This window comes from Nocardia sp. NPDC101769, from assembly GCF_044766925.1.
Lineage (GTDB): Bacteria > Actinomycetota > Actinomycetes > Mycobacteriales > Mycobacteriaceae > Nocardia.
On record NZ_JBIWMX010000011.1, the window covers coordinates 168837 to 223594 of the forward strand.

Consider the following 54758-nt stretch of genomic DNA (forward strand, 5'->3'; position numbering starts at 1 on the left):
GACTTACGGTGGGAGCGCGCGAAATCGACTGCCTTGGCGAGGTCCATACCGAGTGGAACCCGGGCGGTTACGGGCGTGTTCCCGAGGCCGGAAAATCCGCGTATCAGGGGTGCGACGTGCGGGAATGTTGATCAAACCTGTCGGTGGGGCGGGATAGAGTGCCTGGTGTGAGCGAATCGGGCATGGAGATCACCGCGGCGAGCGGGGACGAGCGCGTCGAGTGGCAGCGGCTGGCGGAGGAGGTTCGCGGCCATCAGTTCCGCTACTACGTGCGGGACGCGCCGATCATTACCGACGGTGAGTTCGACGAGCTGTTCAACCGGCTGGTGGCGCTCGAGGAGGCGCATCCGGATCTACGCACCCCTGATTCGCCCACCCAGCTGGTCGGCGGCGGCTTCACCACCGAGTTCCAGCCCGTGGATCACCTGGAGCGGATGTACTCGCTGGACAATGTCTTCAACGAGGACGAGATGCGGCAGTGGATCGCCAAGGTCGAGGCCGATGCCGGCGCCGATCTGCACTACGTGTGCGAGGTGAAGATCGACGGCGTCGCCCTCAATCTCGTCTACGAGGACGGCAAGCTGGTGCGCGGCGCCACCCGCGGCGACGGCCGCACCGGTGAGGACGTCACCCTCAATGCCCGCACCATCGAGGACATTCCACACGAGCTGATCCACAGCGACGGGTTCCCGGTGCCCAAGCTCCTGGAGGTACGCGGCGAAGCGTTCATGACGCTGGCCGACTTCGAGGCGCTCAACGCCGCAATCGTCGCGGAAGGCAAAGCGCCGTACGCGAATCCGCGCAATACCGCCGCCGGGTCACTGCGGCAGAAGGATCCCGCGGTGACGGCGCGGCGGCGGCTGCGCATGATCTGCCACGGCTTCGGCCGGCTGGAGGGCTTCGCGCCGGAATCGCAGTTCGAGGCCTACCGCGCGCTGGCCTCCTGGGGTCTGCCGGTGTCGGCGCACACGATCCGGGTGCAGGGCGCGGACGCGGTGGTCGGCCGCATCAACTACTGGGGCGAGCACCGCCACGACATCGAGCACGAGATCGACGGCCAGGTCATCAAGGTCGACGAGTTCAGCCTGCAGCGCCGCCTGGGCGCCACCTCGCGCGCGCCGCGCTGGGCCATCGCCTACAAGTACCCGCCGGAGGAGGCCACCACCAAGCTGCTCGACATTCAGGTGAATGTCGGTCGCACCGGCCGGGTTACGCCGTTCGCGGTCATGCAGCCGGTCACCGTGGCGGGCTCCACCGTGGCCATGGCCACCCTGCACAATGCCTCCGAGGTGCAGCGCAAGGGCGTGCTCATCGGCGACACCGTCACCATCCGCAAGGCCGGGGACGTGATTCCCGAGGTGCTGGGCCCAGTGGCGGACGCCCGCGACGGCAGCGAGCGGGAATTCGTGATGCCCACGCACTGCCCCGAGTGCGGCACCGAGCTGGCCCCGGCCAAGGAGGGCGACGCCGATATCCGCTGCCCCAACCAGCAGTACTGTCCGGCCCAGCTGCGGGAGCGGGTATTCCACGTGGCCGGGCGCGGCGCGTTCGATATCGAGGCGCTGGGCTACGAGGCCGCCATCGACCTCCTGAAGTCGGGCGCCATCACCGACGAGGGCGACCTGTTCTCCCTCGACGCGGACAGGCTGCTCACCACCACACTGTTCACCAACAAGAACGGCACCCTGTCCGCCAATGGCAAACGCCTGCTGGAGAACCTGGAGTCGGCCAAGGACCGCCCGCTGTGGCGCGTGCTGGTCGCCCTCTCCATCCGCCATGCCGGTCCCACCGCGGCCCGCGCCCTGGCCACCGCCTTCGGCAGCATGGACCGCATCCGGGAGGCCTCGGCCGAGGAACTGGCCGCCACCGACGGCGTCGGCCCCACCATTGCCGCCGCGGTCACCGAATGGTTCACCATGCCCTGGCATCTCGAGATCGTCGACAAGTGGACGGCCGCCGGCGTCCGGATGGAGGACGAGCGCGACGAGTCCATCGAGCGCAACCTGGAGGGCCTGTCCATCGTGGTGACCGGCTCGCTGGAGGGCTTCACCCGCGACGGTGCGAAGGAGGCCATCCTCGTCCGTGGCGGCAAGGCAGCCGGATCCGTCTCCAAGAAGACGGCTTTCGTCGTGATCGGCGACGCGCCGGGTTCGAAGGCCGCCAAGGCCGAGGAACTCGGTGTCCCCATCCTCGACGAGGCAGGCTTCGTGAAACTGCTCGAGGGCGGTCCGGAGGCGGTGTCGGAAAACCCCGAACCGGTGTCCGAGAGCCCGGAGGCGGTGTCCTAGAAATCGATCCGCACCGGCCCGGCGTGTCGCGCGACCGCGCCCGGTGCGGTGCGATCGGCGAGGCAATCGCGTGATGCGGGGTGGGGTTGAGGATGGAGTTGTGGTGATGAAGGTGCGGACCGAGCGGTCACGGGACGGCGGCGTGGAGATTCGGGTGGCCGAGCCCGGGGACTACCCGGCCATCGGTGAGCTGACCGTCGAGGTGTATGTCGGCGAGGGGCATGTGAATCCGCGTAGTCCCTATGTCGAGGACCTCGCCGATACGGCCACCCGGGCGGCGGCGGCCGAGATCCTGGTGGCGGTCCGCGACGGCGAGCTGCTGGGCTCGCTGACCATGGCCCGGCCCGGCACGCCGTTCGCGGATATCGCCCGGCCGGGAGAGTTGGAGTTCCGGATGCTCGCGGTGTCCAAGGGGGCCCGCGGGCTGGGAGTGGGGACTGCCCTCATGAGGCGGGTGATCGATACCGCCCGCGCCGAAGGGTTCGACGCCGTGGTGCTCACCACCATGCCGACCATGCAGGATGCGCGGCGCATGTACGACACGCTGGGCTTTGCGCATGTGCCGGAAAGAGATTGGCGCACCGACACGGGCCTGCCGCTCACGGTGATGCGCCTGGAGATCGCTGCGGCACGCTGACCTGACCTGACCTGGCCGGGCCGGACGCCCGGCATTGTCGAATGGGCGAAGGGCGGAGGCGGACTCATCGACCGGCCGCGGCGGACCGGCTCGACCGACACGCGGTCGAACCGGCCAACCTCGCGGGCCCGCGACGGTTTCGCGGGCGATGTCCCGGGGACGGCGGCGACGGAAGTCCGGTCTGTCATCCCGGCATGTCCGGGCCGCGATCTCGGGTGGTGGATTTCGTCCGAGAACGCGCCGGGACTGCCGGGCGAACCCGATCAGGTCAGGACGCCGTCGATGCAGAGCGATGCGGTGCGCCAGGTCGGCGCGGGACGTGGGCCGTCGAAATCCCACTGTGAGATCGGGTGTGCGGCCTCCCAGAGCATGATGTCGCCGGGGAGGCGGACCACCTGGTACACGTCGTCGGTGCCGGGGATGAGCTGATTGCCGACGCAGTAGTCGGTGTAGCTGGTGCCGGGTTGTCTTGCACCTGCGCTGAATTGGCCGACGGGGCTGGCGGTCGCGCCCGGGGTCGGTACCGTGCTCGGCCGATCGGTGGCGGCCCCGGCGAACCAGTACGGCGCGCCCGACTGGGTTCCGCAGCGGAAGGTGGTGCCGCCGGCGACCACGGTGCTGTCCTGTGGGTGAGTCGTTCCCGCCCAGAGGCATCCGGCGCCCGCGTGTGACTTGCGCTCGCTCGGTTCGGCTTCGGCGGCCGCAGCGAGCGGAAGGCCGGCGACCGCCAGCGCGGCGGCGGCGAGGGGTGCGGCGGCCGCGCGCCCGAGGTGGCGGGTGCTGCCGGGCGTGGCAGGCCTGCTCGCGCGGGTGGGAACGGTGCTCGAGCGGGTGGATGTGGTGCTCGCGCGGGTGGGTGTGGACTTCGCAGTGGTCGGTGCCGCATTCGCGGTGGTGGGCATGGTGCTCGTGGGTGTCGGGATGGGTGTTGCGGGGTTGCGCATGGGGGCTCCCGTAGCTCGGTGCCGGGTCAGCAGAAGCTGGCCAGCGGGCGGCAGACGGTGTAGCCGGAGCCGTCGGCGTTCCAGGACGGCGTCCAGACGGATGGATTGCCCGCCCGGTTGTCGAGCGGCTGCGGCGAAGGGGCGGGGACCTCGCCGGGGGAACGCGGATGCTGGTTCTGCAGAACGGGATTCATGTCCGAGTGCAGGTAGCCGAAGGGGTCGCTCGCGTGCAGGCCGGTGGGGTCGTCACCGTGGGTGATGATGCCTGAACTGCCGCCGGATCGGGGCCCGGCCGAATCGGAGGCGCCGGGCGAAATGGTGCCGCGGGACAGGGATTCGGCGGTGGCGGGCCCGGCTGCGAGCATGGCTGCGGCCAGTCCGGCCATGGGGGTCAGGGCGAGGGTCGATTGTCGGAGGATCGGGCGTGATCGATGGGCTTGCGGCATGGCGTCCTGCCTCTCTGCATGGCGTCACTGCTGATCTGCTTGCCGGTTCTGGTCACGTCGGTGACTTATCTACTAAATAAGACCGTAGATCGGCTACGTAGATGAATGGTAGGTAAATCCTGTGAATCTACTAAGTTCATACGTAGATGTGGGACGGCGAACAGCGGCCGGGCAGACGAGAACGCCCCCACCGGATTCGGCGGGGGCGTGAAACGCTGTGCGAGAAAGGTGGTGCGGCTCAGCCGAGCACGGTGGCGACGATGCCGGCCAGATAGCCGAGCCGTGCGATCTCCGACGGCCGGAAATCCGGACCACCCGGGCGGCCCAGCAGCAGCACCTTGCCGGTATTACCGAGCGGCGCCGCGGCCAGCTTGGTGTCCATGTCCTTCCACAGCTGCGGCAGCCAGTCGGCCTCACCGTCGAGGACCGTCGGCTTCTCCAGTGGCATCCACGGTGTCGACGCCGCCTGGGTCGACGGGGCGCTCTGCGAGCCCACCACGCGGTACGCGCCCTGCGGGCCCATGTCGAGCACGGTCGACCAGCCCACCCGCAGCACCCGCGGCACGCCGTCGACCAGCACTTGCAAACGATCGTCGCGCGCATTGGCGACCTGATCGATGAGCTCGAGTTCGCGGTGGGTGTCCAGCATCCCGGAGTACGGGCGCAGCGAATCGACCTGTACATCGTGCAGGGATTCGGCCGCGGTGATGAGGGTGTCGGGCAGCGCGCCCGAGGGCACCTCCACCACGATGTCGTCGATCGCGAAGCCGTCGCCGCGTTCGACGACATCCAGCGAGAGGATGTCCGCGCCGACGGAACCCAGCGCCAAGGCCAGCGATCCGAGACTCCCTGGGCGATCCGGAAGTTGCACGCGAAGCAGATAAGACACGTGCCTTCCTTTCTTTACTGTGCGACCGAAACTTTCGGACGGGTACCCGAGTCCCGCAATACTTACACCCTCGAGAGCTGGTTATCGAATCGAACCATTCCCTGTGACGCGGGCCACCTACCCATCGGTTACACATTGATGGTGCCAGGTCTGGCGCACACCTGCGACCGCTGGCCCGAGGCGACCCACTAGGCTGTCGGATGGCCAATCACCAAGCTCGAACCATGCCGAAAGGGGTCCCGCGGTGCCCGCCATCTCCAGGGACGAGGTCGCTCACCTCGCCCGGCTGTCCCGGCTCGCTTTGACGGACGACGAACTCGATCTGTACGCCGGTCAGCTGGATTCCATCCTGACCCACGTCGCACAGATCTCGCAGGTCGCCGCCGCGGACGTGCCCACCACCGCATCCCCGAATCCGGAGACCAATGTGACGCGCCCGGATGCGGAGCAGCCCTGCCTGACTCCGGAGCAGGCGCTCGCCATGGCGCCGGCCGTCGACGAGCAGCGGTTCATGGTTCCGCAGATTCTGGGAGAGGGCCAATGACAGACCTGACCAAACTGTCCGCGGCCGAACTCGCGGACAAGATCCACGCGCGCGAGGTCTCCTCGGTCGAGGTCACCGAGGCCCACATCCAGCGCATCGCCGAGGTCGACGGGGAGATCAACGCCTTCCTGCACGTGGCCGGCGAGCAGGCGCTGCTGACCGCCGCCGAGGTGGACCGTCAGGTCGCCGGCGGCAAGGTGGTCTCGGCGCTGGCCGGTGTTCCCTTGGCGCTCAAGGACGTTTTCACCACCACGGACATGCCGACCACCTGCGGGTCGAAGATCCTCGAGGGCTGGGTGTCGCCGTACGACGCGACGCTCACCACCAAGCTGCGCGAGGCGGGCATCCCGATCCTCGGCAAGACGAACATGGACGAGTTCGCCATGGGTTCGTCCACCGAGAACTCGGCGTACGGCCCGACCCGCAATCCCTGGGATACAGACCGGATTCCGGGTGGCTCGGGTGGTGGCTCCGCCGCGGCGCTCGCCTCGTATCAGGCGCCGCTGGCCATCGGCACCGACACCGGCGGTTCCATCCGCCAGCCCGCCGCGGTCACCGCGACCGTCGGCACCAAGCCGACCTACGGCACCGTGTCCCGTTTCGGCCTGGTCGCCTGCGCGTCCTCGCTGGACCAGGGTGGCCCGTGTGGACGCACCGTGCTGGACACCGCGCTGCTGCACGAGGTGATCGCGGGCTACGATCCGAAGGACTCCACCTCCCGCAATGTGCCGGTGCCGCCGGTGGTCGCCGCCGCCCGCGCGGGTGCCAAGGGCGACCTGAAGGGCGTGAAAGTCGGTGTGGTGAAGGAACTTCACTCCGACAGCTACCAGCCGGGCGTCATCGCCTCCTTCGACGCCGCGGTCGCGCAGCTGAAGGAGCTCGGCGCCGAGGTGGTCGAGGTGTCCTGCCCGCACTTCGAATACGCGTTGCCCGCCTACTACCTGATCCTGCCGTCGGAGGTGTCGTCGAACCTGGCGCGCTTCGACGCCATGCGGTACGGCCTGCGCGTCGGCGACGACGGCTCGCACTCGGCCGAGCAGGTCATGTCCATGACCCGTGAGGCCGGGCTGGGCCCGGAGGTCAAGCGCCGCATCATGATCGGCACCTACGCGCTGTCGGCCGGGTACTACGACGCCTACTACGGTCAGGCCAACAAGGTCCGCAACCTGATCGCGCAGGACTTCGACAAGGCCTACGCGACCGTCGACGTGCTGGTCTCGCCGACCAGCCCGTTCACCCCGTGGAAGCTGGGCGAGAAGGTCAACGACCCGCTGGCCATGTACCTCTCGGACCTGTGCACGCTACCCACCAACCTGGCCGGGCACTGCGCCATGTCGGTGCCGTCCGGGCTCAGCGCGGACGACGGCATGCCGGTCGGTCTGCAGATCATGGCCCCGGCGCTGGCGGACGACCGGCTCTACCGGGTCGGCGCGGCCTACGAGGCGGCCCGCGGGCCCATCGCCTGATCGAGGCAATCGTGACGGCCTGATCGAGGCAATCGTGACGGCCTGATCGAGGCAATCGTGACGGCCTGATCGAGGCAATCGTGACGGCCTGATCGAGGCGGTCCCGCAATCGAATTCGGCCCTCGCCGGTGTCCACCGGCGGGGGCCGTCCGCATCCACCGGCCGGGGGCCGCGCGCTGTCCGCCCGGGTTGCCCGAATCCCGCTGCCAGACTTATCCGTATCCGTAATCCGTCCGATCGGCGTCCAGCCGATCGGGCAATGCCTGCGGCGTGTCGGTCCAGACCGGTAGGCTGGCAGCGGTTCGGCGTGTGTGAAGGGTTTTCTTGGGGATGTTGCGACGCGGCGAAGTCTTCGCGGGCTACGTGATCGAGCGCGAAGTGGGCCGTGGCGGAATGGGTTCGGTCTATGCTGCCCGCCACCCGCGGCTCCCGCGGCTCATCGCGCTCAAACTGCTGCACCGGGAGATGTTCGGCGAGAACGAGACTCGCCTCCGGTTCGAACGCGAGGCCGATGTCATCGCCCAGCTCGACCATCCCAACATCATCACCGTCTACGACCGTGGCGACGAGGACGAGCAGCTGTGGATCGCCATGCAGTACGTGGACGGGGTCGACTGCGCCTCCATCGACCCCTATGACCTCAGCCCCGACCGGGCGGTCGAGATCATCGTGCAGACCGCGGCCGCACTGGATTACGCGCACGGGCGCGGCGTACTGCACCGGGATGTGAAGCCCGCCAATATCCTGCTGTCCCGCTCCGGCGGCATCGGCGCCGGATTCGCCGAGCGGGCGCTGCTCAGCGACTTCGGCATCGCCCGGGTGCTCGACGACACGGCGCACCTGACCCGCACCGGCATGCTCAATGCCACCCTGGCCTACGCCTCCCCGGAACAGCTCACCTCGGCGCCCATGGGGCCGCGATCGGACCAATATTCCCTGGCGTGCACGCTGTTTCGGCTGCTCACCGGGCACGGGCCGTTCGACGCGCCGAATATCGCGACCGTCATGCTCGGGCATCTGCAATCGCCGCCGCCCGAGGTGAGCCTGCTGCGGCCCGAGCTGCCCGCGGAACTGGACGCGGTGCTGAGGAAGGCGCTGTCCAAGGATCCGCGGGACCGCTACGACACCTGCTTCGAATTCGCGCAGACCGCCTGGGAGACGGTGGCCGAACCGGTGTCGCTGGTGCGGCGGCCGCGCGGGCCGGTCGCGGACCGGCTGCCGCGTCCGGACACCGTGCTCGGCTGCCTGTTCGGCGGCGCCGTCGGGGACGCGCTGGGCGCGCCGATCGAGACCATGCTGCTGCCGAACATCCAGCAGCGCTATGGGATCCAGGGCGTCACCGGGGAGGGCAGCGGCTACCGGGGCCGCATCTCCGACGAGACGCAGCTGGCGCTGTTCACCATGGAGGCGCTCATCCGCAGCGCGCGGGCGCGTGAGCGCGGGACCGCAGCCGCGGTGGGCATGATCCAGGAGAACCTGCTGGTGTGGCTGCGCGGGCAGGGGCAGGCGGCGGTGCCGGAACAGCCGGTGCCGTTGCAGAGCGGGCTGACCGGATACCCGGAGCTGATGACCTACCGGGGGCCGACACAGACGACCATCTCGGCCATGCTGCGGGTGGCGGCGCGGCAGCAGCCCGGAATTCCGCTGGGCACCCGCGATCATCCGATCAACGACTCCAAGGGCTGTGCGGCCACCGTGCGATCCGCACCGTGCGGGTTCATGCCCTCGCTGGAGTACGCGTTCGAATTGGCCTGTGACGCGGCGGCGCTCACCCACGGCAATCCGAGCGGCTGGCTGCCGGCGGGCGCGTTCGCGGCCATCGTGTACGGGCTGTGCCAGGGACTGGACGTGCGGGCGGCGGTGGAACAGGCTCGGGCCCAGCTGGTTCGCAACCGCGATCACGAGGAGACCACCCAGGCACTGGACGCGGCCGTGCGGCTGGCCGACACCGTGGCCTTCCGGGGACGGCCGATGCCGCCGCCCGGACTGCTGGAGCCGCTGGGCACCGGCGTCATCGGGTCCGAGGCGCTGGCCCTGGGGGTGTGCGCGGCAGTATGCGCCGAAAACGTGGGCGGCACACCGGAACAGATCTTCCGCAACGGCGTGCTGCTGTCGGTGAATCATTCCGGGGACAGCGACTCGACCGGCGCCGTCTGCGGTGCGCTGCTCGGGGCCCGGCTCGGGGTGCACGCCATCCCCGCGCCCTGGCGGGCCGGACTCGACGCGGCGGCGGCCATCGAACGGCTGGCCGCCGACTTCACCCGCGAATTCCGCGGCGCCGCTCAGCAGCCCGGCATGACCGTGCCCTGGTCGGCGCCGTAGCGGTGACCGTGACCGGGCGGGGCGTCGAGCGCGCCCAGCAGGTCGGCGGTGGTCTGCAGGAAGCTGATCACCGGAAGCCAGTGCGGGACCGGCGCGTCCGGGCGGGCGCCGGTGAGATCCGGTGCGCGCCACAGCAGAGCCGGCGACCAGTGCACCACCGGATCGGAGGCATTGGCCAGCACCGTCGCCCGGCCGTGCTGCACCTGCCCGGCGGGCGGGCCTGCCCAGAGCGCGCCGCAGACGCGTCGGTCCTGGTCGGCGGCATCGGTGAAGACGGCGCTGCCGCCCAGCGCGCCCAGGCTCTGACCGTAGATGTAGAGCTTCGGCGGATTCGGTAGCGCCGCAATCCTTTGCTCCACGGCCCGGAACAGGGCGCGGGCGGATTGCGCGGCGGCGCTGCGCCCGAAGACGAAGGTGACCCAGCTCGGGGCGTCGGAGTACTGCAGACCGACCAGGGCGACATCGCCGCCGAAGCGGGCGTCGAGACCCTTGGCCGCATCGCTGTCGATCCAGCCCGAACCGGTCGGCACCGTCACCACCAGATTGCGGCGTTGCAATCCGCCGGTGCGCTCCAGCTCCCGAATCGCCAGCGCCACCCGGGAATCCAGATCGGGCGCGGAGTTCAGCCCGACATAGACCCGCACGGTCCGCGCCGGCGCCCCCGCCACGAACCGGCGGCCCTGCGCCCCCAGCGACGGCCAGCTCGCCATCGACACCGGACTGCCCGACCGCGTCGGCGAATCCGGTTGCACCAACTCCGGATCCACATACGAATTGGCCGCCGCATAGGCCGCCCGCCGCCACTCCGCCACCGTCGGCACGATCACCAGCTGCCCCGCCATCAGCAGCGCCACCCCCGCCGCGATACTGCGCACCCGTCCCAATCTCCGCACCACCCAGCCCACCCCGTGCGCGATCGCCACCACCAGGACAACCAGTGGAACCGTCCACGCGAGCCACTGCGCCCAGTACCACGGTCCTATCCCGCCGACCCCCATGGCGGCCCGTAACTTGTTCTGCCACTGCTCGGCACTACTCGTCGCCATCCCGACCAGCGCCACCGCCACGATCAATGCCGGAACACGCGCGCGCGGCAGGTGCGCGACCCCGAATCGACTCCACCGCAACACCATCCGGATGACCGCCGCGAGCCCCAACCCGATCAGCACCACGAGTGCGGTCAGCATCGCCTGCGCCGACGGCGTCCGCGGCAGCAGCCCCGGCGCCAACGAGATCATGGTCCCGCCCGCCGCCGCCACACTCGTCTCCACCCGCGGCACTCGAAACCACGCCCACCCGAACCGCATTCGAGACGAGCCAGCGATGTCGGCTGCCACGGTCGTGGCTTCGGCCCGATCGAGCGGTGCGCTCGTGATCTCGGGCGGGCGGGTCACAGCGCCACCGCCACGCCGTCGAGTGCGCGGGGGCCGCGCTCTGGCGCGAGGCTGACCCGGCGGGAGCGCCTGCGGCGCACGAGAATGGTTGTCACGGTGGCCAGTCCGGCGGCGACTCCGATGCCGGCGAGGGTGAGTCTCGCGGGGGAGGGGGCGTCGCCGGAGGGCTCGAAGAAGGGCTCGTAGATGGGGTTGCCGTAGTCCTGGCGGATGGAGTTCAGGTCCACGGCCGTGGTGGCGACGCCGGCCATGACCTGACATTGGGCGCGCGAGACCGGGTTTTCGCGGGTGTCGCAGGCCGCGTGCATGCGTCGTTCCAGCGCGGCGTCCACGGTTTGCCGGGCCCACGGGCCGAGCGGCTGGCCGTGCGCGGCGGCGTAGCGTAGCAGGTCGTAGCCGAGATCGTGGGATTTGCAGGCCAGATCGAATTCGGCGGGCAGGGGGACGGGGGAGGAGCAGTCACCGTTCGGGTTGATCAGCATGCCCGCCTCGATGACCGGGCGGTACCCGGCTTCGGTCACGAAGTCCCCGGGGATGACCGCCGGGTCCGGTTGCGCGGCAACCGCTTGCAGGATTCCGGTGCGGGCGGCCGCGTTCTCCGGCGAGACCGGAATGCCGACCGCAGCGCCCCCGGCCGGGGCGAAGGCCACGCCGGCCGAGCACACGATGGTCGCGGCCGCGGCGAGCACGCCGACCCGGCGCAACCGGTCCGCCGCCGAGCCGCTGGCTGGGTGGCCGACGGCTGCCGCGGACCGGGAGGCTGTGGAACGGGGCGAAGTGCTGCGGGAATTCGGGAACGCTCTCATGGGTCTCGACGCTAGGAATCGGGCTCCGACCAGGGCCTCAGCCTGCGGGGCGGTTCCGGAGTGGGCGGGTCGGGGGAGGCCCGAGCGGGTGTCGTACCCGGGTAGGGGGTGGGAGATCACTCAGGGGTATGAGGTGAGGGCGGCGCGGAGTCTCTACGGTCGAGGGCATGGTCGGAAATATGTCTGGGCAGGCCCGTGTCGCACGGGCGCGGCAGGTGTTCGACGGGTTCACGGTCCTGCTCGCGATCGTCTTCATCTCGGTGGCCTGGCCGACGCTCCATCTGACGCACAAGGTTCCGGCCGCGGCCGCGCCGTTCATCGCGGGCTTCGCCGCGTTCCCGATTCTTCTGCTGCGAGTGAATCCGCCACTGGGATGGGCGGTTTCGGCCGGTTCGGCGCTGATGATCGCGCTCGCGGTGCCGCATCAGCCGGGCAATACGATCCCGTTCCAGGTGGTGCACATCCTGGTGCTGTTCGCCCTGGTGTTCGCGGTGGCCGTGCGCGCCCCCATCCGGATCGTGGCCGTGGTGTGGGTGGCCACCTCGCTGCTGTTCGCCACCGCCATGGCCCAGACCGGGGACAGCTTCGCCGAATCCGGGGTCGGCTGGCCGCTGGCCATCACCGGCCTGGTGGTGTTCGGCCTGCTCATCCGGTGGGTGGTGCTGTCGCGGCAGGCGCTACTCAAATCGGAGGAGGAGACCGAGCTGGAGCGGGCCCGCCGCGCCATCCTCGAGGAGAAGGCGCGCATCGCCCGCGACCTGCACGATGTAGTGGCGCACCACATGTCGATGGTGGTGGTGCAGGCGCAGACCGCGCCGTATCGGATCAGCGGGCTGTCGGCCGATGCCCGCGCCGAATTCGAGTCCATCGGCGCCGGTGCGCGGGCGGCGCTCAACGAGATCCGCGGCATGCTCGGCGTTCTGCGCAGTGACGGGCAGCTGCCCGAGCATGCGCCGCAGCCCTCGGCCGCCGACATCCCGGGTCTGCTCGAGGGCGCGCAGCGCGCCGGGGTGCCGCTCACCTGGACCGTCGACGGCAGCCTCGACACCGTGCCCGAGACCACGGGCCTGGCGCTCTACCGGATCGTTCAGGAGTCGCTGGCCAATGCGTCCCGGCACGCGCCCGGGGCGGCGGTGCGCGTGGACCTCGGCTGTGCGGGCGAGCTGACCCTGACCGTCGCCAATGATCGGCCGATCGCGGTGCGGCCGGGTGATCACTCGGGCACGTCCGGCAGCGGTATCGCGGGTATGCAGACCCGTGCGGCCGCGGTCGGCGGCGTGCTCACCGCCGGGCCCCGACCGGACGGCGGGTTCGAGGTGCAGGCCCGGCTGCCGCTGGCGCCCGTGCTGAGTGCCGCGGGCGGGGCGGAGGTGCTCGGCTCCGGCCGCTGAGTTCGGGGTTTTCGTCACCGAGCCGGGTCCGGCCGGGCGCGGCGAGCGCGTGCGATGGAGGGTGCGAAGTAGTCGTCGCGCGGGCCGTTCCGGTCGGGGCATGGCAAACTCGGTGTCGTGCGTGAGGTGGGACTGTGGCGATAACCGTGTTGATCGCCGACGATCAGGCGATGGTGCGGCAGGGGTTCGGGGCGTTGCTCGCGGCGCAGCCCGATATCAGCGTGGTCGGCGACGCGGCGGACGGGAAAATCGCTGTGGCCGAGGCGAAACGGCTGCGCCCCGACGTGGTGCTGATGGATGTGCGCATGCCCGAGATGAACGGGCTCGACGCCGCCCGCTCGATTCTCTCCGCCGGCTTCGAACCACCGGTGCGGGTGCTCATGCTCACCACCTTCGATATCGACGACTACGTGTACGAGGCCCTGGGCATCGGGGCCAGCGGGTTCCTGCTCAAGGACGCGCCCGCCGAGGAACTGGTGCGCGCGGTCCGGGTGGTGGCCGCCGGTGACGCGCTGCTCGCGCCGACCGTGACGCGCCGGCTCATCGCCGATGTCACGCGTCGTCGCGCCCGGCGCGCGCCCGCGCCGCAGCTGTCGGTGCTCACCCCGCGGGAACGCGAGGTGCTGGAGCTGGTGGCGCGCGGCATGTCCAATGCCGAGATCGCTGAAAGCCTTTTTGTCGCAGAACAAACGGTGAAGACGCACGTGTCGAAGGTCTTCACCAAATTGAACCTGCGTGATCGGGCGCAGGCGGTGGTGCTGGCCTACGAATCCGGACTGGTGACCCCGGGCTGACCTGCCCGGACAGGGTTTCGGCGGGTAGGCTCACGGACTTGTACGTCACCGGAAGGGGGTCGTAGCCAGTGCTGAATAGCGGTGACGTGTTCGCCGGGTTCACCATCGAACGACTGCTCGGACAGGGCGGGATGGGCTCGGTCTATCTCGCCCGGCATCCCCGCCTGGGCAAGTTGACGGCACTGAAGCTGCTGAACCGGGAACTGTACGCGGACAGGGAGATACGCGCCCGGTTCGAACGCGAGGCGGATCTGGTCGCGCGGCTGGACCACCCCAATATCGTCGAGGTGTACGACCGCGGCACCGAGGACGAGATGCTGTGGATCTCCATGCAGTACGTGGACGGGGTGGACGCCGCCGGCATCAATGTCGCGACGCTGCCGCCCGAACGGGCGGTGCAGGTGATCGAAGGGGTGGCCAGCGCACTCGACTACGCGCACGGCATGGGGGTGCTGCACCGGGATGTGAAGCCCGCCAACATCATTCTGGCCCGCGCCGTCGCCGGCCACGGCGAGCGCGTCTTCCTCACCGACTTCGGCATCGCCCGCCTGCGCGAGGACTCCACCCACCTCACCCAGGCCGGCATGTTCACCGCCACCCTCGCCTACGCCTCGCCCGAGCAGATGACCGGCGCCCACCTGGACCCCAGCACCGACCAGTACTCCCTGGCCTGTGCCCTCTACTGGCTCCTGATCGGCGCCGGCCCGTACGACTCACCTCACCCCGCCGAACTGATCCGCGGCCACCTCCAGCTCCTCCCGCCCCCCGTTTCCCTGCGCCGCCCCGGCCTCTCGCCCGCCATGGACGCCGTCCTCACCAAGGCCATGGCCAAACGCCCCGTCGACCGTTTCCCCACCTGCACCGACTTCGCCAAGGCCGCCCGCCGAGCCCTCTCCGGCCCCCCGGTCCAGCACCCCGCCCACCAGCAGCCCATCCCCACCTACCCCAATCCTCCCGCGCCCCAACCGAACTACGCCCCCCAGCCCTACCCCGGCCAGACCTACCCGGCCCCGCCCCAGCCGTATCCAGCCACGGCGCTGCCACCCCAACCCTCGGCCTATATCGCACCCCCGCAGCAACCGCCCGCGCCCAATTACCCCGCGCCGCAACCGCAGTCCGCACCCCCCGGCTCCCAACAGCCCGTCGGTGCCCCCGGCTACCCGCCGCCCGCACAGTCGGCGGGGCCGCAGCCACAAGTCCCCGCGCCCGCTGCCGCCCCGGCCTACCCGCCGCCCCCATATCAGTCCGCCTACCCCGCGCCGGCACCGCAGGTGGTACCGGATGCCGAGCCAACGGATGCCGGGTGGGCGAATCGGTTGGCGGATGCGCACGATGCGTCGCAGCGGCCGACGGATGTCGTTCCGCAGCCGGTGGTTTCGGCGGGGCAGCCGGAGGAGTCATCGGCCGGGGGTGCGGCCGGGCTCGACGCGTCGGGGACCGACCGGCCGGAGCGGGCGGGATCCGCGGCAGCGGACGAGGATTCGTCGAGTTCGGTGGGCGGTGGTGTATCGGGGCCGTCGGTTGCCGACGGAACGAGCGAATCGGATTCGGGGGAGCGGGGTCTCGGCGGGACCGCCGGGTCGCCCGGCTCCGAGGGGATCATCGCCGAGCCGGTGACGGTGCTGGCACAGCCGGTTGTCGCGGCGCCGGTGTCCGAGGCGTCGTCGGCCGCGGCTGAGTCGACAGCGGGTGCGGTGGCCGGGGAGTCGGACGAGGCGGGTGCGGCTGCCGGGGCTGCGGAGATGCGGGCGACCGAGCCGGTCTGCGATGGGGAGACCGCGGAGTCCGGCGGGCCGCGGTCGGATGGCGCTGTTGGTGCAGCGGATTCCGGTGGCGCTGAGGACGAAACGGGTGGTGTGGCGCGGCATCCGGATTCGGGGGCATACGTGCCCGATGCGACGGACGGTAGCGGCTGGTCGAACGGTGTGGGCGGGGCGCGGAGCGTACGCGGGGTGGCGGCTGAGGGGGCGACGTCGGGTTACGCTGTGTCCGAGCCGGTTTCGGACGCAATGGCCGGAACGACGGGTTCTGGTCCGGCCGCTGGAATGCCGGGATATGGGGGCTATGTCGGTGGGGTGCCGGGTGGCCCCGGGTACGGTGGGCCGCCGTTCGGGGGAAATCCGGTGCAGCCCGGGCTGATTCCGACGTCGCAGCGGGCGGAGGCGTCGCAGCTCACCGCCGTGGTGGTGCTGGGGCTGGCGGTGGTGGCACTGGTGCTGCTGGTGGTTGTCGCGGTGCTGGTTGTGTCGGGCTAGGCCCGGGGGCGCGGGTCGGCTCGGGGGCCCAGGACCATTTGGCCCTTGTCGACCAGGATTTGGCGGGCGCGGCGGCGGACCAGGCAGTTGTCCACGGTGCAGAACTTGTGGATCTGCATGGCTTGATGGGCCTGGGTCAGGGCCAGGTCGCCGGGGTCCATCGTGCAGTCGAACAGATACATCATGGTATCCACCGGGGGTCAGTGCAGGGGGCTGAACAATTCGCGGTCCGGCACTGGTGCTCGGCATGCGGCGCATCCGCGCCGGGCCTCGTCAAGCCTATCGAGATTCCTGAGGCCCCACACCGCATTCGGATCCCTTGTCACGCCTGGTCATACCGAGCGACCGCGGAGCGGCCTGGGAGGGATTGGGTGCGCCCGGCTCGGGGACGAGTGGGTCCAGAGATATCAGGGCTCCGGCTTCTCACCGGGCGCGACTCCAGTCCAGCACCGTTTCGGCGAACCGGCAATCGAAGCCCGGACGCGGTGGGAAACTTTCCGAAAGCTCCAGGTCAGCATTCATATCGCGTGGGAGCATCATTCGCAGTGACCGAAAACCGCCTTCGTGGGGGAGGATTCGATGTCGGAGCATGGTTCGACGCTGCCGCGTCGTCAGCTGGGGCGATACCTGCGGGAAGGTCGGATGCAGTGCAATATGACGATCGCCGAGGCGGCGGGGCTGATGGAGTGGAGCGAATCGAAGCTGCAGCGGCTGGAAACCGGTAATGCCGAGAAGATCCGGGTCCTCGACGTCCGGGAATTGTGCCGAATCTACGACTTCGACGATGAGTTCAGCTCCGCCCTCACCGGCCTCGCGCAACAGGCCGGCGTCAAGTCCTGGTGGCACGAGTACGACGATCTGATTCCCGAGGGTTTCAATATGTATGTGGGCCTGGAGGCTTCGGCCCGCGCCCTCATCTCCTATCAGCCGGAGATCATCCCGGGACTGTTCCAGACCGCCGAGTACGCAAGGGTCCTGATCAATGATTACTGGCCGGATGCTGCACATGACGAACTGGACCGCCGCGTGCAGTTGAAGACGCGTCGTCAAAGCCTTCTGACGCGCAAGCGAAGTCCGGCCACCTTCGACGTCGTGGTGCACGAAACCGCATTACGTCGCGTTGTCGGCGGCCCGCGAGTGATGGCCGCGCAGCTGCGGCGCGTCGCGGACATGTCGACACTGCCGACGATCGCTGTTCGTGTACTACCCTTCTCGGCGGGCATCCCGATCGGCCACACCGTCGGCCCGTTCGTGATCCTGGATTTTGGCCGGGATTCGGGCAACCGGCCTGTCGAACCCACGGTCGTCTACCTGGAGAACTTCCTCGGCGACCTCTACCTGGAGAAGCAGGCCGCGGTCGACCGATACCGCGAGGCGTACCGAGCGATCCAGCGCGCCGCGCTGGACGAGACGACCAGCAGAGACCTCCTGCGGAGGGCGGCGAAGGAGTATGCGACGTGACCGTCGAACCCGGCGTCCGGTGGTTCAAGAGCGCCCGCAGCACCGGCGCGAAGGAATGCGTGGAAGTCGCCTTCCTCTCCGGTGGCGTCGGAGTCCGGGACAGTAAGAACCCCAGCGGTCCGGCGTTGATCTTCCCGCCGGCGGACTGGGATCGTTTCACCGCCGCCCTGGCCGCCGGGCGGTTCGACGACTGAACCTCGGCCCGGCGGAATCCGGTGGCGGCGCTGCGAATCAGGCCGTGCGGGCGGCTGCGGCACGGGCGGAGTTGAGGGTGACCGCGGCGGCGTTCCAGATGGCGTAGGCGCTCACCGAGTAGGGCACCCAGGTCGGGTGGTGGATGACTAGCAGCACGATGGTGGCGACGGCCAGTGCCACCGCGCGGGTGACGATGCCGTTGTGGAGCAGGCTGCGCAGCACCTGCGCGTCGACGAGGCTGATGGTCTTGACGGCGTTCATGATTTTCCGACCTCGAGAATTCGCACGGGGTCCCCGAGGGGACCGATCGCGTCAGAATGGGACAGATTACGCGGCGGGCCAGTCGTTTTCGGTCTCGCCGACCTTGTTGACGTAGTTGGTCAGGGTCTGCAGGGCGACCAGGGCGACGATCTCGAGCACCTGCTCCTGCGTCCACCCCGCGGCCAGTGCGGCGGCCGGGTCGGCCTTGCCACGGCTCTCGGTCAGTTCACGGGCGAAGGCAACGGCCGCAGCCTCTTTCGGGTCCGCGGAGGTGCCGGCCTTGGCCGCCTCCACCTCCGCGTCGCTCAGCCTGGCGACCCGCTTGCCGGTGAAGGTGTGCGCCGCGACGCAGTATTCGCAGTCATTGGCCGCGCCGACGGTGAGCGCGATGCGCTCGGAGGTCGGGGTCGGCAGCGTGCCCTTCTTCAGTGCGCCGGACAGCCCGAGGTAACCCTCCAGTACCACGGGCGCGTTGGCCATCACCTTGGTCATGTTCGGCACCCGGCCCATCCGCTTCTTGACCTCGTCCAGCAGCGGTGCGTTGTCGATCGGGGTGATCATGATGTCCTCATCTTTCTAACGGAAGATCGTGCCTCTGTACGTTAGAACATAATGGAACGAAAGCGCAATACCCGTTAGAATGTGGACATGGTCGATCCCTTGGCACTCCGTTTGGCGAACACCATCCGCGCCACCAGCCGTGGCCTCACGGACGCCTTCGGCACCCCCGAATCCACCCGGGAGTGGCTGGTCGCCAATGCCCCGAATATCGGTGTGTACCTGGACCTCGAGGCGTACCTGCCCACCGAGGACGAGCGCGCCGCCCTGGCGGACCTGCGGCAGGACGTGCGCGCGCTGTTCGCGGAATACGTTGCGCCCCAGCCGCCCAGCTCCGCCGACGCCGCAGTGCTGCCGGCCTTCCCGGACGCGCTGGCCGCCATCAACCGCGCGGCCGCCCCCGCGCTGCGGCTGCTGGCATGGGACGACGCGGGTCCGCATACCGAGCACCGGTTGCTGACCTCGGACGACCTGGCCACCGTCATGGCCGGACTGGCAGACGCCACCATCGAGTTCTTCTCCGGCCCCGAGGCCGCCCAGATTCGTGTCTGCCCGGCCCCGCGCTGTGTGCGCTACTTCCTGAAATCGCACCCGCGCCAGGAGTGGTGCTCGGTGGCATGCGGCAACCGCGCCCGCGCCGCCCGCCACTACGCCCAGCACCGCGACTGAGTCCAGCGCCGCCACCGAGCCCGGCATCGTGAGCGAGCCCGGCGGCCGTTACCGAGTCGAGTGCTGCGACCGAGTCCTGGGCCGCGGTCGATCTGTCTTCCGCAACGCGACACGGCCCTCGCGCCGATAGGTGCGAGGGCCGTGTGCGGCAGTGTATTTCGACTCGGGGCGACCCGGCTCAGCCGAAGAAGGCGGCCGCCTCCCGGTACCGATCCTGCGGCACCAGCTTGAGCTGCTTGGTGGCCTCCGACAGCGGCACCAGTTCGATCTCGGTGCCGCGCAGCGCCACCATCTGCCCGAATTGCCCGGCGTGCACGGCTTCCGCGGCGTGCACGCCGAAACGCGTTGCCAGCACACGGTCGTATGCGGTCGGGGTGCCGCCGCGCTGCACGTGCCCGAGCACCGTCACCCGGACTTCCTTGCCGATGCGCCGCTCGATTTCCGGCGCCAGCTGCTGGGCCACGCCGGTGAACCGCACATGCCCGAATTCGTCGATGCCGCCGTCGCGCAGGGTCATGGACGCGGGGTCGGGGTGCGCGCCCTCGGCCACCACGCAGATGAAGTGCGAATCCCCGCGCTGGAAGCGGCGTTTCACCATGGCGCAGACCTCGTCCACATCGAACGGCACCTCGGGCACCAGCGTCAGGTGGGCGCCGGAGGCGATGCCGGAGTTGATGGCGATCCAGCCGGCATGCCGTCCCATCACCTCGACCAGCATGACGCGCTGGTGGGATTCGGCGGTGGTGTGAATCCGGTCGATGGCCTCGGTGGCGATGGAGACGGCGGTGTCGTGGCCGAAGGTGGTGTCGGTGCAGTCGATGTCGTTGTCGATGGTCTTGGGAACGCCCACCACGGGCACGCCCTCGTCGGCCAGCCAGGAGGCGGCGGTCAGCGTGCCCTCGCCGCCGATGGGGATGAGCGCGTCGATGCCGTTGTCGTCGAGGGTCTGCTTGATGCGGGAGAGTCCGGCGCGCAGCACGTCTGGATTGGTGCGCGCGGTGCCGAGAATGGTGCCGCCCTTGGTGAGCAGCCGATCGGTGCGGTCATTGTTGAGGATCTGGATCTTGCGATCCTCGAGTAGGCCGCGCCAGCCGTCCTGGAAGCCGACGATCGCATCCCCCCAGCGGCCGTTCGCGGTACGAACGACAGCACGGATCACGGCATTGAGGCCTGGGCAGTCTCCGCCTCCGGTCAAGACTCCGATGCGCATGGTCCCCATCTTGCCCTGAGTTCGGCGGCCTGTGATCCTCGCCCCCGTGAACCGCGGGTTACGGTTTCCGCTAGCCGGCGGTGCAGATACCACCCTTGAGTTCGCCGAGGTGCTTGCCGATCAGGGCGGCGATCTTGGTGAGGATGGCGGTGCCGTCGTCGAAGGAACCGGAATTGGGCTGGGTGGCAACCGCGATGGCGATCTGGCCGCCGTCCACGGGGATCAGTCCGAATTGCCGGACCAGGTAGTTGCCGCTGGGATCGGGTCCCCAGCCGCCCTTGAAGATCGCGCCGTCCAGATTGCCCAGCCCCCAGCGCTGGGTGGAGCTGATCTTGCCCATCAGTGAGGTGACGTCGTCGGATTGCGCCAGGCAGGGGAGTTTGGCGGCGAATTTCAGCTGATTCGCCAGCGACCATTCGGCCTGTCCGAAGGCGGAGTAGTCGGCCCGGGCGCGGGTCGCGGGCACCGTGGTCTCGGTGTCGCCACCCTCGCGTAGCACGTCCTGGACGGTCTGGGCCGCGACCTCGGGGGTCCCCAGCGCCTGCCAGAGGGTATCGGCGGCGGTGTTGTCGGAGTATTCGATGGCATTGACCGCCGCCACCTGATTGCCCGAACTCTTGCGCAGCGCCGCCAGGGTCAGCGGGACCTTCATGGTCGACCAGCCGGGCCCGGAGCTCCAATCGCCCAGAGCCAGCACACGATCGGTACCCACCGGCATCACGGCCAGCCCGACCTTACCGGCCAGCGACGGCTTCAGGTCGTTGGTGAAATCCCAGGCCAACGAGCCGGGCAGCGCCATGACGGTGGTGGGGCTGGCGGCGCTGGGCGCGGCCGCGGCCACGGTGGTCTTGTCCGGGACCAGTACCGGCTTGCTGCTGCACGCGGTCAGCGCCCCGACCAGCACGACCAGCGCTCCGCATCCCCGCGCGAGCCGCCGTCCGCGCCAACGGGATCCGTACCCCGCATCGCGTGCGCTGTCCAGTGCGTCGCGCTGGTCAGCGTTCCGCGAATACGGTGCGTGCACCCCGTAACCTCCATCTGCCCCGGTGTCCGGTGCGTTTCCCTGTTCCTAGCGGACGCACCTGGACCCGTCAATCGCAAGGATTGTTGTGGGTCAGGACACTGGCGGTCAAACCCGGTGGGTATGGACGTTTTTCACCGGCTCACGCCCGATTCGGGGTGCACGCTGGGCATTTTGAAACGGATACGCACAGAATGTGTTAGTGCGAGCAGAGTCCGCCGTGCAGGTCGGGCAGATGGTCGCCGACCAGCAGTGCGAGCTTGTCCATCATGTCCGTGGCGTCATCGAAGCTGCCCGAAGTGGGCTCGGCCGCCATCGCCACCGCCACCGGTCCGTTCAGTGTCGGGACCAGCCCGAACTGGCGGACGGTGTACTTACCGGTGTCGTCGTCGGGACCCCAGCCGCCCTTGAACTCCGCGCCGATGAGCCGGCCCAGGCCCCAGCTCTGGCTGGGGGTGATCTCACTCATGAGCGAGACCACGGAATTGGCGTGCGGCAGGCAGGGCAGCCGGGAGGCGAAGTGCACCTGATCGGCCAGCGACCAGTCGGTGGCGCCGAAGGCGAGCAGATCGTCGGACTCCAGCGCGGCCAGCTTGGTGTGGCGCGCGGCGACGTCGGTGGTGGCGTCGCCGGCCTCGCGCAGCACCGCCTCGACCGCGTCGGCCGCCTCGCTGCCGGTGCCCAGAGAGTTCCAGAGCGTCTGTGCCGCATCATTGTCGGAGAAGGTGATGGCGGCCTCGGCGGTGGAGCGCATGCCCACCGGATCGTGACGCAGCGCGGCGAGCGCCAGCGGCACCTTGATGGTGGACCAGGCGATGCCGGTGCTCCACTCACCCAGCTGGGTCATGTCGCCGCCGCCGACGGGCATGACCGCCACGCCGACCCGGCCGTCCAGGGTGGCCTTCAGATCGTTGAAATCCGCTGCGAACGCGACGGATTTCGGCAGCCCGAACAGCTCCGGCAGATCCGGTCCGATCATGCTCGGGACCGGTAGTGCGGAGCTGTCGCCGACCGGTTTGATATCGTCCGATTGCGCCGAATGATGCTGTGCGGCATTGAGATTCACGCTACAAGCGGAGACGGCCAGGACGGCCGCCACTGCCAGCCCGCGCACAAACCCCTTGCGACAGGCCGGAATTGGATCAATAGACATACACCACCGCGTTCTCACCGCCGACGCAGGTCACCAATTTGCCTGCGGCCGTGCAGTTCATCGTGTAAGACCGGCCGGTCACCGGGCTCACTGCCACCACACTAACTGCCGAAGCCGGCCGGCCAGAAGCCGCGTCGGCATAGGCTCGGCGAACCTCTTCCGCGAAAGGGCAGGTCGTGACCGTGTTTCCGATCGCGGAACTGGCGTAACCGCCGAGCGCCGCATATACCGGCGGACACGACGTCGCTCCCGCCGGCAATTGCACAGTGGTGGGAGCCGGCGTCGTCGCCACCGGGCCCGTCTGCTGCGAGTGCGGGGCCGTGGTGCCCGGAACACCCTGTGCTGCCGTCGTTATGGGTGCTTCGTTCCCGGAGCGGTCCAGGACTTGCCAGCCCACCGCACCGGCGATGGCGGCCACCGCGACCACGAGCACGCCGATGGACAGCGGCGCCGCCATCGACTTGCCCTTACGCCGCTTTCCCGGCTCCCGGGGCGGCGGCTGGACGATGGGGTGATCCGCGGTCGGGTACAGCGAGGGATCGGGCGCCGGCGCGTACGGGAAGTCCCGTTGCTGCGCCTGGGCATGGCCCCAGACCGCCTGCTGCTGCGCGTCGGCCGGCAGCGGCGTGTAGTGGAAATCGCTGACCCGCACCCGGGTCGGATCCGACGGCAGGATGACCGGCAGATCGCCGGTGGGCGAGGGTTCCTCGACGGCCGGGAAGGATCCGGTGATGTAGGCCGGGATCGCCCCGGTGTTCAGCCCGAGTCCGGAACCGGGTTGCCGCACAGTGGGATCGGATGGCCGCACAGTGGGATCGGCATTCCGGGCGGCCGGCCGGCCCGCGGCCGGCGTCCCGCCCGGCATGACCGTGGTCGGCGGCCCGGCGGGCGCGCCGGTCGGCAGCATGGTCGTCGGCGGCGGGCCGACCGGTGGACCCGGCGGCACGGTCCGGCCCGGCCGGGGCTGCCCGGCGGGCGCGGGCAGCGGCTGACCACCGGCCAGCGCCGCCCGCGCGGCCCGGGCGAATTCGCCCGCAGTGAAGAACCGGTCGTTCGGATCCTTGGCCAGCGCCTTGGCCACCACGGCATCCAGCGCGGGCGGAATCCCGGCGCGCAGCATGCTCGTCAGCGGTGGCGGCTCCGACAGATGCGCGCGGATCAGCACGCTCATGTTGTGCGCCGGGAAGGGCTTGTCACCGGTGAGGCACTCGTGCAGCACACAGCCCAGCGAGTAGATGTCGGCACGCCCGGAGACCGGCCCGGCGTCGAAGCGCTCGGGGGCCATATAGGCGTAGGAGCCCACGGCCGTGCCGGTCATGGTGATGGTGGAATCGCCCTCGGCGCGTGCGATGCCGAAATCCGCGAGATATGCGAAATCTGCATCAGTCACAAGGATGTTCGCGGGTTTGACGTCCCGGTGCACCAGCCCCGAATAATGCGCGGCGTCCAGCGCCGCCGCGATCTGCTCGATGATCCCGATGACCCGCAGCGGCGGCAGCGCGCCGTACTGGTCCAGCAGCGATCGCAGATCCCGCCCGCGCACCAGCCGCATATCGATGTAGAGCACACCGTCGATCTCGCCCCAGTCGTGGATGGGGATGATGTGCGGCTCCGCCAGCCGTGCCGCCGCCTGCGACTCCCGGCGGAAACGCTCCTGGTACGAGGGGTCCTTCGCGAGTTCTTCCGGTAGCAGCTTGAGGGCGACGACCCGATCCTTGGAGGTGTCGTAGGCCTCGTAGACCTCTCCCATGCCGCCCCTGCCCAGCAGCGAGCGCAACTCGTACGGCCCGAACCTGCTTCCGGCCCGCGATGGCGGTGCATCCACCCCGTCCAACCTCCAACTCTCGGGAGGGAAGCAGACGAGGACCCGCGACCCACCCCTCTAGGAGGTGGATTCTCCCGGTGCCACCACGCCGTGGTCAAACGCAAAGACGATGGCCGCGGCCCGGTCGCGTAACCCGAGCTTCCCGAAGATATGTCCCACGTGGCTCTTCACCGTTACCTCCGAGATACCGAGTGTGCGCGCGATCTCAGCATTGAGGCGGCCGCGGCCGATCAGCTCTAGCACCTCGAGCTCGCGAACGGTCAGCTCGGACAGCCGATCGCCGCCGGGTGCGGGCGTGGGACGGGCCGAACGATAGGTGGTCAGCACCCGCGGCGTGACCGTCGGGTCCAGCCAGGAGCCGCCGGTGGCGACGGTCCGCACCGCGCGGATCAGATCCTCGGCGGGGGAGTCCTTGAGGATGAACCCGGCCGCGCCCGCCCGCAGCGCGCCCGACAGCAACTGGTCGTCGTCGAAGGTGGTGAGCACCAGCACCGGCGGCGCGTCCACGACCGTCCGCAGCGTCCGGGTTGCCTCGATGCCGCCGATCCGCTTCATACGCAGATCCATCAGCACCACATCCGGGCGGTGTGCGGTGACGGCCGCGGGCACCTCGTCCCCGTCCGCGCACTCGCTCACCGTGAAACCGTCGCGGCGGCGCAGGATTCGACGCAGCCCGCCGCGCACCAGCTCCTGATCGTCGACGACGAGCACGCCGATCGGCTCGTCGTCCGGACGGTCGGTCACATACCCTCCTGCGGGGTCTTCTGGGTCATGGACAGCAGTACGGAGCGCAGGTTCTGCTCCGCGGCGGCGATGCAGGGCATCTGCCCGGTCGTCGGGATCCGGGCGGACACCTGCCAGCCGTCGTCGTGGGGTCCCGCGGTCAGGGCGCCGCCGAGGACGGCCAGGCGCTGGCGCATGCCCGAGATGCCCATGCCGCGACCCGGCCGCAGCAATGCCCCGGCGGGCAGGGTGTTGGTGATGGTGACATCGATATGTCTGGCGCACAACATGATTCGAACCTGAGCCTGTGCGCCGGGGGCGTGCTTGGCGATATTGGCGAGGGATTCCTGGCAGATCCGGTACAGCGCCAGCCCCAGGGCGGCCGAGACCTGCCCGCGATCGCCTTCCGAGCGGAAGTCGATCGCCATGCCCGCGCGGAGGAAGTCCGACACCAGATCCTCGATGTCGTCGAGTCCGGGTTCCGGTGTCTGGGGTGCATGGTGCCCGTCCAGCAGGCCGACCGTCCGGCGGATGTCGGCCATGGCCTGCCTACCCAGCCGCTCGGCGTCGGCGAGCGCGTCGATCGCCTCGTCCACATCGCGGTCGGTCTGCAGCGCGTGCCGCGCGGCGGTCACGTGTAGCAGGGTGACGCTCAGCGAGTGCGCGATGACATCGTGCACCTCACGGGCGATGCGCCGGCGTTCCTCGCCGGCGGCCTGCAGGGCGCGGACCTCCTGATAGTCGCGTTCCTGATACAGGTAGCGGCGCTGGTAGTTCAGCAGCTGCCCGGTGAACCAGCCGAAGAGGATGCCGAGTGTGAACCAGGTCAGTCCGTCGATGTGCCCCACGTATCCGAAGAACATGATCTCCGCGACCATGCCCAGGCCGATGATCGTGCTCACCGACGTGCGGGTGATGGCCGCGACCTCCCCGGTCACGACGATCAGGATGAGCGGTGCGACATCCAGCGGCACCGGCTGCATCAGGAACAGGGCCACCCCGGCCATGGTCATCGAGGCGAGCAGGACCGGGCGCGGCGGGAGGTTGAGCACCACGCACGGCGGCCCGGTCAGATAGACGATGAGCAGCGCGGCCAGGGCGAGGGAGCCGGGGAAATAGCCCGCGGCCACCCGCTGGGCGAAGGCGATCGTGCTGAACGTGTAGAGCATCACGTCCACCAGCACGACCATCGAGACCGGGTAGTCGAAACCGGTCTCCTCCACCCAGCGCCGGTATTCGCGGACCGGGTTGCGTACGAACCGCCGGGACCGGACACCGGCTTCGTGCAGCCACTCCCGTAACTCCTGCAACGCCTGCCCGACTGCCTCCGGGGTGGCGCTGGTCACGTTCATTCTGCAAGGCTATCCGCCGGAACAGACCGCGTACATCGTCCGGCGGCAGGGGCTGGTCTCCTACCGGAGTAGGAGGTCGAGTCGCGTCCGCGGCACGAAGACAGGGGTATCGGAGCGATCGTAGTTTTGGGGCAACGGCACACGCGCCCGCTCACAAAGCCCGGGTGCGCACCACGCTGTAACCCAATTCAACGAAAGGTTGAGGGCCATGTCCTGGGCAGACTTTCACGCTCGCACCGACATCCTGCACATCGTTCTCGATCGGGCGGCGCGCAGTGACTTCGAACTGAATCCCGCTGATCCCAAGCTGTTCGACGATCTCCCGGAGCTGGAGCGGTTGTTCGGCGACCCCGACGGGGTGCTGCTCGCGCTGCGTAACCGCTGGGAGAACCATTTGACCGTGAAGATGGAAAACGCAATGGAGAAGGGCGTTTTGGCGATCGAGGTGTACGCGGAGCTCTGCGCCGAACAGCCGGCCCTGCGCGCGATCCTCGACACCTACGACACCGATCGGCTGTATTTCGGCCGTCCGCGTGCACGAGCGCTGGCCAGCTGATAGACACCGCCTGGTATTGATCTGCAGAGGGGAACGACCAATGTTGGAATTGACCGACGTCACCAAGGAATACCGGGTGGGCGAGCAGACCGTGCGCGCCCTGAACGGGATCAGCCTGCGGATCGATGCGGGGGAGTTCACCGCCATCGTCGGTCCTTCCGGTTCGGGCAAGAGCACCCTGCTGCACCTGCTCGGCGCGCTGGACTCCCCGGACACCGGGTCGATTCGCTTCCAGGACAAGGAGATCGGCGACCTGGACGACGACCGGCAGTCCGAATTCCGGCGACACCGCGTCGGTTTCGTCTTCCAGTTCTTCAACCTGCTGCCCACGCTGACCGCCTGGGAGAACGTCGCGATTCCGAAACTGCTGGACGGCACCGGATTACGCGAGGCCAAGCCGCGCGCGCTGGAGCTGCTCGACCTGGTCGGGCTCAGCGAGCGCGCCGAGCACCGGCCGGCCGAACTGTCCGGCGGCCAGATGCAGCGGGTAGCGGTGGCGCGGGCGCTGATCATGGATCCGCCGCTGATCCTGGCCGACGAACCGACCGGCAACCTGGACTCCAAGACCGGCGCCTCGATCCTGCATCTGCTCGCCGACATCACCGAGGAGGGCAACTCCGTGGTCATGGTGACCCACGACATGGGTGCGGTGCGCTACTGCGACCGGGTGATCAACCTGCGTGACGGGCAGATCGGGTCCATCGACCGGGTCGAGCGCGGCGATGACGGCGAGGTGCGCACCGTTCCCGAGCCGGGCCGCAACGGTTCGGCTCCCGCCGCCGACGGTGATGTCGCCGTCGATGACGCCGGGGCGGTGCACGCATGATCCGCGCCGCGCTGGATCGGCTACGCCTGTTCAATATCGGTGAGCTCTTCGCCCACCGCGGCCGCACCACCATGGCCATGGTGGTGATGGGAGTGTCCGCGGGACTGCTGGTTTCGGTGTTCAGCATCTCCGGCTCCATCACCGGCTCGGTGGACAAGCTCACCCACAGCCTGGGCGGCAAGGCGGTGCTGGAGGTCAGCGGCATCACCGACGCGGGCTTCGATCAGCAACTGCTGCAACAGATCCGGTCCGTGCCCGGGGTCGGCACGGCGGTGCCGATGGTGCGGCAGTCCATCGGGGCCGACGACAAACGGGCCCTGCTGGTCGGCGCGGACCCCTCCGCCGCCCAGCTGGGCAGTGACCTCGGCGGCACGGTGACCGATCAGGCGAGCAAACTGCTCACGGTCAGCAACGGTGTCCTGGTCGGCTCCGCCATGGGCTATCGGGAGGGCGACAAGTTCCAGTTCGGCACCGTGACGGCCACCGTCGCGGGCGTCATCGACGACTCCACCGCCGCCAAGATCAATGGCGGCCACATCGCGATCGCACTGCTGCCGGTGGCGCAGAAGATCACCGGCCGGGAAGGCCGGCTGGACTCGGTCCAGATCATCGCCGCGCCGAATACCGATGTGGGCCGGCTGCGTTCGGACCTCACCAAGGCGATCGCCGGCCGGGCCGTGGTCGCCGATCCGGATCTGCGGACCGCGCAGGCCGGCGGCGCGGTGATGCTGGTGCGCTACTCGACGCTGGCCTCCTCGGCCTCGGCGCTCATCGTGTCCTCTTTCCTGATCTACAACGCCATGAGCATGGCCGTGGCGCAACGCCGCCCGACGCTGTCGCTGCTACGAGCCATCGGCGGCAGGCGCGGCGCCATGGTGCGCGATCTGCTCGCCGAGGCCGCGATCCTCGGCCTGTTCGGCGCCGTCAGCGGATCCATCATCGGAATCTTCATGGGCCGCACCGCGATCCGGCAGCTGCCCGCCGCCATCGTGAACTCCGTCGAATCGCGCACCGAGTACCAGGTGCCCGGTTACGCGGTGCCGGTGGCGATTCTGGCCTGCGTGCTGGCCAGCGTCGCCGCGGCGGCGATCGCCGCGCGGCAGGTGTACAAGGTCGCGCCGATCGAGGCGCTGGCCCCCGTCGGCGTCGGCGCGGCCGACACCGTGAAACCGGTGATCCGCTGGGCCGCAGCGATTCTCGGTCTGATCATGGTGTCCGGCGCGGTGGTCGTGGCCGAGGCGGACCTGGGCCGGCTTTCGATCGGAGCGATCTCGCTGTCCATCGCCGGCGCGGTCGTGCTGTGCTTCGCCGCCACCGAGCCCATCGTGCGCGCGGTCGCCGCTGTGGCCCGGCTCTTCGGCGCGCCCGGCGCGCTCGGCGCGACCACCATCGAACGCGCACCGCGCCGGGTCTGGGCCACCGTCATGACCGTCATGATCGGCGTGACCGCCATCGTCGCCATCGGCAATGCGGGCCGCAATATGGTCAGCGCCGCGACCGACAGTTTCGAGGGCCTGGCCCGCACCGACGTGTTCGTCAGCCCGACCGCCATGGAACAGTTCCCCACCGGGCCGCTGCTGCCGTCGGACCTGAAACAGAAACTGAGCGCCATCCCCGGCGTCGGCGGAGTCGGTTCCGCCCAAATGGCTTTCGCGACCCTGGGCCGCGGCCGCGTCATGCTGCAGGCCTTCGAGAGCGGCGGCGTGGCCCGGACCTCGGTGCTGGACAATGTGAGCCAGGCCGACCAGGCGCGCATGGCCGCCGGCGCGGGCGTCGTCATCTCCCGGGACGTGGCCCGCTCATTGGGCGTGCACGAGGGGTCCGACCTGACCCTGCCCACCCCGACCGGTGAGCACCGGGTGCAGGTACTGAAGGTGGTGCCCTACTTCTCCGCCATCGCGGGCGTGGTGGCGCTCGACCTGAACATCATGCGCGAGTGGTATCAGCGGCCGGGCGAGACCATCATCGGCATCGACTTCGCGCCCGGCGCCGACCATGCCGCGGTGATGGCGGCCGTGCGCGCCGCGGTCCCGGCCGATATCCACGTCAGCACCGGACGCGATGCGGTGACCGCGATTTCGTCCAGTGTCCGGCAGGGCACCTCGATCAGCTCGGCCATCCTCTGGATCGTGGTCGTGGTCTCGGCGGTCGCGCTGCTCAATACGCTGATGCTGTCGGTGCTCGACCGCCGCCGCGAACTGGGGGTGCTGCGGGCCATGGGCACCAGCCGCCGCTTCATGCTGCGCACCGTGCTCACGGAGGCCGCCGGCATCGGAGTGACCGGCGCGGCACTCGGATTGGCGGTGGGCTCGGCCGTGCACTACCTCGCCACCATCGCGCTCGGGCACGCCATCGCCATGGACATCCGCTATCAGCCCAGCCCACTGCTGGTGGCCTACGCCGTCATCGCCCTCGGACTGTCCCTGCTGGGGGCCATCCCGCCCGCCCTGCGCGCGGCCAGGTTGCCCATCGTGGAGGCCATCGCCGTGGACTGATCGGCGAGTAAATAGGATGGAGCGCATGAGCGCAGCGACCGTGGACTTGATGGACTACTCCGATGTCATCGACCGGTACGAACCGGTGCTCGGCATGGAGGTACACGTCGAGCTGGGCACCGCGACCAAGATGTTCTGCGGCTGCCCGACCGAATTCGGCGCCGAGCCGAACACCCAGGTGTGCCCCGTGTGCCTGGGCCTGCCGGGCTCGCTGCCGGTGGTGAACGAGAAGGCCGTCGAGTCCGCGATTCGCATCGGGCTGGCGCTGAACTGCTCCATCACCCCGTGGGGCCGGTTCGCGCGGAAGAACTACTTCTACCCGGACCAGCCCAAGAACTACCAGATCAGCCAGTACGACGAGCCGATCGCCACCAACGGTCACCTGGATGTGGTGCTCGATGACGGGTCGACCTTCCGGGTTGAGATCGAGCGGGCTCACATGGAGGAGGACACCGGCAAGTCGCTGCACGTCGGTGGCGCGACGGGCCGCATCCATGGCGCCTCGCACTCGCTGCTGGATTACAACCGCGCCGGCGTGCCGCTGATCGAGATCGTCACCAAGCCCATCGAGGGCGCGGGCGAACGCGCCCCCGAGGTGGCCCGCGCGTACGTGACCGCGCTGCGCGAGGTGCTCAAGTCGCTCGATGTCTCCGACGTGAAGATGGAGCAGGGCTCGCTGCGCTGCGACGCCAACGTGTCCCTGATGCCCAAGGGCGCCAAGGAATTCGGCACCCGCACCGAGACCAAGAACGTGAACTCGCTCAAGAGCGTCGAGGTCGCGGTGCGCTTCGAGATGCGCCGCCAGGGCGCCGTGCTGGCCTCCGGCGCCTCGGTGCTGATGGAGACCCGCCATTTCCACGAGACCGATGGCACCACCTCGCCCGGCCGCATCAAGGAGACCGCCGAGGACTACCGCTACTTCCCGGAGCCGGACCTCGAGCCCATCGCGCCCGACGCCGCCTGGGTCGAGGAACTGCGCGGCACCATCCCGGAGTACCCGTGGCTGCGCCGCGCCCGCATCCAGTCCGACTGGGGCCTGTCCGGCGAGGTGTTCCGCGACCTGGTCAATGCCGGTGCGCTGGACCTGATCATCGCGACCGTCGACGCCGGCGCCTCGGTCGACGCCGCCCGCTCCTGGTGGGTCGCCTACCTCACCGAGAAGGCCAAGGAGCGTGAGGTCGCACTCGAGGACCTGCCCATCACCCCGAAGCAGGTCGCCGAGGTGGCCGGGCTGGTCGAGGCCAAGACCATCAACAACAAGGTCGCCAAGCAGGTCGTCGACTTCGTTCTCGCCGGTGAGGGGGAGCCGGGCCAGATCGTCGAGGCCAAGGGCCTGGGGATGGTCTCCGACGACTCCGCGTTGCAGGCCGAGGTCGAGAAGGCCCTCGCCGCCAGCCCGGACATCGCCGAGAAGATCCGCTCCGGCAAGGTGCAGGCGGCGGGCAAGGTCGTCGGCGACGTCATGAAGGCCACCCGCGGCCAGGCCGACGCCGCCCGCGTCCGCGAACTGGTCCTCGCGGCCTGCGGAGTCGAGGGCTAGCCACCACCTATCGATGTGACTCGGGGCGCACGGCACTTGCCGTGCGCCCCGATCCCTTTGAGCGATCATGGGCTTGACCCTCACACCGTGTGAGGTCCTAAACCTGGAGGGGTCATGTTCAGTATCGGAGACTTCGCCAGGTTCGGATCGGTGTCGGTGCGAATGCTGCGCCACTACGACGAGATCGGACTGCTGCCGCCGTCCGAGGTGGATCCGTGCAGCGGCTATCGGTTCTATGTGGCCGAACAGCTCGCACGGCTCAACCGGATCGTCGCATTGAAGGAACTCGGCTTCACCCTGAACCAGGTGGCCGAACTCCTCGACGGGCAGCTGTCCGCGGAGCGGTTGCACGGCATGCTGCAACTGCGTCGCGCGCAGCTGGCCAATCAGGTGGCCGCGGACACCGCACGGCTCGCGAGCGTCGAGGCGAGGCTCCTGCGTATAGAAAAGGAGGGCGTCATGCCCGAGCAGGAAATCATCGTGAAACCGCTGTCCGCCACGCTCGTCGCCGAAATGAGCGATGTCGCGGCCGAATCCGGGGAGGCCGCGGTCGGGCCCATCATCGAGCGGCTCTACGCCCGGCTCGGGAAACTGATCCCGGAGGCCGGGCTCACCATCACCGGCGCGCCGGTCGTGTACTACGAAGAGCTCGAAGAGGGTCTGCGCGTGCACGTCGCGCACCAGGTCACGGGGACCGCCGCGCCGGGCAGCAGCCTCGACCTGCACCTGCTGCCGGAGATTCCGCAGGCCGCGACCCTGGTGCATCGCGGGAAGCTGGCCGAACTGTGCGTGTCCTTCGAGGCCATGGGTCGCTGGGCCGACGAGAACCGTTATGCCCCCAACGCTCCCATCCGCGAGGTCTACCTCAGCGCGCCCGAGGACCCGACCTCGGACGGGTGGGTCGTGGAACTGCAAATGCCGGTCGCCTCCGCCGTGTGAACGACTCGGGCCCGAAAACGGCCCGCACTGGCCCGGTGGTGGCAGCGATGGTGGCACCCGGCGGAATTGCCAGTCCCCGAAAAGCCCTGCGGCGCACAGCAGTTGGCTGTGCGCCGCAGGGAAAGCCGGTGGCTAGTCCGGTCCATTGCCCTGGCCCGCGGACGGCGGCGGGATCCGCACCACGCGGTCGTCGTACTGATTGGGATTGCCGTCGGGCTTGTTCACGGTACCGACCCAGATATTGCCGTCGCCGCCCAGCGTCGCGCCGTCGAGGCGGCCGTACTTGTCCTGGGCCAGCAGCGAGGGCGCCGCGGTGACGGCGTGCGTGTTCTTGTCGGCGGTGGCGAGAGCCAGGGCTCGCTGGTTGGTCATGGAGATCGCGACACCGTCCGAGGCGGCGGCACAGCCCGCCACGCCCGGGTGATCGGGCCAGGTCCAGGCCTTCACCGCGACACCGTCGGGGCCGACCCGCTGCAACCGGTCCTCGGTGGCGGTGCGGTCGGTGATCCAGATGGAATCCTTGCCGTCCGAGCACACCCCGCCCGCCACGCCGATACCGGTCACCACCACATCGGCGGAGGCGCCGGGCGCGGGGGAGTCGATGCTGAGCAGCTTGCCGGCCATCGAGTTGGTGTCGGCCGCCAGCGACGGGTTGCCGGCGTCACCGGTGAGCACCAGCATGCGGTTCTGCGAGGCGAAATCGATGGACCCGCGATTGCCGTTGACCCCCTTCGGAATTCCGGTCAGGATCGGCTTGGGCGCGCCGCCGCCGTCGGTGGAGATGCGCACCACCCGGTTGTCGCCCCCGGTGGTCACGTACGCGTAGATCAGCCCATCCTCGGTGAAGGTGGGCGACAGCGCCAGGCCGGTGAGACCGCCGTCCCCGGCCGGATCCACATCCAGCCGGGCGATCTCGACGGGCGCGGGCGGTTCACCCTCGTCGGTGGCGACCACCTTCAGGATGCGCCCCGTGGTGCGTTCAGCCACCAGCGCGCTCCCGCCGTCCGGGAGCGCGACCAGGCCGGCGGTGGTGTCCAGGCACGAGACCACCACCGCCAGATCGGGATCCACGCACGGCAGATCGGGGCGCTTGGCATTGGTCGGCGGCACCTTCGGCGTGGTCGTGCTGGGCTCGGCGTCCTGCCAGGTCGGCTCCGTGGTGAACGGGCTCGAGGCACGATCGTCGAAGCGGGCGCAACCGGACAGCAGCACGGCGCCCAGCGTCACGCCCAGCACAACTCTCCGTGCACCCACCCCGACACGGCCAGCGGCAACCAAACTCATGGTTGAGACGTTACGGAAAACCTGCCGTCCACGCTCGGATGGGGTGTCCCTTCCTTCGCCGTGGCGCGAATCGGACGGTGGACACGCCCGCGTTCTGCTGTGTGCCGAGTGGCTCCGGCTAATAGTCTGGCCCGCGTGACAGACAAGCCGAACGAGCCGTCCGCCGTGGCGGGCGACCTGCCGCCCGCTGCTCCGCGACCGGCCGGTGAACCGGTCCGCAGCCCCTTCGATTCGCCGACCGAACAGTTCGCCACCCCGTCCGGCGTCCAGACCACCGAGAAACTGCCCCGCACCGACGAGGAACTCGGTCTCGACCCCGAGGTACCGCTCTACTCCCAGGTCATGAATGTCATCCCGGGCGCGGCCGACAGCACCACCACCGAGCCGTCCTCGACCTACACGTTCGCCAGCATCCCGCCGGCGCCGCCCAGCCCCGCCGACAGCAACGGCCGCGTCCGCCGCCGCGACGACCGCCGCGGCACGCTGGATCTCGGACTCCTGTTGCTGCGCTTGATCATCGGCGGCACCTTCGTCTACCACGGCCTGCAGAAGGCCACGGGCTGGTTCCACGGCCCCGGCTACGACGGCATCAGGACCGCCATGGAGAACGGCGGCTGGAAGCACGTGGACCTCGCCGCCCCCCTCCTCATCGCCGGTGAACTCGGCGGTGGCATCATGGTCGCCCTCGGCGTGGCGACCCCTCTGGCCGCCGGCGCCCTGCTCGCCGTCATCCTCGACGCCTGGATGTGGAAGCAGTCCATGGTCCCCGGCTTCCAATACTCCGCCAAGGGCAACTCGGTAGAACTCGAATCCGTCCTCGTAGGCCTCACCACGGTTCTCATCCTCACCGGCCCCGGCCGCCTCTCCTTCGACCGCAACCGAGGCTGGGCCACCAGACCCCTCTGGGGCTCCTTCGCCGCCTGCGCCGCCGCCATCGCCGCCGCCATCCTCGCGTACACCTACCTCCACGGCGGCAACCCCCTCACCGGCATCACCTTCGACTGACCCCGGCACCCCTGAACTACCAAGCGGCCGTATCGATCCCAACCGATCGATACGGCCGCTTCTTCGTACAGGTCATGTGAGACCCCCGCGGACGGTGTGGCCGGGCAGGAACTCCTCACATGCAGCATCGGCCGGGGGAAATCCCGCGCGCTTCTGCAGCGCGGAGACCCTGCATCCTCCGGCCGGCGGGAGACTCGGCGAGATGCTCCGGCTGTGCGGGAGGCTCCGCGAGATGCTCCGGCTGTGCGGGAGGCTCCGCGAGACGTTCAGATGTGTGGGAGATCCCGCGAGACCTCTCGGGGTGCGGGGGCTTGCCCCCCACAAATCTCCTCCCGGGGGTGTGGGGGCTTACTCGCGCAAGTCTTCCCCGAGGGTGTGGGGGCTGGCACCCACAAATCCTCTCCGGGGGGTGTGGGGGGCTTGCCCCCCACCACCTTTCACCACTGACGCGTCGTCCAGGATTCCCATTCCTGGAAGGTCTCCTGGTGGAGCTGGAGGACCCGGCCGGACTTGATGTCGATCTCCTGGTGCAGCATCGCCCGGTGCTGGTTGATCCGCATCTGCTCGTCCGGCGTCGCCATGAACTCGGCGTGGTCGAGTTCCCGGACCTCGGCGGCCAGCTCCTCGGCCTCGGCGAGCAGTGTGCGCGCTTCGGCATTGCGGGCGTCCGACCGCTGGAGCATGGCCGTGTAGTCGGCAAGCATGGAGTCGGCCTTGCCGATGTATTCGATTGTCATTCCCTTGCTTCCTTGATTACGGCACGCGCCGGACGGCACCCTTGTCGGCGGAGGTGGCGAGCGCGGCGTAGGCACGCAGCGCGGTCGTCACCGGGCGCTCGCGGTTCACGGGCTGCCAAGGCCGTTCGGACGCTTCCATTTTCACGCGGCGCTCCGCCAGAACGTCTTCGGGGACCAGCAATTCGAGCGCGCGGGTGTGCACGTCGATACGGATGCGGTCACCGTTCTCGATGAGGCCGATGGACCCGCCGCTGGCCGCCTCCGGGGAGATGTGGCCGATGGACAGGCCCGAGGTGCCGCCGGAGAAGCGGCCGTCGGTGATGAGCGCGCAGACCTTGCCCAGGCCGACGCCCTTCAGGAACGAGGTGGGGTGCAGCATCTCCTGCATGCCCGGGCCGCCGGAGGGACCCTCGTAGCGGACCACGACCACGTCGCCGGGCTGGATCTCCTTGCCCAGGATCTTCGAGACCGCCTCCTCCTGGGATTCGACCACCACGGCCGGGCCCTCGAAGGTGAACAGATCCTCATCGATACCGGCGGTCTTCAGGATCGCGCCGTCCGGGGCGATATTGCCGCGCAGCACGCACAGCCCGCCCTCGACGGTGTAGGCGTGCTCCTTGTCGCGGATGCAGCCGCCCTCGGCGTCGGTGTCGAGCGAGGACCAGCGGTTCTCGGTGGAGAACGGCACGGTGGTGCGCACCCCGCCGGGCGCGGCGTGGAACAGTTCGACGGCTTCCTCGGAAGCCTTGCCGGAGCGGATGTCCCAGGTGTCGAGCCACTCGTCGAAGGACGCGGTGTGCACCGTGGTCACGTCGGTCTCGAGCAGGTCGGCGCGGCGCAGCTCGCCCAGGATGGCCGGGATGCCACCGGCGCGGTGCACGTCCTCCATGTGGTAGTCGGAGTTGGGCGACACCTTGGACAGGCAGGGGACGCGACGCGAGATCTCGTCGATGGTCTGCAGATCGAACTCGATCTCACCCTCCTGCGCGGCGGCGAGGGTGTGCAGCACGGTGTTGGTGGAACCGCCCATGGCCACATCGAGAGCCATGGCATTGCGGAAGGCCTTGGCATTGGCCACGTTTCGCGGCAGCACCGAGGCGTCGTCGTCGCGGTACCAGCGGGTGGCGATATCGACGATGACGCGGCCGGCCTTCTCGAACAGCGCCCGGCGCGCGGCGTGGGTGGCCAGGGTGGAGCCGTTGCCCGGCAGCGCCAGGCCCAGCGCCTCGGTGAGGCAGTTCATGGAATTGGCGGTGAACATGCCCGAGCAGGAGCCACAGGTCGGGCAGGCGGAGCGCTCGACCTCGGTGAGCCCGTCCTCGGTGACGTTCGGCGAGGCGCTGGCGGAGATGGCGGTGATCAGGTCGGTCGGGGCCTGGGCCACGCCGCCGACGACCACGGCCTTACCGGCCTCCATCGGACCGCCGGAGACGAACACGGCCGGGATGTTGAGCCGCATGGCGGCGTTCAGCATGCCGGGAGTGATCTTGTCGCAGTTGGAGATACACACGAGCGCGTCCGCGGTGTGCGCATTGGCCATGTATTCCACGGAGTCGGCGATGATCTCGCGCGAGGGCAGCGAGTACAGCATGCCGCCGTGACCCATGGCGATGCCGTCGTCCACGGCAATGGTGTGGAACTCGCGCGGTACGCCGCCAGCCGCCCGGACCGCCTCGGCCACGATCTCGCCGACGTCCTTCAGGTGCACGTGGCCGGGGACGAACTGGGTGTAGGAGTTCGCGATGGCGACGATCGGCTTCCCGAAGTCGGAGTCGGTGAGACCGGTCGCGCGCCAGAGGGCGCGAGCGCCCGCGGCATTGCGGCCGGCGGTGGTGGTGCGTGAGCGAAGCGGTGGCATTGGTCAGGTCCTCGGGTCGTGTCGCAGTGGGCTGTTGAGCGACTGTCCAGAAATACGTCTCGCAACGTTCTCCGGCGGGCGTCAACGTTACTCCCGCGCCATGACCTCGATCACCGCCGGTAAGAACTCTGCACGCCCGAAACGCCTACGACTTGCCGGAATCGGCCTCGCGCTCGGTGGTTTCGGCCGTCGGCTCGGTGGTTTCGGCCGTGCTCTCCGTGGTTTCGGACACAGCCTCGGTGGTTTCGGCCGCAGTCTCGCCGGCTTCGCCCTCTTCCTCGTCGTCCTCGGGCTCCACGAACGGATCCGGGATGCGCCCGCCCGAGGCCGCGACCAGATCCGCCAGCCGGTTGTAACCCACCGCGGGCAGGGTCACATCGGAGTCGTCGGCCAGATGCAGCTGCAGGTACCCCCGCTTCGGGATGCGCAGCCCGCGCACGTCGGCCCAGTCGATGTGCCGCCCGCCGAACAGGGTGCGCGTGTCGATGCCATTGTCCGAGACGGTCGTTCGGGTCCGCTCGATCCACACCACCACGACAGCCGGGATGGCGAACAGGATCCACAGCACCTGCGGCCACCCGAAGAACGCGAAGGCCACGCAGAACAGCAGGATGAACACCCCGAGGTGAGCGAGCCGGGGGACGCGGATCACGCGACCCGCATCCGATTCGGACTCGGGCGTGTGGGACGATCGAGCAGGTGGCACGGACTGATGCTGTGAGGACACACCCATATCCTTGCATCACGGTGAACGGACCCGATCAACCGCACTGTCTCACATAATGAGACCCAATAGGTCAGCTGTTTGACTGAACGACCCACGCGCGCATACCGTCGAGCGCGTGAATCGAACCGAGTTGCTCGTAATCGGCCGGCGCGTCCAGCGCTGAGCCGACGACTGTAGGTCATTTACGTCAGCTCGCAGCTGCGACGCGCCACCCTCGAACAGCCACTGGCTGTCGGGGGCTTTTTTGTGTTCAGGCAAGTCCCATGGACTCGAACGACGAGCAGTAAGGAACCAAGACGGTGAGCGCACCTACCGCCCGGCCCGGGCCCTCGGCCCGCAGGCCCGCGCCTTCGGCCACTCAGCCGACCTCCTCGGCTGGCCGAGAGTCAGCTTCTGCGCCGGCCCCGAACCGCCGCCAGGTCCCGCCCGAGCGGGTCACCGGCGCGCAGTCGGTCGTCCGTTCCCTCGAGGAGCTGGGCGTCGACACGGTATTCGGCATTCCGGGCGGTGCGATCCTTCCCGTCTACGACCCGCTGTTCGATTCCACCAAGGTCCGCCACGTGCTGGTCCGCCACGAGCAGGGCGCGGGTCACGCCGCGACCGGCTACGCGCAGGCGACCGGCAAGGTGGGTGTGTGCATGGCCACGTCCGGTCCGGGCGCGACCAACCTGGTCACCCCGATCGCGGACGCGCAGATGGACTCGGTGCCGCTGGTGGCCATCACCGGTCAGGTCGGCCGTGCGCTGATCGGCACCGACGCCTTCCAGGAAGCCGACATCTCCGGCATCACCATGGCGTGCACCAAGCACAACTTCCTGGTCACCGACCCGATCGACATCCCGCGGATGATCGCCGAGGCGTTCCACCTGGCCTCCACCGGCCGCCCGGGCGCGGTGCTGGTCGACATCCCGAAGGATGTGCTGCAGGCGCAGACCACCTTCTCCTGGCCGCCGGAGATGAAGCTGCCCGGCTACCGTCCGGTCACCAAGCCGCACGGCAAGCAGGTGCGCGAGGCGGCCCGGATGATCATGGATGCCAAGGCCCCGGTGCTGTACGTCGGCGGCGGTGTCATCAAGGCCGACGCCAGCGAGGAACTGCTGGAACTGGCCGAGCTGACCGGCATTCCGGTGGTCACCACCTTGATGGCGCGCGGCGCGTTCCCCGACACCCACGCCCTGAACATGGGCATGCCGGGTATGCACGGCACCGTGGGAGCCGTTGCGGCACTGCAGCGTTCGGATCTGCTGATCACCCTGGGTGCGCGTTTCGACGACCGCGTCACCGGCCAGCTGGACTCGTTCGCGCCGAACGCCAAGGTGATCCACGCCGACATCGACCCGGCCGAGATCGGCAAGAACCGCCACGCGGACGTGCCGATCGTGGGTGACTGCCGCGAGGTCATCGCCGAACTGATCGAGACCCTCAGGGCCGACCCGGCCGCCGCGGGCAAGGCTCCGCTGCTGGATCTGACCACGTGGTGGACCTACCTGAGCGGCGTCCGCGACAGCTACCCGCTGGGCTGGAAGACCCCGTCCGACGGTTCGCTGTCACCGGAGTTCGTCATCGAGAAGCTGGGCCAGATGGCCGGTCCCGACGCGATCTACTGTGCCGGCGTCGGCCAGCACCAGATGTGGGCCGCGCAGTTCATCAAGTACGAGAAGCCGCGCACCTGGCTGAACTCCGGTGGTCTCGGCACCATGGGTTACGCCGTGCCGGCCGCCATGGGCGCCAAGATGGGCATGCCGGACCGCGAGGTCTGGGCCATCGACGGTGACGGCTGCTTCCAGATGACCAATCAGGAGCTGGCCACCTGTGCCGTCGAGGGCGTGCCGATCAAGGTCGCGCTGATCAACAACGGCAACCTGGGCATGGTCCGGCAGTGGCAGACCCTGTTCTACGAGCAGCGCTACTCCAATACCGACCTGGGCACCCACACCCTGCGCATCCCCGACTTCGTGAAGCTGGCGGAAGCGCTGGGCTGCCACGGCATTCGCGTGGAGAAGGAAGAGGACGTCGAGGCCGCGATCCGCGAGGCGCAGTCGATCAACGACCGGCCCGTGGTGATCGACTTCATCGTCGGCAAGGACGCGCAGGTGTGGCCGATGGTCGCCGCCGGCACCTCGAACGACGAAATCATGGCCGCGCGCGGCATCCGCCCGCTGTTCGACGACGACGAGTCGGCGTCCGAGCCCGCCGTGATCCATGAGGCGATGTCGCACGAGAAGGCTTCGCTGGCCGCCCATGAGCGTGCCTCCCAGAAGGGGACCGAGGAATGACCACCACCCACACCCTGTCCGTGCTGGTGGAGGACAAGCCGGGCGTGCTGGCCCGCGTGGCCAGCCTGTTCTCCCGGCGTGGCTTCAATATCCAGTCGCTCGCGGTGGGCGGCACCGAGATCCCGGAGATCTCGCGCATGACCATCGTCGTCACGGTGGAGGATCTGCCGCTGGAGCAGGTCACCAAGCAGCTGAACAAGCTGGTCAATGTCATCAAGATCGTCGAGCAGGACACGGACAGCTCCGTGGCCCGCGAACTGATCCTGGTGAAGGTGCGCGCCGACGCCAGCGTGCGCACCCAGGTGATCGAGGCCGTGAACCTGTTCCGCGCGAAGGTGATCGACGTGTCGCCCGACGCGCTGACCATCGAGGCCACCGGCACCCGCTCCAAGCTCGACGCGCTGCTGCGCATGATGGAGCCCTACGGGATCCGTGAGATCGTGCAGTCCGGAGTTGTCGCGGTGGGTCGTGGACCCAAGTCCATCACCGCGACTCGCTAGTAACCGGCCGCCGCGGCGGCCATCCGCCCGCCATCCCGGCATGCTTTCGGCCGGGATCCACCACGCTTAATCACAGAATCCAAGAAGGAGCACCCAAAGTGGCAGTCGAGATGTTCTACGACGACGATGCCGACCTGTCGATCATCCAGGGCAAGAAGGTCGCCGTCATCGGTTACGGCAGCCAGGGCCACGCCCACTCGCTGAGCCTGCGCGACTCCGGCGTCGATGTCCGCATCGGCCTCAAGGAGGGCTCGAAGTCCCGTGCCAAGGCCGAAGAGGCCGGCCTGACCGTCGGCACCCCGGCCGAGGTCGCCGAGTGGGCCGACGTGATCATGGTCCTCGCGCCCGACACCGCGCAGGCCTCGATCTTCACCAACGACATCGAGCCGCACCTGAAGGACGGCGACGCGCTGTTCTTCGGCCACGGCCTGAACATCCACTTCGGTCTGATCAAGGCTCCGGCCAACGTCACCGTCGGCATGGTCGCCCCGAAGGGCCCGGGCCACCTGGTGCGTCGTCAGTTCGTCGACGGCAAGGGCGTTCCGGCCCTGATCGCCATCGACCAGGACCCGACCGGCACCGGCCAGGCGCTGGCGCTGTCCTACGCCAAGGGCATCGGCGGTACCCGCGCCGGCGTCATCAAGACCACCTTCAAGGAAGAGACCGAGACCGACCTCTTCGGTGAGCAGGCCGTGCTCTGCGGTGGCACCGAGGAACTGGTCAAGACCGGTTTCGAGGTCATGGTCGAGGCCGGCTACGCGCCGGAGATGGCCTACTTCGAGGTCCTGCACGAGCTCAAGCTGATCGTCGACCTGATGTACGAGGGCGGCATCGCCCGCATGAACTACTCGGTCTCCGACACCGCCGAGTTCGGTGGCTACCTGTCGGGCCCGCGCGTCATCGACGCCGGCACCAAGGAGCGCATGAAGGCGATCCTGGCCGACATCCAGGACGGCACCTTCGTCAAGCGCCTGGTCGCCAACGTCGAGGGCGGCAACAAGGAGCTCGAGGCCCTGCGCAAGGCCAACGCCGAGCACCCGATCGAGGTCACCGGCGCCAAGCTCCGCGGCCTGATGAGCTGGGTCGACCGCCCGATCACCGAAACCGCCTAAGGGTTTTCGTTGACAGCGGCCCGGTACCGATTGGTGCCGGGCCGTTCGCCGTTCGGCGGCGCGACGCCAGTCCGGGACTACGATGTCCGCGTGACAACATTGGCTTTGGCGCGGCAGAGGGGGTAGCGGTGACCAGGTCACCTGCGGACGATGTCCGATACCTGACAGCGGAGGAATTCCTCACAGCTGAACCAGATGCGTTCAGCAGCACCGCTGGCGATGTCGAGATCGTGGATGGGCGGCTGATCCGATTGATGTCGCAGAGCGTCATTCATGGATTGGTCATCCGGCGTCTGATCGCGGCGATCGAAGCTGCGCGCCACCCGGCCGGGCCGTGTCTGCGAGTGGATTCCGATGGTGCCGTTCGTTTTCCGGACGCCGAAGACAAGCGGGCCAATCGTCGGTTGAATGTCAGATACCCCGACATAATGGTTCGGGACTGCGAGCCTTACGACGTCAATACTGTCCGCGATCACATTCAGCTGATCGTCGAAGTGGTCTCGAAAGACACCGTCGATACCGATTCCGGCGTCAAGCGAATGATGTATGCACGAGCCGGTGTTCCGGCCTACTTGATCGTGCTCTTCGACAAGAGCTGGGAAGTCATCGACCGCATCGAGGAGTATCGCCTGGATTGGTCGGGGCTGCGATACGTTCCACATCACGTCCACCGAACCGCGCTGGTCCTCGACACTCCGGTCACCTTGGCTGTCACTTTCGAGGCATTGCAAGCGTTTTGACGAGACCGGGAGTCGTGTCAGGCTTTCATCAGCGGAAGCCCGCCAGGGATTTCTCCCGGCGGGCCTGCGCTGTTCGCGCGTGAGGGGGGGATCGCGCGAGGTGTGGTCGTGTCTCGGGTTTACCAGCTGCCGAAGCTGTCCGGCAGGAAATTGCGCCAGTCGTCGTTGTCGCGCCAGCCGCGGTTCCAGTCGTCGTTGTCGCGCCACCCGCGGTTCCAGTCGTCGCGGTCGTGGTCGTGGCGGTGCCGCCAGTCGTCCCGATCCCACCAGCCGTCCTGGTGGTGAGGCCAGGCCACATCCGCCGGAGCATTGTCCAGCGGAACGTCCGCCGAGGCCGGAATGGTCACTGCTGCAAGGGGAACCAAGGCGATCGCACCGGCCACGGCCACGCGGGCTGTGATCCGGCGTAGAGATGTCGACTTCATGGTCAGCAACTGTGCCCGACTCGTGCCCTTTTGTGAATCCGAATCCCTGTGAATTCAGGGCCGAATGGTCCTCATGTATGACACGAGACCCTGAGCGACCCCGAAACCCAGTGCACGGCAACGGCCCCGCAGGAATTCTCCCGCAGGGCCGTTCGCAACTGCGACTCGATTCGATTCTGTGGGTGTCGAACCGAGTGCTGCAGACTCAGTAGTGCGTGCCACCGTCGATCCGAATTTCGGTGCCGGTAATGAACGCACCGTCATCCGACGCCAGCATGGCGACCACGCCCGCCACGGTATCCGGCGACGCGAACCCCTGCCCGATACCCGGCGCAAGCTTCATGAACAGGCTCAGATCGGCATCCGCCGGCAGGCCCGGGCCGCGCCCGTCGGTCATATCACTCGAAATCGACCCCGGCGCAACGGCAACCACGCGCAGGCCCTGCTTGGAGTACTCCGCGGCGAGCGCGTGCGTCATGGACATGATGCCGCCCTTGGACGCGGCATAGGCGGACATGTACGGGTGCGCGAAGAACGCGGACGTCGACGTGAAGTTGACGATCACGCCCTTGTCCGAGGCCAGCAGCTGCGGCAGCGCCTCCCGAATCATCAGGAACGTACCGGTCAGGTTGACAGCAATGATCTTGTTGAAATCAGCCAGCGGCATCTCGTGCGTATGCGCCGACCGCAGAATCCCCGCCGCGTTGATCAGCGCATCGATCCCGCCCAGCGCCTCGACCGCGTTCGCAACCCCAGCCTTCACCGACGCCTCATCGGCGATATCCACCACCAGCGTGGTCAGCCGATCCCCATTCCCGTTCTCCGCCGCCTGCTTGGCAGTCTCCGCCAGCCCGGCCTCATTCACATCGGCCCCGACAACCTGCCCACCCTCGGCCAGGATCCGATGCACAGTAGCCCGCCCAATCCCCGACCCCGCCCCGGTGATCACTACTCGACGGCCGTCAAAACGCTCCATTGCGGTTCTCCTTACCTAGGTTCTCAACCTCTCCTGACACGCTACGCCTGTGTGGCACGTCATGCCATCATGGCATCCCGTCAACTAGGATTGTCCCAACGAGCCCGCCCAAAGGAGGTGAGAATGTCCGCCCAACCCCTCCCGCGCCCCACCCTCGCGGAACGCCGCAAACAAGAAACCCGCATGGACATAGCCCGAACCGCAGCCCGCCTCTTCGCAGAGCACGGCACCTCCGAGGTAACCGCAGACCAAATAGCCTCCGAATCCGGCGTAGCGCTACGCACCTTCTACCGCTACTCGCGCACGAAGGAAGAAGCAGTAGAACCCATGCTCGCCGCGGGCGCCGAACGCTGGTTGGAGATCGTCGCCTCCGGCCCGCGACGCCTGCCCACCTTGCCCGAACTCGAGGCGGCGGCCCGATCCTCCCTGACGTTCGAAGGCGCTCCCGAGGACCTCGAAATCACGCGTGGACTCATCCACGCAATGGATGACGACCCGACTCTCCGCACCGTCTGGCACCGCATCAACCTCGAAGGCGAACGTGAATTGCTGCGAGTGCTGACCGATCTGGCAGACGGTGAAGCAGATCCTTTGCGCCTCCGCCTCCTTGCCGCGGCCGCCGCCGGTGCGATCCGAATCGCGCTCGAGCAGTGGGCATCCGATAATGGACCGACCAGTGGGGACGGTTCCCCCGCCGACCTCGCCGCCCATGCGCTCCACGCCCTCGCCAGCGGAATCGATCGCTGAATCGGTCACTCTCGGTTAATTCGTAACGCTCTCCGGCTCCCCGCGAACTCTTGGCAAGAGTTCGCGGATAACTGGGGAGAAGCAGTCGACGACGAAGAATTCTGTGGCCAGGTCGATGAGGTGCGCCGCGAATTCCAGTCGGCCCGTGAAGAATTCGGTCTACCTGACGCGCCAATCGGTATCCGTGAACTGTGGGATGCGAGTCGCGAGGCTATTGGGATTGCATCTCGGGCCAGGATGCTCGCTACTGCTGGGCGTACATGGTACAAGTCGCCGCTAGGTGCATCAGCGATCGCGGGTGTTATCTCGATAATTCTGATGGGTGCTCTGGCTTTCGTCGCGCCGGAATCGCTTCATGTGATTGTGGCTTCCACAACGCCTTTCGCGGGACTGGGCTCGAGCGCCGCCTTCTGAATCAGGCAGCAGTCCAAGATGGCGCGGAAGCTTCTTGAACCAGCCGAGAGGTTGCAGCGTCTGATCGACGATCGATCGGAGAAAGCATGCGCTGATCACGCTGCTGAGATCCAGAAACTGGAAGCAGAGGCTTCCGCTACCCGGAAGGAACTCGAAGCAGTTCGGGAACGCCGGCTCGCTGTACGGGAGGACCTCGCGGCTGCAGAGCGGGAGCGGGATGAGTTGACACCAGTTGCGGCTAGCTGGCGGCCTCGAATTCTGCGAACCGGACGGCTAGGCGGGCGGAACTGGGCTTGTCTTTGGCTCTTGCCGGTATGAACAGTTGTCGGCCGTTCATTTCTTGTAGACCATGACGGAGCATCGGACCGTCGATTTCATCCATGAGAGATTGGTTGATGCGTATCTGATAACCAGGTGTAATCCCGAGGAAGTTCTCGTCATATGCCGCGTGGTGGATCTTGCACAGACTCAATCCGTTGTCGACGGTTGGGGTGCCGTTCGGCTTGCCGTCGGCGATGATGTGGGCGGCATCGAGGAGCTTGGCGTGCTTGAGATGGCAGACGGCGCAGCGGCATTCGTAGGCGCGGAGGACTCGGCCTCGGAACTCGGGCTGGTGTAGGCGCTGTTTGGTCACTCGTTCGACGTATTCGCGTTCCAGGGGCTGGAGTTCGAGAGGGTTCTCGACCAGGCGGACGCTGTCGTGTAGGGCGATCAGAAACTGTCGGTTCTCTTGGTCGTCGGCGACGACGTATACCCGCGGCACCGGAACGAAGACGCCGTCGGCGATCTTCCGGAGTAGTAGGAGCGGTAGATCGAGGTCCAGAGCAGCCCGGAGCTTCTTGTTATCGCCGTTCACGCTGCCTTCGCGGTAGGCGTAGGCGAAGAGGGAGTCCTGTAGTTCTTCGTCCGCATACTTACCCTTGGGATCGGACAGGATCGACAGGGTGGCTAGCATGCCCTTTGGGTTGCGGATGCCGCGGTTGCGGTCGATGAGGCGGTGAGTCGCTCCGTTCAGAGTGAAGTCCCACAGTTGTTCGCGGGTAACGACTCCGGTGTCACCGACCAACTCCTCCAAGTGGAGGAAGATCTCCTCGCGGAGGATGGCCTCGGCATCCCTGTCCATGGAGAAAGTCTGTCATGGACCGAACCCGAGGAGTTGATCTTCAACAAATGCGTTTCAGTGCGCCGTGTCTGTCGAGCTTGCTGAGATGCTGGCCAGGGCTTGCGGGCCTTCGTGGATGATCGTGGCGAGAGTCGCTGCGTCCAGGCAGATCTCGAATTCTCGGTGGGTGTCGCCGAGGACGAGGGTGACGCGGTGTTCTTGGGGGTTGGGGACGAAACGGACTGGGCAGTCGGCGGCGGTGATTACCCAGGCCCCGATGGTGAGTTGGTCGAACATGGTGGGCTCCTCGGTGTTGGGATGGGTTATGTAGAAAGTGCATCACTCGAGTGGGTGGGTGGTTACCTTGAACTGGGTAAACCAGTGGCTTCTCGTCGAAAGCCCTGGACCGCTGGCAGTTTGGGCGTCCGCGTCACCCAGTACGGGTGCATGTTGATGGGGAAGCGTGTCATGTCGGAGACTGGTTCGACCTTGCCGAGGCGGCAGCTTGGGCGGTATTTGCGGGAGGCGCGGAGCGCGCTGGGGATATCGCAGGATCGGGTGGCGAAGGCCGCGGATGTCAGTACGTCGGTGTTGCAGCGGCTGGAGAGCGGGATCGCTACTCGGCTGAAAGTTCGAGATCTGCAGGCGATTTGCGATGTTCTGGAGCTGTCCGGCGATACCGCGGAGGCCATGGTCGGGTTGCTTCGTCAGGCGGCGGAGACCAGCTGGTGGCATGAGTACGGGAGCGTGATACCAGCGAACTTCGATGTGTATGTCGGGCTCGAGACCGCGGCTCGGAAGTTGACGACCTACCAGCCTGCACTCGTTCCTGGACTGCTGCAGACCCCCGAGTACGCTCGCGCGCTCATTCGAGCTGTGAAGCCTGAAGAGACGGCTGCGGACCACGAGCGTCGAGTCGAGTTGCGGGCGCGGCGGCAGGCAACGGTATCTCGGAGGTATCAGCCCCTGTCGCTCGACGTTGTCCTCCACGAGGCGGCGCTGCGGTGCAATGTGGGCGGTCCAATGGTGATGGCCGCTCAGCTGAGGCATCTCGCCGAGATCGGCAAATTGCCGAACGTCTCGGTGCGAGTGCTGTCGTTCAAGGCAGGAGCACCGGTCTGTGATCCCGTGGGGCAGTTCGCGATTCTCGAGTTCGACGAAGATACCGGAGGCGAACGCGTATGGCCTCCCGTGGTGTATCTGGAGACCTTCATCGGGTGTACGTACCTGGAGAAGGACGCCGATGTGCGGCGGTACTATCGGGTTCTCGATAGCCTTCAGCGGGCAGCGTTGGACGAGGCGGTCAGTCGTAACCTGCTGCGGCAGGTGGCAAAGGAGTTTTCAGCGTGACTGACGACCTATCCTCAGCCGAATGGTTCAAGAGCAGCTACAGCGGCGACAAGGCTGACTGTGTCGAGACAGCACATCTGCGAGACGGTTCGGTCGGGGTTCGCGATTCGAAGAACGCCAGCGGTCCCGCGCTGATCTTCACCCCGGAGCAGTGGGACGCCTTCGTCGCAGGTGTCGTGCGCGGAAGGCTGACTTCGGAGCAGGCTTAGGTCGACTTCCGCGATTTGGCGCACCGGACGCGTTAGCGTGGGCTATGGCTGCTGATCTGGAACCACCCATAGTTCCGAACGTACGTCGGACCTTCGTGGAGGCGCGGGGAGTACGCATTCATGTGACGGAGGCAGGGGAGGGGCGGCCGGTGTTGGCATTGCATGGGTGGCCGCAGCATCACTATGTGTATCGGGATCTGTTGGCGAATCCGCCGGAGGGGTTGCGGATCATTGCGCCGGATCTGCCGGGGTACGGGTGGTCGGGGGCGGCGCCGCATCGGTGGGCGAAGGAGGATGTCGCGTCGGATGTCCTTGCGTTGATGGACGAGATGGGGCTCGGCAAGGATGTCTTGTTGGTGGGGCATGACTGGGGTGGGTTTGTGGGGTATCGGATGGTGCTGCGGGAGCCGGAGAGGTTCGGGGGGTTCCTTGTTTTGAATATGGCGCATCCTTGGGCGCCGAAACAGGATGTGGCTCGGCACGCTTGGCGGCTGTTGGCTTATCAGCCGTTGATGGCGAGTGTGGGGGTGCCGTTGCAGCGGCGGACTCGGTTCTTGGAGTGGCTGTTTGGGGCTGCCACCTCGGAGGGGCATGCGATGGATGCGGACACCATCAAGGTCTTCGCGGACAGGTACAGGGATCCGGTGGTGGCTCGGACTGCTACCGACACCTACCGGACGTTCCTTCTGAAGGAGGTGCCGGCGTCGGTGCGGAATCCGGAGACTCGGCGGGCCACTGTGCCGGTTCGGGCGCTGTTCGGGAAGGACGACTCGGCGGTGCACTACTCGCTCGCCGCGGCGGAGACGGCTCGGGCGGATGACTACACGCTGGAGTTGGTCGAGGGGTGTGGGCATTTCATCGTTGATGAGCGGCCTGAGTTGGTGCGGGCGAGGTTGATCGGGTTGGCAGGGGAGACTGGGTAGATGAGGGGACTGGAATGAGCTCGCATTACTGGGCGGAATTCGGTCCGAATGGTGGTGTGTGGCGGGGAGAGTGCGGGGTTATGCCGGATCAGCGTCTGCGTCGTCTGATCACCGCTGCTGCCTCGTCCGCACACCTGTCGACGGATCGATATACCTCCCCGGCCGCGTACCTCAGCACCAGCCACCCTCCGAGCAGCAGTTCGTTCTGGCGACGGCGGTCTCTGCGGAATGTGCTCGACTCGCTGTGGAACTCGCGGCCGTCGATCTCGATGACGGTATGCGAGCGTTCGTCGACGAAGTCGCAGCGGTAGGGGCCGATCGGGTGGTTGCCGAGCAGGTGGATGCCGCGGCGGTTCATGGCTCGTGCGAACAGGCGTTCCGGTTCCGAAGCCGCGTGGATCGCGGCTTCGCGCACTTGTTTACGGATGGTCGCGGATCCGCGGAGGTGGGATTCGCACAGGTCGAGCAAGGCCTGTCCGGGCACCTGGTGTCCCACCTGCAGATCGATCAGTGCATCGGCCTCCTGCTCGGGAAGGACAGAGGCGCAGTCGAACACGGTCAATGCCGCGTTTGTGAGAGGGAGGTCGTAGCGTTCGTCGATCCAGTCGGGGCGGAGTTGCCGGCGGTAGAGCCGCAGCCATGCGGGGGTGGTGCGGTCGGCGTCTCTCGGGATGGTCGCCTCGACGCTGGTCGGTTCATCAGGGAGGAATCCGTGCAGCCAGGCCGCGGTTCGGTGACTGAGGACCGCGCGGGGCTGCCACGTGACCACGGCATGGCATCGGTCGAGAGTCGTTGGAGTGCCGAGGCGATACACGCCAGGGAGCAGTCGCGTGTAGACGCCGCGTCGGGATCGGTCGTTGATCGTGCTGGCGGGGACGCCTTCCGCGAGGAGCTCGCCATGTGAACGAATCATCCAGTAAGGATGCCGAGTAGCCGGGGCCACGCCATGTACTCGAGCTGGGGATATGCCGAGTCTGTGGATGCCCGCCAGGCTGTGGAAAACCAGCACGTCCCTGGTGGTGGTCAGGGACGTTGCGGCAGGCGGCCGCGAGAACGCGGTGGAGTGAGCGGAAGGGGCTGGGTTGGTTCGGGAGCGGTGATCGCGCTGGATCGGGAGACCCGCTGAGGTTTCGACCGCGCAAACTCTTTGGGCGGGCCCGCTGACGCCGCAGGTTGCCGGGGGCGAAGAAAATGAGGGTGACCTGGGGATATCGACGTGTGCGGCAGGCGAAGTGCCGCTGGTGGCGATAGGGTGACGGGCGCGGGTCGGCACCAATGGCTAGAAATTGGTCAAGTGACCGACTAGTCTGCGGGAAACCTGAAATGAAACAGGTTCACTCTTTGGCGGGTGCGGGCTGGGTTCGCATTGCCGCGGGTGTGGAAGTGAGGATGCGATGACTCTGTCCCGGCGGGCTGTGCTGGTGGGGGCTGCGGTGGGCGGCGTGGGGGCCAGTGCGGCTTTTGGTGCGAATATGGTTGGGGCACAACCTGTTCGGCATCGGGACGCGGGGCAGGGTTATCTTGTCGGCGTCGGGATCGCCGACATCACCGGGGCCCCGGCGGGGCAGGGGATGATGGGGTACTCCGAGGCTGATCAGGTCACTACGGGGCTCTTGACGCGGTGTTATGCGCGGGCCTACATCGTGGTGGATCAGGCTACGGGGGATCGGGTTGCGTTCGTGAACACCGACAATGCCTGCTTGTTCCAGTCGGTGCATCTGGTGGTGATGCAGCAACTGCAGCAGCGGTTCGCAGATCTGTATACCGAGCGGAACGTCAATCTCAATGCGACGCACAACCACAACTCGTGTGGTGGCACCGCGCGGGAATATGCGTATTCGCTTGCGGCCATGGGGTTTCAGCAGAACTCGCATGATGCCGAGGTGAACGGGATCGTGAAGGCGATCGTCGCGGCGCATGAGAATCTTGGGCCGGGGTCGATCATGCTCGGGCGGGGGGAGTTGCACGACGCCAGCGCGAATCGGTCGCGGGTGGCGTTCGAACTCAATCCGGACGAGGACAAGGCGGCGTTCCCGGATGCCATCGATCCGCAGGTCACCGTGTTGCGATTCCGGCAGGGCGGCAAGGATGTCGGGGCGATCACCTGGTTCGCCACCCACGGCACCTCGCTGACCGATCGCAACACCCTCATCTCGGCGGACAACAAGGGATACGCCAGCTATCGCTGGGAGCACGACGAGATGGGTGTGCGGCATCTGGACGGTGCGCCGTCGTTCGTGGCCGCCTTCCCGCAGACCAATGCGGGCGATATGACGCCCAATCTGTGGATCCGGCCCATGCATCCGTCGGGGCCGACCGAGGACAATCGCACCAACTGCGCCATCATCGGTGAGCGCCAATATCAGGCGGGCCGAAAGGCTTTCGATGCCGCGACGCCGATGGGCAGTGCCGGCGTGGATTCGGTGCTGCACTATGTGAACCTCGCGGACACCGCTATCGACGGCGACTACACCCCGGATGGCAAGCCGGCCCGCACCTCGCCCGCCATGATGGGCGCGGCGGCCATGGCGACCAGCACCGAGGACAACTGGAACTCGCAGCTGTCGTTCCTGCACGAGGGCGACGCCAATCCGATGGTGGCCGCACTCGGCGGACTCGACTCGCCGATCGAACAGTGGATGCGAGATGTGCAGGCGCCCAAGCTGATTCTGGCTCCACTCGGGGTGCTGCCGCCGCGGCCGTGGGTGCCGCAGGTCGTGCCGCTGCAGCTGATGCGGATCGGCGATCTGGTGCTGGCCTCGGGACCGTCGGAGTACACGGTCGTGTCGGGGCTGCGAATCCGGCGACTGGTGGCCCGGGCATTGAACGTGCCGCTGGAGAACGTGCTGCTGCAGGGGTACGCCAATGGCTACTGCGGATACGTCACCACCCCTGAGGAATACGCGTCTCAGCAGTACGAGGGCGGCGAAACCTTGTACGGGCGTTGGACACTCTCCGCACACATGCAGGAATTCGACCGGCTGGCAAAGGCTTTGGCGGCGCGCATCGACCTCGGCCGTGGCCCGGCCCCGCTCGACTGGGCCTTCGGATTGCAGCCGAATCTGCTGTCACCGGTTCCGGCCGACCTGCCGCACGCCGGTCGCGCCTACGGTGAGGTCCTCACCCAGCCGGGCGCGAACTATGGGGCGGGACAGACGGTTTCGGTGGAGTTCGTCGGCGCGCACCCCAATAACAACTTTCACCTGGACGGCACCTACTTCGAGGTCCAGCAGGGCTCCGGCGATGACTGGCGGCGCGTCTACGACGACAACGACTGGTGCACCGAACTGCACTGGTCCCGCCCGGACGGCCAACCCGCCGCCTCCACCATCAGTATCCAATGGACGGTGCCCGACAGCGCCCCCTCGGGCCGCTACCGAATCCAGTACACCGGCGACAGCCGCGACGCCGGCGGAGCCGTCAACGAATTCACTGGAACATCGGCGGAATTCGTGATCGGCTGACCCTATGGTGTTCGTTCGGCCCGCCGACGTGGCGGACGAGAAGTTCCTGTGGGCCATGCTGTTCGAGGCCTCGTACGCCCGCGATCGCGGCCTGGTCTCGCCGGACGAGCTGATGGATCAGCCGAAGCTCGCGAAGTACGTCCAGAACTGGGGTGCCGCAGGTGATCTCGGTGTGGTCGGAGGATTCGACGGCGTGCTGCTGGGCGCCGCGTGGCTGCGCCGGTTCACCGCCGAGGACGCGGCCCTGGGATACATCGACAGCGACACCCCGGAACTGGCAATCGGTGTCGCGCCGGAGAGCCGCGGCACCGGACTGGGAACCGCATTGATGACCGCACTCCTCGACGCAGCCCGTGAGCAGTACGAAGCCGTGAGTCTGAGCGTCCGCCTGGAGAATCCGGCCCGGCGGCTCTACGAACGCCTCGGCTTCGTCGCCGTACCGGGATCGGAGATCCTCAACCCGGCCGGAACCACCAGCATCACAATGCTTCTCCGCTTCCGCTGATCAGCGCTGTGGTGCGAGGTCGAACGCCAACCGTCCCGGCGCGAGATAGTCGTCGCGGTCCAGCAGCATCCGCACCTCCGGCCGCTCTCCCTCCGGCATCCGCGCGAACTCCTCGTGCAGCGGCGTCCGGAACGCCTCACCCCGGGCGGTGATCAACGGCAGCCAGTTGTCGTGATGGTTGGGCACGAACACCTTCGGCCGCAGCGCCTCGATATAGCTGCGCGGGTCCCGCAGCCCATTCGTGAACTGGTTGTACCCCTGCACCGCGCCGATGTGCACATCCGAGGCGGGCAGCGTGCGCAGCACGTCCAGGACGTGCGGCGCCTTGTCCAGCAGCGGTCCGGAGGAATCGTGCCAGGTCAGCACGAAATCGCCGAGCCGGAACTGATACAGCAGAACTCCGCCCTCCGGCGCGAGCAGATTGCGCGCCAGGTGTCCGGCGTCGCCCAGTCCCGGGGGATAGGCACGGATATCGCACAGACAGGGTTTGGGCCGCACGGGTGCGGAGGCATCAGCCCCCTCGTGCCGCGGTGTCCGCGCCGAGTGCAGGTGGCGGACCGCGGTCACCGAAAGCCCCGGCGCGAGCTCGAAGTCGTAGCGGTCGCCCGGCGCGGATTTGCTGGAACCCAGTTCCTGACAAGCCAATACGGCCCCGCGGACCTGCTTGCGAGCCGTCGCGCAATGCTCGGCGGTCCCGTGCACCACCGCCCCGCTCTCCCGCGCGATCGTTCCCGCGTCGGCCGCATGATCGAAATGCCCGTGCCCGATGAAGATTGCCGCCGGCTCCAGCGCCGCGACCTCCTTCGGCCCGGTCGGTACATACCCGGAGGTCGCCCCGCGCGGCACCCACGCGTCCAGCAGAAACACCACGCCGCCCATGGCCACCGCGAAACTGGCACACCCGAACCAGGACACCAGCACCTGATCCTCCCGCACCGCCCCGCTGACCGGATCCACCGCCTCGCTGCCGAAGAACCGCTGACGTGCGGCAATGGTCTTACTATTCGGCACCCGGAACCCCTTTGTCTCGCATCGCGGCGGCATCGCCCGCCCGCATTCTGCCCGGATCCGCCCGCACTGTCACCCGCCGGCGAGCGATGCCCGGTCCGCCGGCCACACGCGACCGATCACGCTGCTGACGGTCTGCGCGTCCGCGCGGTGGCCCGATCGCTGAGCCAGGACACGCCACGCTCGAGGGGACCGCGGCCGACTGCGAGCACCCACAGCACCGACATCGCCACGGTGATCGCGAGGAACACCACCAGCAGGGTATTGCTGGGCTCCTCGGAGATATGGTCGTCGAGTAGCCATATCGCGACGATGTGTGCGGAATACACCGTCAGCGGCACGGCGCCAACCGCCGCGAGTGGAAAAGTCAAGGGGCGGAATCGATCTGCGATCAGCAGGAAGACCGCGATCACTGTCACCGCGAATCCCAGCGATC

Annotated in this window: 52 protein-coding genes and 1 pseudogene (1 of these 53 only partly in view); 27 read left to right on the forward strand and 26 right to left on the reverse strand. The window is 68.0% G+C overall.

Going from position 1 to position 54758, the window contains the following annotated elements:
* Positions 1 to 47 carry the start of a PPOX class F420-dependent oxidoreductase gene (locus ACIRRA_RS19590; RefSeq protein WP_356997546.1) on the reverse strand. Its footprint begins 373 nt before the window's first position, so only the first 47 of its 420 coding nucleotides appear in the window; its start codon is at positions 45 to 47; its stop codon lies beyond the left edge, outside the window.
* Positions 48 to 182: 135 nt separating this feature from the next.
* On the opposite strand from ACIRRA_RS19590, the gene ligA reads away from it, so the two are divergent.
* Complete coding sequence (gene ligA, locus ACIRRA_RS19595; RefSeq protein WP_402769865.1) at positions 183 to 2288, forward strand: NAD-dependent DNA ligase LigA; 2106 nt, start codon at positions 183 to 185, stop codon at positions 2286 to 2288.
* A gap of 106 nt (positions 2289 to 2394) precedes the next feature.
* A complete protein-coding gene (locus ACIRRA_RS19600; RefSeq protein WP_402769722.1) occupies positions 2395 to 2925 on the forward strand; it encodes a GNAT family N-acetyltransferase in 531 nt (176 codons plus the stop codon).
* A 263-nt stretch (positions 2926 to 3188) separates the two neighbouring features.
* Here the strand turns inward: ACIRRA_RS19600 and ACIRRA_RS19605 are convergent, their stop codons facing one another.
* The 3 genes from ACIRRA_RS19605 to ACIRRA_RS19615 all read right to left on the reverse strand — a co-directional run bounded on the left by ACIRRA_RS19605 (position 3189) and on the right by ACIRRA_RS19615 (position 5204).
* Positions 3189 to 3869: a hypothetical protein gene (locus tag ACIRRA_RS19605; RefSeq protein ID WP_402769725.1), complete on the reverse strand. Its 681-nt coding sequence runs from the start codon at positions 3867 to 3869 to the stop codon at positions 3189 to 3191.
* Between the two features lie 26 nt (positions 3870 to 3895).
* Entirely contained in the window at positions 3896 to 4255 is a 360-nt protein-coding gene (locus tag ACIRRA_RS19610; protein ID WP_402769727.1) for a hypothetical protein, read from the reverse strand.
* A 298-nt stretch (positions 4256 to 4553) separates the two neighbouring features.
* Entirely contained in the window at positions 4554 to 5204 is a 651-nt protein-coding gene (locus ACIRRA_RS19615; RefSeq protein ID WP_402769730.1) for an amino acid-binding protein, read from the reverse strand.
* Between the two features lie 244 nt (positions 5205 to 5448).
* On the opposite strand from ACIRRA_RS19615, the gene gatC reads away from it, so the two are divergent.
* The 3 genes from gatC (at position 5449) to ACIRRA_RS19630 (ending at position 9536) form a co-directional block, all read left to right on the forward strand.
* On the forward strand, positions 5449 to 5748 hold the full coding sequence (gatC, locus tag ACIRRA_RS19620) for an Asp-tRNA(Asn)/Glu-tRNA(Gln) amidotransferase subunit GatC (protein ID WP_402769733.1): 300 nt from the start codon (positions 5449 to 5451) through the stop codon (positions 5746 to 5748).
* Positions 5745 to 7214: an Asp-tRNA(Asn)/Glu-tRNA(Gln) amidotransferase subunit GatA gene (gatA, locus tag ACIRRA_RS19625; RefSeq protein ID WP_402769736.1), complete on the forward strand. Its 1470-nt coding sequence runs from the start codon at positions 5745 to 5747 to the stop codon at positions 7212 to 7214. The genes gatC and gatA overlap by 4 nt, the downstream gene beginning before the upstream one ends.
* Before the next feature lie 330 nt (positions 7215 to 7544).
* Positions 7545 to 9536 (forward strand): ADP-ribosylglycohydrolase family protein, encoded by a 1992-nt coding sequence (locus tag ACIRRA_RS19630; RefSeq protein WP_402769739.1) that lies wholly within the window; start codon positions 7545 to 7547, stop codon positions 9534 to 9536.
* Here the strand turns inward: ACIRRA_RS19630 and ACIRRA_RS19635 are convergent.
* Both ACIRRA_RS19635 and ACIRRA_RS19640 read right to left on the reverse strand, forming a co-directional pair.
* Positions 9497 to 10807, reverse strand: coding sequence for an alpha/beta-hydrolase family protein (locus tag ACIRRA_RS19635; protein WP_402769742.1), 1311 nt, complete (start codon positions 10805 to 10807; stop codon positions 9497 to 9499). The two genes, ACIRRA_RS19630 and ACIRRA_RS19635, sit on opposite strands and share 40 nt — an antisense overlap.
* Before the next feature lie 119 nt (positions 10808 to 10926).
* Positions 10927 to 11736 (reverse strand): hypothetical protein, encoded by an 810-nt coding sequence (locus ACIRRA_RS19640; RefSeq protein WP_402769745.1) that lies wholly within the window; start codon positions 11734 to 11736, stop codon positions 10927 to 10929.
* A gap of 179 nt (positions 11737 to 11915) precedes the next feature.
* Between ACIRRA_RS19640 and ACIRRA_RS19645 the strand changes: the two genes are divergently transcribed.
* The 3 genes from ACIRRA_RS19645 (at position 11916) to ACIRRA_RS19655 (ending at position 16176) form a co-directional block, all read left to right on the forward strand.
* Complete coding sequence (locus tag ACIRRA_RS19645) at positions 11916 to 13127, forward strand: sensor histidine kinase (RefSeq protein WP_402769748.1); 1212 nt, start codon at positions 11916 to 11918, stop codon at positions 13125 to 13127.
* Between the two features lie 134 nt (positions 13128 to 13261).
* Positions 13262 to 13921 carry a response regulator gene (locus tag ACIRRA_RS19650; protein WP_379402413.1) on the forward strand — a complete coding sequence of 220 codons (660 nt, stop codon included), beginning with the start codon at positions 13262 to 13264 and terminating at the stop codon, positions 13919 to 13921.
* 68 nt (positions 13922 to 13989) lie between these two features.
* Positions 13990 to 16176 (forward strand): protein kinase, encoded by a 2187-nt coding sequence (locus ACIRRA_RS19655; protein ID WP_402769751.1) that lies wholly within the window; start codon positions 13990 to 13992, stop codon positions 16174 to 16176.
* Here ACIRRA_RS19655 and ACIRRA_RS19660 read toward each other — a convergent pair.
* Positions 16173 to 16370 carry a hypothetical protein gene (locus ACIRRA_RS19660; RefSeq protein ID WP_402769754.1) on the reverse strand — a complete coding sequence of 66 codons (198 nt, stop codon included), beginning with the start codon at positions 16368 to 16370 and terminating at the stop codon, positions 16173 to 16175. The genes ACIRRA_RS19655 and ACIRRA_RS19660 overlap by 4 nt on opposite strands.
* A 385-nt stretch (positions 16371 to 16755) precedes the next feature.
* Between ACIRRA_RS19660 and ACIRRA_RS19665 the strand changes: the two genes are divergently transcribed.
* A complete protein-coding gene (locus ACIRRA_RS19665) occupies positions 16756 to 17637 on the forward strand; it encodes a helix-turn-helix domain-containing protein (RefSeq protein ID WP_402769756.1) in 882 nt (293 codons plus the stop codon).
* Positions 17634 to 17831, forward strand: coding sequence for a DUF397 domain-containing protein (locus tag ACIRRA_RS19670; protein WP_402769759.1), 198 nt, complete (start codon positions 17634 to 17636; stop codon positions 17829 to 17831). Before ACIRRA_RS19665 ends, ACIRRA_RS19670 begins: the two co-directional genes overlap by 4 nt.
* Before the next feature lie 37 nt (positions 17832 to 17868).
* Here the strand turns inward: ACIRRA_RS19670 and ACIRRA_RS19675 are convergent, their stop codons facing one another.
* Positions 17869 to 18093, reverse strand: a complete 225-nt coding sequence (locus tag ACIRRA_RS19675; protein ID WP_402769762.1) for a hypothetical protein — start codon at positions 18091 to 18093, stop codon at positions 17869 to 17871.
* Positions 18094 to 18159: 66 nt separating this feature from the next.
* On the reverse strand, positions 18160 to 18654 hold the full coding sequence (locus ACIRRA_RS19680) for a carboxymuconolactone decarboxylase family protein (RefSeq protein WP_402769765.1): 495 nt from the start codon (positions 18652 to 18654) through the stop codon (positions 18160 to 18162).
* 87 nt (positions 18655 to 18741) lie between these two features.
* On the opposite strand from ACIRRA_RS19680, the gene ACIRRA_RS19685 reads away from it, so the two are divergent.
* Positions 18742 to 19320 (forward strand): CGNR zinc finger domain-containing protein, encoded by a 579-nt coding sequence (locus ACIRRA_RS19685; protein ID WP_402769768.1) that lies wholly within the window; start codon positions 18742 to 18744, stop codon positions 19318 to 19320.
* Positions 19321 to 19498: 178 nt separating this feature from the next.
* Here ACIRRA_RS19685 and ACIRRA_RS19690 read toward each other — a convergent pair whose 3' ends face one another.
* From ACIRRA_RS19690 to ACIRRA_RS19715, 6 genes are all read right to left on the reverse strand, one after another.
* Positions 19499 to 20530, reverse strand: a complete 1032-nt coding sequence (locus ACIRRA_RS19690) for an ATP-dependent 6-phosphofructokinase (RefSeq protein WP_402769771.1) — start codon at positions 20528 to 20530, stop codon at positions 19499 to 19501.
* Between the two features lie 70 nt (positions 20531 to 20600).
* Positions 20601 to 21554 (reverse strand): hypothetical protein, encoded by a 954-nt coding sequence (locus ACIRRA_RS19695; RefSeq protein ID WP_402769773.1) that lies wholly within the window; start codon positions 21552 to 21554, stop codon positions 20601 to 20603.
* A gap of 196 nt (positions 21555 to 21750) precedes the next feature.
* A complete protein-coding gene (locus ACIRRA_RS19700; RefSeq protein ID WP_402769775.1) occupies positions 21751 to 22704 on the reverse strand; it encodes a hypothetical protein in 954 nt (317 codons plus the stop codon).
* The gene (locus ACIRRA_RS19705) at positions 22694 to 24529 is read right to left on the reverse strand and encodes a protein kinase (protein ID WP_402769778.1); all 1836 of its coding nucleotides are present in this window, start codon (positions 24527 to 24529) and stop codon (positions 22694 to 22696) included. Before ACIRRA_RS19705 ends, ACIRRA_RS19700 begins: the two co-directional genes overlap by 11 nt.
* 57 nt (positions 24530 to 24586) lie before the next feature.
* Complete coding sequence (locus ACIRRA_RS19710; RefSeq protein WP_354835362.1) at positions 24587 to 25240, reverse strand: response regulator transcription factor; 654 nt, start codon at positions 25238 to 25240, stop codon at positions 24587 to 24589.
* A gap of 29 nt (positions 25241 to 25269) precedes the next feature.
* Positions 25270 to 26604, reverse strand: coding sequence for a sensor histidine kinase (locus ACIRRA_RS19715; protein WP_402769781.1), 1335 nt, complete (start codon positions 26602 to 26604; stop codon positions 25270 to 25272).
* A gap of 208 nt (positions 26605 to 26812) precedes the next feature.
* Between ACIRRA_RS19715 and ACIRRA_RS19720 the strand changes: the two genes are divergently transcribed.
* The 5 genes from ACIRRA_RS19720 (at position 26813) to ACIRRA_RS19740 (ending at position 32960) form a co-directional block, all read left to right on the forward strand.
* Positions 26813 to 27160: a hypothetical protein gene (locus ACIRRA_RS19720; protein ID WP_402769784.1), complete on the forward strand. Its 348-nt coding sequence runs from the start codon at positions 26813 to 26815 to the stop codon at positions 27158 to 27160.
* Positions 27161 to 27200: 40 nt separating this feature from the next.
* Positions 27201 to 27986: an ABC transporter ATP-binding protein gene (locus ACIRRA_RS19725; RefSeq protein ID WP_402769787.1), complete on the forward strand. Its 786-nt coding sequence runs from the start codon at positions 27201 to 27203 to the stop codon at positions 27984 to 27986.
* Complete coding sequence (locus ACIRRA_RS19730) at positions 27983 to 30481, forward strand: FtsX-like permease family protein (RefSeq protein ID WP_402769789.1); 2499 nt, start codon at positions 27983 to 27985, stop codon at positions 30479 to 30481. Before ACIRRA_RS19725 ends, ACIRRA_RS19730 begins: the two co-directional genes overlap by 4 nt.
* A 25-nt stretch (positions 30482 to 30506) precedes the next feature.
* The gene (gene gatB, locus ACIRRA_RS19735; RefSeq protein WP_402769792.1) at positions 30507 to 32021 is read left to right on the forward strand and encodes an Asp-tRNA(Asn)/Glu-tRNA(Gln) amidotransferase subunit GatB; all 1515 of its coding nucleotides are present in this window, start codon (positions 30507 to 30509) and stop codon (positions 32019 to 32021) included.
* Between the two features lie 114 nt (positions 32022 to 32135).
* Entirely contained in the window at positions 32136 to 32960 is an 825-nt protein-coding gene (locus ACIRRA_RS19740; protein WP_402769794.1) for a MerR family transcriptional regulator, read from the forward strand.
* A gap of 132 nt (positions 32961 to 33092) precedes the next feature.
* Here the strand turns inward: ACIRRA_RS19740 and ACIRRA_RS19745 are convergent, their stop codons facing one another.
* The gene (locus tag ACIRRA_RS19745) at positions 33093 to 34244 is read right to left on the reverse strand and encodes a PQQ-dependent sugar dehydrogenase (protein ID WP_402769797.1); all 1152 of its coding nucleotides are present in this window, start codon (positions 34242 to 34244) and stop codon (positions 33093 to 33095) included.
* A 135-nt stretch (positions 34245 to 34379) separates the two neighbouring features.
* Here ACIRRA_RS19745 and ACIRRA_RS19750 point away from each other — a divergent pair, with 135 nt between their 5' ends.
* Positions 34380 to 35249 (forward strand): DoxX family protein, encoded by an 870-nt coding sequence (locus ACIRRA_RS19750; RefSeq protein WP_402769800.1) that lies wholly within the window; start codon positions 34380 to 34382, stop codon positions 35247 to 35249.
* Between the two features lie 437 nt (positions 35250 to 35686).
* On the opposite strand, the gene ACIRRA_RS19755 is transcribed toward ACIRRA_RS19750, so the two are convergent.
* From ACIRRA_RS19755 to ACIRRA_RS19765, 3 genes are all read right to left on the reverse strand, one after another.
* Complete coding sequence (locus tag ACIRRA_RS19755; protein WP_402769803.1) at positions 35687 to 35986, reverse strand: hypothetical protein; 300 nt, start codon at positions 35984 to 35986, stop codon at positions 35687 to 35689.
* Between the two features lie 16 nt (positions 35987 to 36002).
* Positions 36003 to 37844 (reverse strand): dihydroxy-acid dehydratase, encoded by a 1842-nt coding sequence (ilvD, locus tag ACIRRA_RS19760; RefSeq protein WP_402769806.1) that lies wholly within the window; start codon positions 37842 to 37844, stop codon positions 36003 to 36005.
* A 145-nt stretch (positions 37845 to 37989) separates the two neighbouring features.
* Positions 37990 to 38550: a PH domain-containing protein gene (locus ACIRRA_RS19765; protein ID WP_402769809.1), complete on the reverse strand. Its 561-nt coding sequence runs from the start codon at positions 38548 to 38550 to the stop codon at positions 37990 to 37992.
* A gap of 320 nt (positions 38551 to 38870) precedes the next feature.
* On the opposite strand from ACIRRA_RS19765, the gene ACIRRA_RS19770 reads away from it, so the two are divergent.
* The 4 genes from ACIRRA_RS19770 to ACIRRA_RS19785 all read left to right on the forward strand — a co-directional run bounded on the left by ACIRRA_RS19770 (position 38871) and on the right by ACIRRA_RS19785 (position 43199).
* Positions 38871 to 40847 carry an acetolactate synthase large subunit gene (locus tag ACIRRA_RS19770; RefSeq protein WP_402769812.1) on the forward strand — a complete coding sequence of 659 codons (1977 nt, stop codon included), beginning with the start codon at positions 38871 to 38873 and terminating at the stop codon, positions 40845 to 40847.
* Positions 40844 to 41347 carry an acetolactate synthase small subunit gene (gene ilvN / locus ACIRRA_RS19775; protein ID WP_040860049.1) on the forward strand — a complete coding sequence of 168 codons (504 nt, stop codon included), beginning with the start codon at positions 40844 to 40846 and terminating at the stop codon, positions 41345 to 41347. The genes ACIRRA_RS19770 and ilvN overlap by 4 nt, the downstream gene beginning before the upstream one ends.
* 110 nt (positions 41348 to 41457) lie before the next feature.
* Complete coding sequence (ilvC, locus tag ACIRRA_RS19780) at positions 41458 to 42459, forward strand: ketol-acid reductoisomerase (protein ID WP_364613988.1); 1002 nt, start codon at positions 41458 to 41460, stop codon at positions 42457 to 42459.
* Positions 42460 to 42587: 128 nt separating this feature from the next.
* On the forward strand, positions 42588 to 43199 hold the full coding sequence (locus ACIRRA_RS19785) for a Uma2 family endonuclease (protein WP_402769815.1): 612 nt from the start codon (positions 42588 to 42590) through the stop codon (positions 43197 to 43199).
* A 119-nt stretch (positions 43200 to 43318) separates the two neighbouring features.
* Here the strand turns inward: ACIRRA_RS19785 and ACIRRA_RS19790 are convergent, their stop codons facing one another.
* The gene (locus tag ACIRRA_RS19790) at positions 43319 to 43624 is read right to left on the reverse strand and encodes a hypothetical protein (RefSeq protein ID WP_402769818.1); all 306 of its coding nucleotides are present in this window, start codon (positions 43622 to 43624) and stop codon (positions 43319 to 43321) included.
* 205 nt (positions 43625 to 43829) lie between these two features.
* Entirely contained in the window at positions 43830 to 44600 is a 771-nt protein-coding gene (locus tag ACIRRA_RS19795; protein WP_402769820.1) for an SDR family NAD(P)-dependent oxidoreductase, read from the reverse strand.
* A gap of 123 nt (positions 44601 to 44723) precedes the next feature.
* On the opposite strand from ACIRRA_RS19795, the gene ACIRRA_RS19800 reads away from it, so the two are divergent.
* A complete protein-coding gene (locus ACIRRA_RS19800) occupies positions 44724 to 45347 on the forward strand; it encodes a TetR/AcrR family transcriptional regulator (protein WP_402769822.1) in 624 nt (207 codons plus the stop codon).
* 652 nt (positions 45348 to 45999) lie between these two features.
* Here ACIRRA_RS19800 and ACIRRA_RS19805 read toward each other — a convergent pair.
* The gene (locus tag ACIRRA_RS19805; RefSeq protein ID WP_402769825.1) at positions 46000 to 46884 is read right to left on the reverse strand and encodes an HNH endonuclease; all 885 of its coding nucleotides are present in this window, start codon (positions 46882 to 46884) and stop codon (positions 46000 to 46002) included.
* A 54-nt stretch (positions 46885 to 46938) separates the two neighbouring features.
* Positions 46939 to 47160: a hypothetical protein gene (locus tag ACIRRA_RS19810; protein WP_402769827.1), complete on the reverse strand. Its 222-nt coding sequence runs from the start codon at positions 47158 to 47160 to the stop codon at positions 46939 to 46941.
* Between the two features lie 171 nt (positions 47161 to 47331).
* Here ACIRRA_RS19810 and ACIRRA_RS19815 point away from each other — a divergent pair, with 171 nt between their 5' ends.
* Genes ACIRRA_RS19815 through ACIRRA_RS19825 form a run of 3 tightly spaced genes read left to right on the forward strand, consistent with a single transcriptional unit; the run spans position 47332 to position 49345 of the window.
* Entirely contained in the window at positions 47332 to 48213 is an 882-nt protein-coding gene (locus ACIRRA_RS19815; protein ID WP_402769829.1) for a helix-turn-helix domain-containing protein, read from the forward strand.
* Positions 48210 to 48422, forward strand: coding sequence for a DUF397 domain-containing protein (locus ACIRRA_RS19820; protein WP_402769832.1), 213 nt, complete (start codon positions 48210 to 48212; stop codon positions 48420 to 48422). The genes ACIRRA_RS19815 and ACIRRA_RS19820 overlap by 4 nt, the downstream gene beginning before the upstream one ends.
* Before the next feature lie 44 nt (positions 48423 to 48466).
* Positions 48467 to 49345, forward strand: a complete 879-nt coding sequence (locus ACIRRA_RS19825; RefSeq protein ID WP_402769834.1) for an alpha/beta fold hydrolase — start codon at positions 48467 to 48469, stop codon at positions 49343 to 49345.
* Between the two features lie 88 nt (positions 49346 to 49433).
* On the opposite strand, the gene ACIRRA_RS19830 is transcribed toward ACIRRA_RS19825, so the two are convergent.
* On the reverse strand, positions 49434 to 50354 hold the full coding sequence (locus tag ACIRRA_RS19830) for a DUF559 domain-containing protein (protein WP_402769837.1): 921 nt from the start codon (positions 50352 to 50354) through the stop codon (positions 49434 to 49436).
* 385 nt (positions 50355 to 50739) lie between these two features.
* On the opposite strand from ACIRRA_RS19830, the gene ACIRRA_RS19835 reads away from it, so the two are divergent.
* Positions 50740 to 52809 carry a neutral/alkaline ceramidase gene (locus tag ACIRRA_RS19835; RefSeq protein ID WP_402769840.1) on the forward strand — a complete coding sequence of 690 codons (2070 nt, stop codon included), beginning with the start codon at positions 50740 to 50742 and terminating at the stop codon, positions 52807 to 52809.
* Positions 52810 to 52813: 4 nt separating this feature from the next.
* On the forward strand, positions 52814 to 53314 hold the full coding sequence (locus ACIRRA_RS19840; RefSeq protein ID WP_402769843.1) for a GNAT family N-acetyltransferase: 501 nt from the start codon (positions 52814 to 52816) through the stop codon (positions 53312 to 53314).
* On the opposite strand, the gene ACIRRA_RS19845 is transcribed toward ACIRRA_RS19840, so the two are convergent.
* Together ACIRRA_RS19845 and ACIRRA_RS19850 are read right to left on the reverse strand one after the other, a co-directional pair.
* Positions 53315 to 54325 carry an MBL fold metallo-hydrolase gene (locus ACIRRA_RS19845; RefSeq protein WP_402769845.1) on the reverse strand — a complete coding sequence of 337 codons (1011 nt, stop codon included), beginning with the start codon at positions 54323 to 54325 and terminating at the stop codon, positions 53315 to 53317. It abuts the gene before it with no gap.
* Positions 54326 to 54441: 116 nt separating this feature from the next.
* Positions 54442 to 54758, reverse strand: a pseudogene (locus tag ACIRRA_RS19850) (hypothetical protein); the annotation flags it as partial.

Bases quoted from the DNA above. Each gene is read 5' to 3' on its own strand.
- ligA (WP_402769865.1), top strand. From the start codon at position 183: ATGGAGATCACCGCGGCGAGCGGGGACGAGCGCGTCGAGTGGCAGCGG.
- ACIRRA_RS19600 (WP_402769722.1), top strand. From the start codon at position 2,395: ATGAAGGTGCGGACCGAGCGGTCACGGGACGGCGGCGTGGAGATTCGG.
- ACIRRA_RS19605 (WP_402769725.1), bottom strand. From the start codon at position 3,869: ATGCGCAACCCCGCAACACCCATCCCGACACCCACGAGCACCATGCCC.
- ACIRRA_RS19610 (WP_402769727.1), bottom strand. From the start codon at position 4,255: ATGGCCGGACTGGCCGCAGCCATGCTCGCAGCCGGGCCCGCCACCGCC.
- gatA (WP_402769736.1), top strand. From the start codon at position 5,745: ATGACAGACCTGACCAAACTGTCCGCGGCCGAACTCGCGGACAAGATC.
- ACIRRA_RS19630 (WP_402769739.1), top strand. From the start codon at position 7,545: ATGTTGCGACGCGGCGAAGTCTTCGCGGGCTACGTGATCGAGCGCGAA.
- ACIRRA_RS19640 (WP_402769745.1), bottom strand. From the start codon at position 11,736: ATGAGAGCGTTCCCGAATTCCCGCAGCACTTCGCCCCGTTCCACAGCC.
- ACIRRA_RS19645 (WP_402769748.1), top strand. From the start codon at position 11,916: ATGTCTGGGCAGGCCCGTGTCGCACGGGCGCGGCAGGTGTTCGACGGG.
- ACIRRA_RS19665 (WP_402769756.1), top strand. From the start codon at position 16,756: ATGTCGGAGCATGGTTCGACGCTGCCGCGTCGTCAGCTGGGGCGATAC.
- ACIRRA_RS19675 (WP_402769762.1), bottom strand. From the start codon at position 18,093: ATGAACGCCGTCAAGACCATCAGCCTCGTCGACGCGCAGGTGCTGCGC.
- ACIRRA_RS19680 (WP_402769765.1), bottom strand. From the start codon at position 18,654: ATGATCACCCCGATCGACAACGCACCGCTGCTGGACGAGGTCAAGAAG.
- ACIRRA_RS19685 (WP_402769768.1), top strand. From the start codon at position 18,742: ATGGTCGATCCCTTGGCACTCCGTTTGGCGAACACCATCCGCGCCACC.
- ACIRRA_RS19690 (WP_402769771.1), bottom strand. From the start codon at position 20,530: ATGCGCATCGGAGTCTTGACCGGAGGCGGAGACTGCCCAGGCCTCAAT.
- ACIRRA_RS19700 (WP_402769775.1), bottom strand. From the start codon at position 22,704: ATGTCTATTGATCCAATTCCGGCCTGTCGCAAGGGGTTTGTGCGCGGG.
- ACIRRA_RS19715 (WP_402769781.1), bottom strand. From the start codon at position 26,604: ATGAACGTGACCAGCGCCACCCCGGAGGCAGTCGGGCAGGCGTTGCAG.
- ACIRRA_RS19720 (WP_402769784.1), top strand. From the start codon at position 26,813: ATGTCCTGGGCAGACTTTCACGCTCGCACCGACATCCTGCACATCGTT.
- ACIRRA_RS19725 (WP_402769787.1), top strand. From the start codon at position 27,201: ATGTTGGAATTGACCGACGTCACCAAGGAATACCGGGTGGGCGAGCAG.
- ACIRRA_RS19730 (WP_402769789.1), top strand. From the start codon at position 27,983: ATGATCCGCGCCGCGCTGGATCGGCTACGCCTGTTCAATATCGGTGAG.
- gatB (WP_402769792.1), top strand. From the start codon at position 30,507: ATGAGCGCAGCGACCGTGGACTTGATGGACTACTCCGATGTCATCGAC.
- ACIRRA_RS19740 (WP_402769794.1), top strand. From the start codon at position 32,136: ATGTTCAGTATCGGAGACTTCGCCAGGTTCGGATCGGTGTCGGTGCGA.
- ACIRRA_RS19745 (WP_402769797.1), bottom strand. From the start codon at position 34,244: ATGAGTTTGGTTGCCGCTGGCCGTGTCGGGGTGGGTGCACGGAGAGTT.
- ACIRRA_RS19755 (WP_402769803.1), bottom strand. From the start codon at position 35,986: ATGACAATCGAATACATCGGCAAGGCCGACTCCATGCTTGCCGACTAC.
- ilvD (WP_402769806.1), bottom strand. From the start codon at position 37,844: ATGCCACCGCTTCGCTCACGCACCACCACCGCCGGCCGCAATGCCGCG.
- ilvN (WP_040860049.1), top strand. From the start codon at position 40,844: ATGACCACCACCCACACCCTGTCCGTGCTGGTGGAGGACAAGCCGGGC.
- ilvC (WP_364613988.1), top strand. From the start codon at position 41,458: ATGTTCTACGACGACGATGCCGACCTGTCGATCATCCAGGGCAAGAAG.
- ACIRRA_RS19790 (WP_402769818.1), bottom strand. From the start codon at position 43,624: ATGAAGTCGACATCTCTACGCCGGATCACAGCCCGCGTGGCCGTGGCC.
- ACIRRA_RS19795 (WP_402769820.1), bottom strand. From the start codon at position 44,600: ATGGAGCGTTTTGACGGCCGTCGAGTAGTGATCACCGGGGCGGGGTCG.
- ACIRRA_RS19800 (WP_402769822.1), top strand. From the start codon at position 44,724: ATGTCCGCCCAACCCCTCCCGCGCCCCACCCTCGCGGAACGCCGCAAA.
- ACIRRA_RS19805 (WP_402769825.1), bottom strand. From the start codon at position 46,884: ATGGACAGGGATGCCGAGGCCATCCTCCGCGAGGAGATCTTCCTCCAC.
- ACIRRA_RS19810 (WP_402769827.1), bottom strand. From the start codon at position 47,160: ATGTTCGACCAACTCACCATCGGGGCCTGGGTAATCACCGCCGCCGAC.
- ACIRRA_RS19815 (WP_402769829.1), top strand. From the start codon at position 47,332: ATGTCGGAGACTGGTTCGACCTTGCCGAGGCGGCAGCTTGGGCGGTAT.
- ACIRRA_RS19825 (WP_402769834.1), top strand. From the start codon at position 48,467: ATGGCTGCTGATCTGGAACCACCCATAGTTCCGAACGTACGTCGGACC.
- ACIRRA_RS19835 (WP_402769840.1), top strand. From the start codon at position 50,740: ATGACTCTGTCCCGGCGGGCTGTGCTGGTGGGGGCTGCGGTGGGCGGC.
- ACIRRA_RS19840 (WP_402769843.1), top strand. From the start codon at position 52,814: ATGGTGTTCGTTCGGCCCGCCGACGTGGCGGACGAGAAGTTCCTGTGG.